52 protein-coding genes (2 of these 52 only partly in view) are annotated in these 57,671 nt (G+C 34.6%); 26 read left to right on the top strand and 26 right to left on the bottom strand.

Annotation, left to right across the window (positions count from 1 at the left end; genetic code table 11):
• The 7 genes from H4O20_RS10750 to H4O20_RS10725 all read right to left on the bottom strand — a co-directional run.
• Nucleotides 1–46 carry the start of a M23 family metallopeptidase gene (locus H4O20_RS10750; RefSeq protein ID WP_185099249.1) on the bottom strand. The gene continues 1,073 nt to the left of window position 1, outside the view, so the window shows 46 of its 1,119 coding nt (coding positions 1–46); it begins with the start codon at nucleotides 44–46; its stop codon lies off the left edge, out of view.
• A gap of 228 nt (nucleotides 47–274) precedes the next feature.
• The gene (locus H4O20_RS10745; RefSeq protein ID WP_185099248.1) at nucleotides 275–2,935 is read right to left on the bottom strand and encodes a carboxypeptidase regulatory-like domain-containing protein; all 2,661 of its coding nucleotides are present in this window, start codon (nucleotides 2,933–2,935) and stop codon (nucleotides 275–277) included.
• Nucleotides 2,907–3,701: a GLPGLI family protein gene (locus H4O20_RS10740; protein WP_185099247.1), complete on the bottom strand. Its 795-nt coding sequence runs from the start codon at nucleotides 3,699–3,701 to the stop codon at nucleotides 2,907–2,909. Before H4O20_RS10740 ends, H4O20_RS10745 begins: the two co-directional genes overlap by 29 nt.
• Before the next feature lie 452 nt (nucleotides 3,702–4,153).
• Nucleotides 4,154–4,627, bottom strand: a complete 474-nt coding sequence (locus H4O20_RS10735) for a regulatory protein RecX (protein WP_185099246.1) — start codon at nucleotides 4,625–4,627, stop codon at nucleotides 4,154–4,156.
• Between the two features lie 197 nt (nucleotides 4,628–4,824).
• Nucleotides 4,825–6,369 (bottom strand): Rne/Rng family ribonuclease, encoded by a 1,545-nt coding sequence (locus H4O20_RS10730; protein ID WP_185099245.1) that lies wholly within the window; start codon nucleotides 6,367–6,369, stop codon nucleotides 4,825–4,827.
• Nucleotides 6,370–6,584: 215 nt separating this feature from the next.
• Nucleotides 6,585–6,719, bottom strand: coding sequence for a hypothetical protein (locus tag H4O20_RS15175; protein ID WP_260402674.1), 135 nt, complete (start codon nucleotides 6,717–6,719; stop codon nucleotides 6,585–6,587).
• A gap of 25 nt (nucleotides 6,720–6,744) precedes the next feature.
• Nucleotides 6,745–7,035, bottom strand: a complete 291-nt coding sequence (locus H4O20_RS10725; protein ID WP_139854125.1) for an HU family DNA-binding protein — start codon at nucleotides 7,033–7,035, stop codon at nucleotides 6,745–6,747.
• A 129-nt stretch (nucleotides 7,036–7,164) separates the two neighbouring features.
• Here H4O20_RS10725 and mutY point away from each other — a divergent pair, with 129 nt between their 5' ends.
• From mutY to gldD, 4 genes are all read left to right on the top strand, one after another.
• Nucleotides 7,165–8,229, top strand: coding sequence for an A/G-specific adenine glycosylase (gene mutY / locus H4O20_RS10720; protein WP_185099244.1), 1,065 nt, complete (start codon nucleotides 7,165–7,167; stop codon nucleotides 8,227–8,229).
• A gap of 112 nt (nucleotides 8,230–8,341) precedes the next feature.
• Nucleotides 8,342–8,797, top strand: coding sequence for a single-stranded DNA-binding protein (locus tag H4O20_RS10715; RefSeq protein ID WP_139854123.1), 456 nt, complete (start codon nucleotides 8,342–8,344; stop codon nucleotides 8,795–8,797).
• Nucleotides 8,798–8,818: 21 nt separating this feature from the next.
• Nucleotides 8,819–10,141 carry a gliding motility-associated protein GldE gene (locus H4O20_RS10710; protein WP_139854122.1) on the top strand — a complete coding sequence of 441 codons (1,323 nt, stop codon included), beginning with the start codon at nucleotides 8,819–8,821 and terminating at the stop codon, nucleotides 10,139–10,141.
• Nucleotides 10,128–10,691, top strand: a complete 564-nt coding sequence (gldD, locus tag H4O20_RS10705) for a gliding motility lipoprotein GldD (RefSeq protein WP_206735936.1) — start codon at nucleotides 10,128–10,130, stop codon at nucleotides 10,689–10,691. Before H4O20_RS10710 ends, gldD begins: the two co-directional genes overlap by 14 nt.
• A 79-nt stretch (nucleotides 10,692–10,770) precedes the next feature.
• Here the strand turns inward: gldD and H4O20_RS10700 are convergent, their stop codons facing one another.
• Nucleotides 10,771–12,825 (bottom strand): pitrilysin family protein, encoded by a 2,055-nt coding sequence (locus H4O20_RS10700; protein ID WP_139854121.1) that lies wholly within the window; start codon nucleotides 12,823–12,825, stop codon nucleotides 10,771–10,773.
• 21 nt (nucleotides 12,826–12,846) lie between these two features.
• Nucleotides 12,847–14,163 carry a pitrilysin family protein gene (locus H4O20_RS10695; RefSeq protein ID WP_139854120.1) on the bottom strand — a complete coding sequence of 439 codons (1,317 nt, stop codon included), beginning with the start codon at nucleotides 14,161–14,163 and terminating at the stop codon, nucleotides 12,847–12,849.
• Nucleotides 14,164–14,443: 280 nt separating this feature from the next.
• Between H4O20_RS10695 and H4O20_RS10690 the strand changes: the two genes are divergently transcribed.
• The 3 genes from H4O20_RS10690 to rpmA all read left to right on the top strand — a co-directional run bounded on the left by H4O20_RS10690 (nucleotide 14,444) and on the right by rpmA (nucleotide 16,134).
• Nucleotides 14,444–14,902, top strand: a complete 459-nt coding sequence (locus H4O20_RS10690) for a DUF4199 domain-containing protein (RefSeq protein ID WP_185099243.1) — start codon at nucleotides 14,444–14,446, stop codon at nucleotides 14,900–14,902.
• A 267-nt stretch (nucleotides 14,903–15,169) separates the two neighbouring features.
• Nucleotides 15,170–15,835, top strand: a complete 666-nt coding sequence (rplU, locus tag H4O20_RS10685; protein WP_139854118.1) for a 50S ribosomal protein L21 — start codon at nucleotides 15,170–15,172, stop codon at nucleotides 15,833–15,835.
• Between the two features lie 35 nt (nucleotides 15,836–15,870).
• Nucleotides 15,871–16,134 carry a 50S ribosomal protein L27 gene (gene rpmA / locus H4O20_RS10680; protein WP_139854117.1) on the top strand — a complete coding sequence of 88 codons (264 nt, stop codon included), beginning with the start codon at nucleotides 15,871–15,873 and terminating at the stop codon, nucleotides 16,132–16,134.
• A gap of 55 nt (nucleotides 16,135–16,189) precedes the next feature.
• On the opposite strand, the gene H4O20_RS10675 is transcribed toward rpmA, so the two are convergent.
• The 5 genes from H4O20_RS10675 to H4O20_RS10655 form a co-directional block, all read right to left on the bottom strand.
• Nucleotides 16,190–16,822, bottom strand: coding sequence for a transglutaminase domain-containing protein (locus H4O20_RS10675; RefSeq protein ID WP_158319103.1), 633 nt, complete (start codon nucleotides 16,820–16,822; stop codon nucleotides 16,190–16,192).
• A gap of 178 nt (nucleotides 16,823–17,000) precedes the next feature.
• Nucleotides 17,001–17,747 (bottom strand): succinate dehydrogenase/fumarate reductase iron-sulfur subunit, encoded by a 747-nt coding sequence (locus H4O20_RS10670; protein WP_139854115.1) that lies wholly within the window; start codon nucleotides 17,745–17,747, stop codon nucleotides 17,001–17,003.
• Between the two features lie 3 nt (nucleotides 17,748–17,750).
• Entirely contained in the window at nucleotides 17,751–19,754 is a 2,004-nt protein-coding gene (locus tag H4O20_RS10665; RefSeq protein WP_139854114.1) for a fumarate reductase/succinate dehydrogenase flavoprotein subunit, read from the bottom strand.
• A gap of 20 nt (nucleotides 19,755–19,774) precedes the next feature.
• Nucleotides 19,775–20,431: a succinate dehydrogenase cytochrome b subunit gene (locus H4O20_RS10660; RefSeq protein WP_139854113.1), complete on the bottom strand. Its 657-nt coding sequence runs from the start codon at nucleotides 20,429–20,431 to the stop codon at nucleotides 19,775–19,777.
• A 190-nt stretch (nucleotides 20,432–20,621) separates the two neighbouring features.
• Complete coding sequence (locus tag H4O20_RS10655) at nucleotides 20,622–21,797, bottom strand: dicarboxylate/amino acid:cation symporter (RefSeq protein WP_139854112.1); 1,176 nt, start codon at nucleotides 21,795–21,797, stop codon at nucleotides 20,622–20,624.
• A gap of 148 nt (nucleotides 21,798–21,945) precedes the next feature.
• Here H4O20_RS10655 and H4O20_RS10650 point away from each other — a divergent pair, with 148 nt between their 5' ends.
• The 4 genes from H4O20_RS10650 (at nucleotide 21,946) to H4O20_RS10635 (ending at nucleotide 25,201) form a co-directional block, all read left to right on the top strand.
• A complete protein-coding gene (locus H4O20_RS10650) occupies nucleotides 21,946–22,443 on the top strand; it encodes a GreA/GreB family elongation factor (RefSeq protein WP_139854111.1) in 498 nt (165 codons plus the stop codon).
• 194 nt (nucleotides 22,444–22,637) lie between these two features.
• A complete protein-coding gene (locus H4O20_RS10645) occupies nucleotides 22,638–23,930 on the top strand; it encodes an aminopeptidase P family protein (protein ID WP_185099242.1) in 1,293 nt (430 codons plus the stop codon).
• Between the two features lie 109 nt (nucleotides 23,931–24,039).
• Nucleotides 24,040–24,354 carry a DUF3784 domain-containing protein gene (locus H4O20_RS10640; protein ID WP_139854109.1) on the top strand — a complete coding sequence of 105 codons (315 nt, stop codon included), beginning with the start codon at nucleotides 24,040–24,042 and terminating at the stop codon, nucleotides 24,352–24,354.
• Between the two features lie 70 nt (nucleotides 24,355–24,424).
• Entirely contained in the window at nucleotides 24,425–25,201 is a 777-nt protein-coding gene (locus tag H4O20_RS10635) for an alpha/beta fold hydrolase (protein ID WP_185099241.1), read from the top strand.
• Between the two features lie 5 nt (nucleotides 25,202–25,206).
• Here H4O20_RS10635 and thiL read toward each other — a convergent pair whose 3' ends face one another.
• Entirely contained in the window at nucleotides 25,207–26,262 is a 1,056-nt protein-coding gene (thiL, locus tag H4O20_RS10630; RefSeq protein WP_185099240.1) for a thiamine-phosphate kinase, read from the bottom strand.
• Between the two features lie 189 nt (nucleotides 26,263–26,451).
• On the opposite strand from thiL, the gene H4O20_RS10625 reads away from it, so the two are divergent.
• The 11 genes from H4O20_RS10625 (at nucleotide 26,452) to H4O20_RS10575 (ending at nucleotide 35,033) form a co-directional block, all read left to right on the top strand.
• Nucleotides 26,452–26,781, top strand: coding sequence for an iron-sulfur cluster assembly accessory protein (locus H4O20_RS10625; RefSeq protein ID WP_139854106.1), 330 nt, complete (start codon nucleotides 26,452–26,454; stop codon nucleotides 26,779–26,781).
• Between the two features lie 105 nt (nucleotides 26,782–26,886).
• Nucleotides 26,887–28,332, top strand: coding sequence for a Fe-S cluster assembly protein SufB (sufB, locus tag H4O20_RS10620; protein WP_139854105.1), 1,446 nt, complete (start codon nucleotides 26,887–26,889; stop codon nucleotides 28,330–28,332).
• Between the two features lie 18 nt (nucleotides 28,333–28,350).
• Complete coding sequence (locus tag H4O20_RS10615) at nucleotides 28,351–28,755, top strand: hypothetical protein (RefSeq protein WP_139854104.1); 405 nt, start codon at nucleotides 28,351–28,353, stop codon at nucleotides 28,753–28,755.
• 1 nt (nucleotide 28,756) lies between these two features.
• Nucleotides 28,757–29,506, top strand: coding sequence for a Fe-S cluster assembly ATPase SufC (gene sufC / locus H4O20_RS10610; protein WP_139854103.1), 750 nt, complete (start codon nucleotides 28,757–28,759; stop codon nucleotides 29,504–29,506).
• A gap of 78 nt (nucleotides 29,507–29,584) precedes the next feature.
• Complete coding sequence (gene sufD / locus H4O20_RS10605; RefSeq protein ID WP_139854102.1) at nucleotides 29,585–30,898, top strand: Fe-S cluster assembly protein SufD; 1,314 nt, start codon at nucleotides 29,585–29,587, stop codon at nucleotides 30,896–30,898.
• Nucleotides 30,899–30,951: 53 nt separating this feature from the next.
• Nucleotides 30,952–32,166: an aminotransferase class V-fold PLP-dependent enzyme gene (locus H4O20_RS10600; RefSeq protein WP_185099239.1), complete on the top strand. Its 1,215-nt coding sequence runs from the start codon at nucleotides 30,952–30,954 to the stop codon at nucleotides 32,164–32,166.
• Between the two features lie 87 nt (nucleotides 32,167–32,253).
• Complete coding sequence (locus H4O20_RS10595; RefSeq protein ID WP_139854100.1) at nucleotides 32,254–32,700, top strand: META domain-containing protein; 447 nt, start codon at nucleotides 32,254–32,256, stop codon at nucleotides 32,698–32,700.
• Between the two features lie 2 nt (nucleotides 32,701–32,702).
• Entirely contained in the window at nucleotides 32,703–33,128 is a 426-nt protein-coding gene (locus H4O20_RS10590) for a SufE family protein (protein ID WP_139854099.1), read from the top strand.
• A gap of 4 nt (nucleotides 33,129–33,132) precedes the next feature.
• Nucleotides 33,133–33,456, top strand: a complete 324-nt coding sequence (locus H4O20_RS10585; RefSeq protein ID WP_139854098.1) for an SUF system Fe-S cluster assembly protein — start codon at nucleotides 33,133–33,135, stop codon at nucleotides 33,454–33,456.
• A 36-nt stretch (nucleotides 33,457–33,492) separates the two neighbouring features.
• The gene (locus tag H4O20_RS10580) at nucleotides 33,493–33,996 is read left to right on the top strand and encodes a DUF2480 family protein (protein ID WP_185099238.1); all 504 of its coding nucleotides are present in this window, start codon (nucleotides 33,493–33,495) and stop codon (nucleotides 33,994–33,996) included.
• 113 nt (nucleotides 33,997–34,109) lie between these two features.
• Nucleotides 34,110–35,033, top strand: a complete 924-nt coding sequence (locus tag H4O20_RS10575) for a DUF3078 domain-containing protein (RefSeq protein WP_185099237.1) — start codon at nucleotides 34,110–34,112, stop codon at nucleotides 35,031–35,033.
• An 87-nt stretch (nucleotides 35,034–35,120) separates the two neighbouring features.
• On the opposite strand, the gene hflX is transcribed toward H4O20_RS10575, so the two are convergent.
• On the bottom strand, nucleotides 35,121–36,332 hold the full coding sequence (hflX, locus tag H4O20_RS10570) for a GTPase HflX (RefSeq protein WP_139854095.1): 1,212 nt from the start codon (nucleotides 36,330–36,332) through the stop codon (nucleotides 35,121–35,123).
• Between the two features lie 387 nt (nucleotides 36,333–36,719).
• On the opposite strand from hflX, the gene H4O20_RS10565 reads away from it, so the two are divergent.
• Genes H4O20_RS10565 through H4O20_RS10555 form a run of 3 tightly spaced genes read left to right on the top strand, consistent with a single transcriptional unit; the run spans nucleotide 36,720 to nucleotide 41,538 of the window.
• Nucleotides 36,720–38,666, top strand: a complete 1,947-nt coding sequence (locus tag H4O20_RS10565; RefSeq protein ID WP_185099236.1) for a gliding motility-associated C-terminal domain-containing protein — start codon at nucleotides 36,720–36,722, stop codon at nucleotides 38,664–38,666.
• Nucleotides 38,667–38,705: 39 nt separating this feature from the next.
• Entirely contained in the window at nucleotides 38,706–39,623 is a 918-nt protein-coding gene (locus tag H4O20_RS10560) for a type IX secretion system membrane protein PorP/SprF (protein ID WP_139854093.1), read from the top strand.
• A 22-nt stretch (nucleotides 39,624–39,645) separates the two neighbouring features.
• Nucleotides 39,646–41,538, top strand: coding sequence for an OmpA family protein (locus tag H4O20_RS10555; protein ID WP_185099235.1), 1,893 nt, complete (start codon nucleotides 39,646–39,648; stop codon nucleotides 41,536–41,538).
• Between the two features lie 70 nt (nucleotides 41,539–41,608).
• On the opposite strand, the gene H4O20_RS10550 is transcribed toward H4O20_RS10555, so the two are convergent.
• The 3 genes from H4O20_RS10550 to H4O20_RS10540 all read right to left on the bottom strand — a co-directional run bounded on the left by H4O20_RS10550 (nucleotide 41,609) and on the right by H4O20_RS10540 (nucleotide 46,347).
• Nucleotides 41,609–42,097 carry a GNAT family N-acetyltransferase gene (locus H4O20_RS10550; protein WP_185099234.1) on the bottom strand — a complete coding sequence of 163 codons (489 nt, stop codon included), beginning with the start codon at nucleotides 42,095–42,097 and terminating at the stop codon, nucleotides 41,609–41,611.
• A gap of 79 nt (nucleotides 42,098–42,176) precedes the next feature.
• Nucleotides 42,177–43,562 carry a DUF5689 domain-containing protein gene (locus H4O20_RS10545; RefSeq protein WP_185099233.1) on the bottom strand — a complete coding sequence of 462 codons (1,386 nt, stop codon included), beginning with the start codon at nucleotides 43,560–43,562 and terminating at the stop codon, nucleotides 42,177–42,179.
• A gap of 25 nt (nucleotides 43,563–43,587) precedes the next feature.
• Nucleotides 43,588–46,347: a TonB-dependent receptor gene (locus tag H4O20_RS10540; protein ID WP_185099232.1), complete on the bottom strand. Its 2,760-nt coding sequence runs from the start codon at nucleotides 46,345–46,347 to the stop codon at nucleotides 43,588–43,590.
• Nucleotides 46,348–46,469: 122 nt separating this feature from the next.
• Between H4O20_RS10540 and H4O20_RS10535 the strand changes: the two genes are divergently transcribed.
• Entirely contained in the window at nucleotides 46,470–47,519 is a 1,050-nt protein-coding gene (locus H4O20_RS10535; protein ID WP_185099231.1) for an endonuclease/exonuclease/phosphatase family protein, read from the top strand.
• Between the two features lie 75 nt (nucleotides 47,520–47,594).
• Here H4O20_RS10535 and H4O20_RS10530 read toward each other — a convergent pair whose 3' ends face one another.
• The 7 genes from H4O20_RS10530 to H4O20_RS10500 all read right to left on the bottom strand — a co-directional run.
• On the bottom strand, nucleotides 47,595–48,035 hold the full coding sequence (locus H4O20_RS10530; protein WP_139854087.1) for a hypothetical protein: 441 nt from the start codon (nucleotides 48,033–48,035) through the stop codon (nucleotides 47,595–47,597).
• Nucleotides 48,036–48,177: 142 nt separating this feature from the next.
• The gene (locus H4O20_RS10525; protein ID WP_139854086.1) at nucleotides 48,178–50,811 is read right to left on the bottom strand and encodes a TonB-dependent receptor; all 2,634 of its coding nucleotides are present in this window, start codon (nucleotides 50,809–50,811) and stop codon (nucleotides 48,178–48,180) included.
• A 181-nt stretch (nucleotides 50,812–50,992) separates the two neighbouring features.
• Nucleotides 50,993–52,216, bottom strand: coding sequence for a peptidoglycan DD-metalloendopeptidase family protein (locus H4O20_RS10520; protein WP_139854085.1), 1,224 nt, complete (start codon nucleotides 52,214–52,216; stop codon nucleotides 50,993–50,995).
• A gap of 121 nt (nucleotides 52,217–52,337) precedes the next feature.
• Entirely contained in the window at nucleotides 52,338–53,111 is a 774-nt protein-coding gene (locus H4O20_RS10515) for a DUF3108 domain-containing protein (protein ID WP_185099230.1), read from the bottom strand.
• 98 nt (nucleotides 53,112–53,209) lie between these two features.
• Nucleotides 53,210–54,370, bottom strand: coding sequence for a 4-hydroxyphenylpyruvate dioxygenase (gene hppD / locus H4O20_RS10510; RefSeq protein WP_185099229.1), 1,161 nt, complete (start codon nucleotides 54,368–54,370; stop codon nucleotides 53,210–53,212).
• Nucleotides 54,371–54,496: 126 nt separating this feature from the next.
• Nucleotides 54,497–55,654, bottom strand: coding sequence for a homogentisate 1,2-dioxygenase (locus H4O20_RS10505; RefSeq protein WP_185099228.1), 1,158 nt, complete (start codon nucleotides 55,652–55,654; stop codon nucleotides 54,497–54,499).
• Nucleotides 55,655–55,786: 132 nt separating this feature from the next.
• A protein-coding gene (locus tag H4O20_RS10500; protein ID WP_185099227.1) for a patatin-like phospholipase family protein crosses the window boundary here: on the bottom strand, nucleotides 55,787–57,671 show its 3' portion. 350 nt of this gene lie beyond the right edge of the window; only the last 1,885 of its 2,235 coding nucleotides appear in the window; the start codon falls outside the window, past its right edge; the stop codon is at nucleotides 55,787–55,789.

The raw sequence follows: 57,671 nt of genomic DNA, 5'->3' as shown, positions 1-57,671 counted from the left end.
AAGTGAAAAGTACCAAGCTTAATAATAAAATAATGTTTTGAACCATAGTGAGTTAGTTTTTAATCAACTTCATTAAGTTTGCTGTAAACCAATTCTGGTTTCCAACCTCTGTAAAATAAATAATCTGCCAATTTTTTTCGCTTTTTTTTTATTTTTTTTCTGAATCCAATTGTTTCAACCGCTTCTATACCAAATCTTTAAAGGCTTTTTGATATTCCGAGTTAATAATTTCTATTAACCTTATCCAAACATTGAGTTTGAATAGTTTATGTGTTTAAAACCTAAATCTTCCATATAAAATTCCATAGCGTGGAACGGCTTCAAATACTGTAGCGGTCTGTACATAATCGGAGCTATTTTCAAAAATATATTCTTTGTCGTTAAATATATTAATAATCTTTAGTCCTAAAGTCCAGTTTTTACCTTTCGGACGAAATTCGATTTCCGCATTGTTGGTCTCATAAAATTGTGAAGAAACTAGATATCCTTTACTTTCAAGGGTGGCAATGAATACTTTGTTTATATTGAAAATGGTTTTCAGTTCAAATTTATAACGTTCGTTACGTATTGTATTTCTTCCATTTTCACCTGCATTTATAGTATAGTTTGCTAAAAATTTAAAATTAACCACTCCTTTTAAATAGGTAGTTCCCGATAAATAATATTGCGAAGTGTTGTTTTTTAACTTTGTATTTTTATTATTAATTATTACAGCTTGTTCAGAAAACTGTTTCTGATACCCAATTTTAACAGAGGTATTTATAGGGTCAATATATGAAGTAAAACTAGCTTGAAACAACCATAATTTTTGTCCTGGACTAAATATACTTTGAGTTATATCTGTATTTTGGCCAAGAGAGTTTTTAAAACTTACTTGATTCAAAAATTTGCGATGAGTGGCTGAAACGTTAAATAATATCCGCTTTTCCACTTTCGAAAAAGTATAGTTAAAAGTGTAACTGTGACTTTTAAGAGCCTCTGGTTTTGAGATACCAAGACTCAAGTTGCGATAACTTTTTATCATAAAATTATCCGTAAGATAGTTTAATCTTGGTATTTCGGAGATATAGGAATATTTAAAATGATAGGTGCCCGTTTTAGTTTTTCTTATCCTCAAACCAGCACTTGGATTGGGTAGAAAAAAGTTATTTGAAAAATTGTTTTTATTGTAACTGTTCCAGATAGCATCTAAGTTTGCGTAAAGCAAAACATCTTGATACAATTCTTCTTCTATTTTAAACTGCAAATGTGGGATTAGACTGCGAGCCGTATTTCTACCGGAAAGACTATCAATCTTTTCATTTTGGTTTTGAAAGCCTAAATAGGATTTAGTTTTTATGGTTTCGTTAATATGCTGAAAACCCCCGGTAAATGAGTAAGAGGTTTTATTGTTTTTAAAAACAAGACTTGCATCCAAGCCCTGATAATCCAAGGTAGTATTATAATCTGAATAACTTAAAGTATTTTGATTTACACTGTCAGCAATAAAAGTATTTGGTAAGATTTGGAAAATCTGGTCTAACTTTTTGCTTCCAACATAAAAATCAATAACAACAGCTCCAGATTTTATCTTCTGGGTAAGTTGGATTTGGGTCTCTTGTTCCCTCGTTTTATTTCGAAGAGTTTCTTGAATGTTTTCCTCATTAAAGAGTAAGCTGTTTTTACTTGTTCCATTTAAAAAGGTAAGTGTATTGGCAACTGTAATGTTTCTGTCTTTTGTAGGCGTAAAGGTAATTTTTAGATCATTGCTAAGATTAAATTTTTGTTGGTTAAAAGAGTTTTGTTCTTTGAAGAAAATATCTTTTGGTTCTACAAAGTATTGATACTCGCTTTTATAATATTGCTCAAATGAATCATTGTAATAATAAAGAGAGTTTCGTAGTTTAATACTATCCGAGAAACGTTTGTTTATTAAAAGGTTATTCGAAAATGAAGTGTTTTCGATATAATTCTCGGTATTTAGTTCATTTGTGCTACCGCTTAAAAAGACAATTGGATTTTGATTAATAGAAAAATCCTTAGTAAAATCGTTAAAACCAATTGGAGAATAGGTATAGACGCCAAACTGTCTATCGGCTGGACTACCAGTATTATTTGTATTAGCGAGGTTGAGTAATTTTACAAGTGGATTTATTACACCTAAATTTACATCGCCCAAAAATCTATTTTCAATACCACCACCTATTTCGGCTTTTCCAAAGAGAACAGACTTTTTATCTTTTTTAAGTTTAAGGTTTAAAACAATATTTTCAGAAGAAAGAAATTGTTTTAAAACGGGATTTTCATCGTAATTATTTATTATTTCAATTTTATCGAGAACAGTGATGTCAAGGTTTTTTGAAATTACTTTGTAGTTACTATCTGCAAGGTCATCACCTTCAATTAATATCTTTTGAATGGGTTTGCCTAATGCCCGTATATTCCCATCATCATCAACCTCAATACCAGGAAGTTTTTTTAGCATATCTTCAACGGTACGCTCGCTGGCATCCTTAAAAGCCGAAATACGGAAACTAATGGTATCGCGGTTTATTTTTATTTTTTCATCTGCTTTTAAAACTACTGTGGTGAGTGTTTCAGTTTTCTCGTTTAGTTGGAAATCGCTAACATGATTTACTTGAGATTCAATAAAACGTATTTTTAAATTTTTTGAAGCAAATCCTAAGCTCGAAGCTGTAAGTGTAATTTCTGCAAAATTATTTACCTTTAAATTGTAATAGCCATTGATATCCGTATAGGTATAGCTAACCACCTCATCACCATTTTTAGCAATAACCAAAGCATCTTCTATGGGTTCTGATGTAGTTCCATTGGTTATTGTGCCCGTAACAGTTTGAGCCCCAGCTAGTGAAATGTAAAACCAGAATAAAAATAAAAGATATATTTTTAAAGTTTCATTATTTACTTTATTTATCCTCAACATCAAAAACTTCAATATAAGAATTTTTCATTGTATCGTTGGAGTAGGTTTCTATATTCATTTTTTCAGCAACCATTTTTCCAGCAATTTGCGATTCTTTAAAGTTTTTGATTTGGATTTCTTTAAACGTTTCTATACTTATCCAATCTTTCCCTTTTGGTGGAGTAACTTGCTTGAAAGTTGATATCATTGTGGTAACCGGATATTCAAGCGATTTAAAGTACCAGAAAATTTCTTTGTTGGTATCATAGGCCTCCAGAATAATCCCTGGTAAACCCTGTAACTTCCATGGCCCATAGGGTAGTGGTATGTCTGGTGCGAACCAGGCTGTATAATCGCGACCTCTAAAGGTGGCAGTAGCTTTTTGGCAAGTAAGTTGTCCTATGTTTTTAGTTTCCTTTTCAATCTTCCAACTAATTTTAGGTGTTTTTTCTTTTACATATTTAAAACCAAGATCACGGGCATAGAAACTGTCTTTTTTAATTAAATTGTTATACTGAAATCCTTTTTCGTTGGTTACTGCTGTAAAATTACTACTTCCTTGTGCAGTAATAACCGATTTTTGACCATCAATTTTAGTCTTTTCCAAAGAATCTTTCCTTGTGATGTATAACGATGAATTATTATCAAACATTAATATCGCATTGTAATCTACACCTATGGGTGCGCCCAAACTTAAGCTTTGTATTTCGCCATAGCGAATCAAACCCTGTTCTGTTTGTGATATACAAATGGTAAATTTTAAAATAGTTAAAAATAATAGTAAGACTTTTAAAGGCATAATTGTATGTTATAAAAATTCTTTAAATAAGACTAATAATTAGTTAGATAGTATTAACAGGAAGCTAAAAATTGTTCAATACCTGCATCTGCATTTTCACAATCAACAACAGCCATATACTCATAAACTCCATCTTCATTACAATCGACACCAATAAGTGTTGTGCAAATAATCGCAGGAGCTAGTTCGGTAATAACGTTCTTTTTAGAGATCTCTATCTCTACTGATGAATTATTATTTTCGGCATAAACACCAAATTAAAATAATAGCCCAATTACTAATGTTATGATTTTTTTTCATAACATAAAAATTTAAAATTAGCCTGCTCTATTGCGGACTTTTCAGCTTACGTCCATTCTAAAGGGGAGAGTATGAAAGGTCAGCGCGCTTTGACAATTCAAGTATAGAATGCTTAAATATATATCTTAAATTCAAAATATTACATAACATTATTACTTTATTTCTAAAGTTTTCATATAAACCAACTCACTTTCCCACCCGCGATAAAAGAGATAATCTGCCAGCTTTTTTCGTTTTTTTTGAAGATTTTTTTCCGAACTTAATTGCTGCAACCGCTTTTCGGCTAAGGCTTCAAATGTTTTAATGTATTCAGAATCTGGTATTTCCTTTAGCGCAATTTTAATGTTGAATTTTGAAATTTGTCGCATTTTCAATTCATTCACTATTCTATTTCGCCCCCATTTTTTCGTTCTAAACTTTCCACGGGCAAAGGTTTGAGCAAACCTTGTTTCATTTAAAAAATTGTGACGTAATAAGTGGTCTATAATTTCATCTATCGCTAAGGGTATCATACGCATCTCGTAAAGCTTTTGCTGCACTTCCTTATGGCAACGCTCCTGGTAGGCGCAATAGCGTTCTAATCGCCTTTTAGCTTCATCTACGGTGTATGTTTTATTTTCATTCATAATATGAAAGCTAGTGACTTTAAATCCTACTAGGACTTAAGATCAGTTAGATTTCCCTAGCATCTTTACGATAGTTATTCTGCTAATATTGCATTGCAAAGTTCGCAAAGATATCTTACATAGGTCGATTATAACATTAGAAACTTAAAGACACAAAAAAACCCCTTTCGAAGAATTTCTTCAAAAGGGGTTTAAAATTATTTTATCAGTTTTCCATCTTTATCGTGGAAATGATATTCGAGATATGTGTATGCATCTCGAGGTTGAATTTTCACCCATTTTTTATGTTCCAAAAACCATTTGGTTCGGACGCTTGGGAAACCTTTTGTTAAAAAGGCTGCTATAAAAGGATGTGTATTAAGTGTTATCTTTTTATAGTCTTTTTTGAAAAGGCGTTTTACCTCTTCATTAATTCTGTTTATAACGATTATAGGTGCTTCAATCTCGCCATCGCCTCCATTACTAGGATCTTCTTCGCGAGTTTTGATGTTCAACTCTGGCCTAACTCGTTGACGGGTTATTTGTATTAACCCAAATTTACTTGGTGGGAGTATTTTGTGCTTTGCTCTATCGTCCTTCATTTCATCACGAAGGTGGTTGTAGAGCTGTTTGCGGTGTGCGGCATTTGCCAGATCGATAAAATCTACCACAATTATTCCTCCCATATCGCGTAACCTAAGCTGTCTTGCTACCTCGGTAGCAGCAATTAAATTCACTTCTAACGCTGTGTCTTCCTGTGTTTTTTGCTTGTTACTTCGGTTACCACTATTCACGTCTATTACGTGCATGGCTTCTGTATGTTCTATAACTAAATAAGCCCCTTTACTACCTGTAACAGATTTTCCGAAAGAAGTTTTTATTTGTCGTTCAATTCCAAATTTTTCAAACATTGGAACATTAGAATCATAATGCTTTACGATATTGTCTTTGTTTGGTGCAATCTCCTGCACATAATCTTTTATTTGCAAGTATAGAGTTTCATCGTCGATATGTATTGCTGAGAATGAATCGTTAAACATATCGCGGATTAGAGAAGCTCCTCTATTTAGCTCGCTTAGCACTTTTGAAGGGTGGTGCGCCCCTTGTAGCTTCTTACACATCGCTATCCAGCGTTCCATAAGATTCTGTAAGTCTTTGTCCAGTTCTGCTACTTTTTTGCCCTCGGCTACGGTACGTATAATAACGCCAAATCCTTTTGGTTTAATGCTTTTAATCAAGCGTTTTAACCTGTCTTTTTCTTCGTTACTTTCTATTTTTTGAGAAACAGAAACACGATCAGAAAAAGGAACCAATACAATATATCTTCCGGCTATAGATAGCTCAGAGCTTATACGGGGTCCTTTGGTAGATATGGGTTCTTTTACTATTTGAACCAAGATAGATTGATTGTTTTTCAAGGCATTATTAATGTTGCCATGCTTATCAATCTCTTTTTCGAATGGGAAGTCTTTTAGAGTATAATCTTTTAGTTTTCCTGTACTTACACCTTTAACAAATTTTAAAAGTGAAGATACTTTAGGGCCGAGATCGTGATAGTGTAAAAAACCATCTTTTTCGTAACCCACATTTACAAAGGCGGCGTTTAAACCTGGGACTGTTTTACGTATTTTGGCAAGAAAGATGTCGCCAACCGTAAAATTATTATCCTCATCCTCTTTGTGAAGCTCTATAAGTTTTCCATCCTTTAATAGGGCAAAATCAACTTCTTGTGAACCGGACCTAATAAATAATTCGTAGTTCACGTTACATTAATTTTGTTGTCCCGACGTATAATCGGAACTTATTAAACAATATTTTTTCACAGGTTTTTAATTAAAACCCGGCGAAACCGCACCAAAACCAAAAGAAGGTTGTTGCAATCTCATTTTCAAAGAACGATATTTCGTTTGTTTTATTTGGCAACCACACCTAAATGCAGTTGCCAAATTACTTTTAAAACAGAAAAAGTAGTTTAGAACTACTTTTTCTTCTTATGACGGTTAGCGCGACGACGCTTTTTACGTTTGTGAGTCGCTACCTTATGTCTTTTTCTTTTTTTACCACTTGGCATACTAAAGTCTTTTTTGTGTTCCATCCCTTCCTCGAAATTCATCGAGTCGGAACCAAACTGGTTATTACTATTTTATTTCCACATTGGTTTTTACACCTTCAACAAATACTTTTGCAGGTTTAAAAGCCGGGATATTGTGAGCAGGGATTTTTATTGTTGTGTTTTTTGAAATATTTCTTCCAGTTTTTTCGGCTCTAGTTTTAATAATAAAACTACCGAAACCTCTTAAATAAACGTTGTCACCACCTTCAAGAGAATTCTTCACTTCTTCCATAAAGGTTTCAACAGTAGCTTGAACTTCATTCTTTTCCATTCCTAATCTTTCTGAAATCTTAGCTACGATATCTGCTTTCGTCATTATATGTGTATTTTAATTAATTATTCTTTTACTAGAGTTTTTTTGGGTCTGCAAATATACATATTTTAAAATCAATAAATCAAAGCATAATCCTTTAAAATTTAATGGAATATAGATTATTTTTACCCAATGTCAATTTTAAACCCTCACTTTTCCAAAAGGCTAATTTCGTGGTATTTAGATAATAAGCGAGATCTCCCGTGGCGAAAAACAGTAAGTCCATATCATATTTGGCTGTCAGAAATTATGCTGCAACAAACGCGAGTTGCGCAAGGATTACCTTATTATTTAAAGTTTATAAGCGCCTATCCTACGGTTCAAGATTTAGCAAATTCACCTGAGGATGAAGTTTTGAAACTATGGCAAGGATTAGGATATTATTCTCGAGCACGGAACCTCCATGCTACTGCGAAAATGGTAACCGAAGATATGAATGGGGTTTTTCCTGATAACTATAAGAACTTATTAAAATTAAAGGGAGTAGGGGAATACACCGCAAGTGCTATTGCAAGTATATGCTTTAATGAACCGCAAGCGGTAGTAGATGGCAATGTTTACCGAGTGCTATCTCGTGTTTTTGGAATATCTACACCTATTAATAAAGGAAATGGACCAAAAGAATTCAAAGTTCTAGCCCAACAATTAATAGATAAGAAACAACCTGGCACTTTTAACCAAGCTATTATGGAATTTGGAGCGAGACATTGTGTGCCTAGAAATCCAGATTGCAATAGTTGTATTTTTAATGATAGTTGTGTTGCTTTTCAGAAGAATGAAGTAGAGGAATTTCCTGTAAAAATTAAAGCTAAACCCGTAAAGAAAAGATATTTTAATTATCTAGTTGTTCTATCAGAAAACGAAAATACTATTCTTAAACAACGAATCGGAAAGGGAATTTGGCATAAACTTTATGAGTTTCCATTGGTTGAAACTTCAGAGGAAGTCGACATCGAGGATTTAAAAAACCTCCCACAGTTTCAAGATTTTTCAGAAAACTTAGATATTAGAAGTATATCGCTTTTTAATGAAGAGGCAGTGGTTCATAAACTTTCGCACCAACATTTATACACCCGCTTTTGGATAATTGAGACACCTAAAGGTAGTCAAGCCGATATCCCTATTTCTGAAATAAATAATTACGCAGTTCCGGTTTTAATAGAAAATTTTGTTTCAGAATTTTTTGAAAACTACTAAATCTATTTTAGGTTTATAGCTTTCATTTAAATCATTCTATATTAAAACTTAAAAAAACCGTATATTTAGAACACAAGATTTACCTTTGCATAAATTATAAAATAAAGAAAATATGAGTGGAACATTGAACAAAGTTATGTTGATTGGACATACGGGTGATGATGTAAAGATGCATTACTTTGAGGGCGGAAATAGTATTGGACGATTTCCTCTTGCTACAAATGAAACTTATGTAAACAAAACTACAAACGAGCGTGTTACAAATACAGAGTGGCACAATATTGTAGTTCGAAATAAAGCTGCTGAAATTTGTGAGAAGTATTTAAAAAAGGGCGATATGGTTTATATTGAAGGCCGTTTAAAAACTCGCAAATGGCAAGATGATAAAGGATTGGATAGATACAGCACAGAGGTGCATTGTACTGACTTTACGTTCTTGACACCTAAAGGAAGCGGAAACGAAACCCCGCAAAATAATCCAGGACAAAATGTTCAAAAACCACAGGCTACTCAACCATCTCAGGCTGCAAAGTCTATTACTGAAGAAGAGGACGATCTTCCTTTTTAATGTTTAACTAAATTCATCAAATTGGATACAGAACCCCCAGGTTTACTATTATTAATTAATACTTTGGACTTTACTCATATAACAAGTATTGTTTTGCTTGTTGTTTTATTAGGCTGCTCTGCGCTGATTTCGGGTGCCGAAGTGGCTTTTTTCTCTTTATCTTCTTCAGACTTTGAGACGAATAACGAGAAAGCAATTGCTAAAAAACTTGCTATAGTAGAAAAGTTACTGTCGAAACCGAAAAAGCTTTTGGCAACGATTCTTGTGGCTAATAACTTCATAAACATTGCCATAGTGCTGCTTTTCGATTCGATGAGCGATCTTTTATTCTCTAATATTCTAACGAATTACTACGGTGTAGATATTCGTTTTATTATAGAAGTTGGAGTTGTAACTTTTCTAATCTTGCTTTTTGGTGAGATTCTGCCTAAAATTTATGCAAACAGAAATGGGATTTCTTTTGCTGTTTTTATGGCACAACCTCTAAATGTTTTGGATACTTTACTGTCTCCAATTAGTTCTCCTATGCGATCGGTAACATTGTTTTTGCACGATCGTTATGGTAAGCAAAAATCAAATATTAGTGTAGATCACCTTTCACAGGCGCTAGAACTTTCTAATCAGGATACTACCTTTGAAGAACAAAAAATACTACAGGGAATTGTTACTTTCGGAAATACAGATACCAAGCAGGTGATGAAAAACCGAATGGATATTTTCGCTATTAGTGAAGATCAATCTTTTAAAGAGATTCTTCCTGATATTATTCAACACGGCTATTCGCGAATTCCAGTTTACAAGGATAGCATGGATAATATTACTGGCGTATTATATGTAAAAGACTTAATTCCATACACAGATAGAAAAATCCTAGATTGGAAGACTTTAAAACGCGAAGCGTATTTTGTGCCTGAAAACAAAAAGCTAGACGATTTGCTGAATGAGTTTAAGGAAATGAAAATGCACCTTGCAATTGTGGTAGATGAATATGGAGGAACTAGCGGACTTATTTCTTTAGAAGATATTATTGAAGAAATTGTAGGCGAAATTAGCGACGAGTTTGATGATGAAGATCTTATTTTCTCTAAGCTAGACGACAATACATTTATCTTTGAAGGGAAAACACCTCTGAAAGATTTTTACAAGGTGATAAAGCTAGATGACCCTGAAGAGTTTGAAGATAATAAAGGAGAAGCAGAAACGTTAGCTGGTTTCCTACTTGAAGTATCAAAGGGATTCCCTAAGAAAAACGAAAAAATATTATTTCACGGTTATGCGTTTGTAATTGAAGCTTTTGAAGGCAAACGTATAAAACAAATAAAAGTTACAATTGAAAATCTATAAACGTATACTCTCCTCAATAATTCTACTTTTCATATGTGTTTCATGTGAAGATGAGGTTACAGTGAAACCCGCTGCCCAGCTGAGGTTAGATTACCCTATTCCTGAGTACAAAACGGTAGATCCTAATTGTGCTTTTTCTTTTGAAATGAATGAGAATGCAGTTATAGAAAAGAAAGATAATTGCGCTCTAAACATTCAATATCCTAGAATGAAGGCCACAATTTATATGACATACCAGCAGGTAAGAGCTAACAATCTAGATTCATTGCTGCAAGATGCTCAACGTTTAGCCTACGACCATACTATTAAGGCAAATAGCATACCTGCATATCCTTTTGTAAACCCAGATTCTAAGGTGTACGGAATGTTTTATATGATAAATGGAAATGCGGCAACCCAAGCAGAATTTTATGTAACCGATAGTATTCGTCACTTTGTAAATGGTGCTGTGTACTTTAAAGCAAAGCCAAATTACGACTCTGTTTACCCTGCAGCAGAATATCTTCGTGAAGATATTAGAAGGATTATGGAAACGATAGTTTGGGAATAAATAGTAAAACTATTCCATAGAAAAACCGCATTAGAACTAAATCTAATGCGGTTTTTTTATAAAGCTGAATCTCGTTTGATTATTCGAAATCTGAATCAGCTACACCTTCGTTAATTGAAACTTTACTTACTTTAAAAGTTAACTCTTGAGGTCCTGCAGACTGCTTAATTGTGAAAGGGAATTTAATTCCATTTACTTCAGTATAATCGTCATACACAATTGTAGTTGAAATTTTTTGCCCATTCATTTCTTGTGTTGAAACCTCTTTAACTTTCAATCCACTTTCTTTATCGTAAAAAGCTTCTTGTCCTTCTTCTAAAACAATAACATAAGCACCTTCTTCAACGCGATCTAGTTTTGCGTCTTTAGCAGAAAGTTCAGCAAATGGAACAGCTTGTTTTTTTGCAGCTTGGTTTTGCTCGTCTGTATAATCCATTTTTTGTCCTTGTCCTGACATATAGCCTTTTTCTCCATCGAAAATCACTTTTTGAAGGGGAGCACCACCCATAGAAACTATTAATGAAGATTGGTTTTTAGTGGTTTTCTTGATTTCAAGACCTAACTGCATACCTTGCATTTCTGCTCCAGCTTCCATTTTTACAGTCTTAACATCTGCTAAAGCTTTGCGCCCTCCAATTGCATCTATGTATTTGTTTATTACCGATTCAGCAGTTACTCCAGATTCTACAGGCATATTGTAGTTTGGCTCTGTAGTTGGGTTTCCTTCTTTATCAAAATAGTACACAGGAATTTGTCTTCCTTCGTGGTTTTTTAGATTTTTAAGTCCTTCTAATACTTCAGAACCTTTACCTACTACTACAATACGAAGATTACCTGGCTTGTAATACTTTTTTGCTACACGTTGAACATCTTCTGCTGTAACAGCATTTATCTTTTTAAGATATCCAGAGTAAAAGTCTTTAGGAAGGTTTTGAGTGTAAACTTCTAGCGCAAGGTTTGCGATAGTAGACGGGCGCTCAAGTGCCAATACAAAATCACCAACATACTTCGCTTTAGCGTTAGCTAATTGTTGAGCTGTTACTTTATTATCACGGATAAAACGAATTTCTTTTAAAGTTTCCACTACTGCACTATCAGTTACTTCGTTACGTACACTAGTAGTAGCTACAAAACGAGTAATGTTTTTATCTGCTCCTGTACTTGAACGCGCTCCATAAGTCCATCCATTAGCTTCACGAAGATTCATGTTCAATAAACTGTTGAAACCACCTCCTAATATTCTATTTGCAATAAGAACTGCAGGGTAGTCAGGGTCGTTCATCTTAAGAGTAACCAAGTTTTGTACAGCAATTTCACTCTGCACAGCATTTGGCATATCGATAAAGTTAACTTGTGTAAACTGAACATCTTTAGGAGTGCTATACACTACAGAAGGCACTGGATTTTGTTTCCAATCGCTAAGGTGCTCACGAACTAAAGCTTCAACTTGGTTTTGCTTAACGTCTCCTACAACTGCTAAATAAGCATTTTTAGGATTAAAGTAGTTTTCATAAAACTCTTTTACGTCGTTTAAGGTTAATTTTTCAACTTTTTCAATGGTTGTAAATTCTCCTTTTGGGTGATCTTTCCCGTAAATTAATGCTGAACGTAGGTTAGATGCAACTGCTGAAACACTTTTTTCTTGGCTCTTTAAACCGTCGATCATTTTGTTCTTTTCCTTTTGGAATTCCTCTTCAGTGAATAATGGGTTTTTTATACCATCAGACATAAGCTCCATAATTCTTGGGAAGTATTCAGAAAGTGAACTCGCGTAAGCGCTCTCTGAACCAAAAGAAATGTTAGCGCCTAAATAATCTACTTCTTCGTTGAAATCGTCTTTAGAAATGTTTGTTGTACCATTTCCCAACATTGCAGATACTATAGCTTCAACACCCGCTTTTTTCCCAGATGCATGTAATGGGTTGTCAATTACTAGTTGTACACGTACAGCAGGAAGCGTGTGGTCTTCCACAACTAGCACTTTCAAACCATTATTTAGATTAAAAGTACCTGGTTGCGTTACGTTTATTGTAGGAGCAGGGCCTGGTTTAGGTTGTTTACTTCGGTCTATCTGCGCCACTGCTAGCGTAGATACAAAAATACTTGCTATTAATAGGTATATATGTTTTTTCATCTTAAAATAATTCTAAGTTTTTTATTGTTCTGATTTTGGCAAATACTCTAAATATAAGCTCTGGTTCTTGTTTAGGTATTTTCTAGCTGCTTCACGAATATCCTCACGAGTGATGTTTTTGTAGATGTCCAATTCTTTATTAATAAGATTGGTGTCCCCATAAAAAGTATAATAGTTTGCAAGTGAGTTTGCAATACCAGCAACAGTAGCATTAGCCGTTACAAATCTGTTTTTGTAAATGTTCTGAAGTTTTTCAAACTCGCGTTCAGAAATAAGTTCATTCTGTAATCTAACAATCTCTTCTGAAATTTCAGCATCTAAAGTTTCTAGAGGTGTGTTATTAAGTGGAATTGCTAAGGTAATATACGTACCGTAATCCTCTTGGCTAAAGTTAATTGCTGCAACTTCAAGAGCCAATTTCTTTTCGTCAACTAATTTTTTGTAAAGACGTGAGCTTTTCCCATCGCTTAAAATAGTTGAAACCATATCCAAGATATACGCATCACGCTCTTTCATAGAAGGTGTTCTGTATGCTTGAATGATCATTGGAAGCTGAATATTAGGATCGTAAAATTTAGCTTTAATTTGTTGGGTAATAGGATCTTCTTTGATATTTGGCTGAACTACTTCAGCACCTCTAGGAATTGGTCCGAAGTAATCTTTAATCATTTTCTTTACCTTAGGCTTGTCAATATCACCCGCAACTACTAGAACAGCGTTGTTAGGTACATAGAATTTTTTGTTGAAAGCTTGAAACTCCTCAAGAGTTGCAGCATCTAAATCTTCCATTTCACCAATTGTAGTCCAACGGTAAGGGTGTTTTTTAAACATGTTTTCCTTAACGGCTTTAAGGATGTTACCGTAAGGTTGATTATCTACTCTTAGGCGCTTTTCTTCTTTTACAACTTCGTTTTGTGTGTCTACACCAATTTGGTTGATAATTGGGTGAAGCATACGCTCACTTTCCATCCAAAGTCCAGTTTCAACACTGTTTGAAGGAAAAATTTCATAGTAATATGTACGATCGTCTGTAGTGTTTGCGTTGTTGCTTCCACCGTTAGATGTTACAATTTCGAACCATTTTCCACGACCAATATTTTCGGTCCCTTCAAATAATAAGTGTTCAAAAAAGTGAGCGAATCCTGAACGTCCAGGAGTTTCGTTTTTTGCACCCACGTGGTACATCACAGAAGTTACTGCAACGGGAGCAGTATTGTCTTCATATAAAATAACATGAAGTCCGTTATCCAATTTGTATTCTTCAAATTCAACTTGTTGGGCCTTAGCACCAACTAGAAACATAAAGGCGAACAAGACGGTTAGAAATGTTTTTTTCATCGTTTTAAATTAAAGTTTAAATATTCGAAAGTTTAACTTACAAAGTTAATTAATTTTAAGAGCTTTTGGGTTTAATTTAATTTTAAGCTCAGTCGCTAATTTGACGTAGCTTTAAGCAGAATGTTACTATACTATAGATGAAAAATTAAAATTTCAACTAATCTTAGATGTTTTAGTTTGTGAATTTTGAATCTAAGTGTTTAATTTTTAAAAAGTTATATTGATGTTTTGAACTTTTTAATACAAAATTTCGTAACTTTTAGGTTTAAATCCAATCACTATGTTTAAAGTATATTCACGTTACGGTTTTGGAATTGCAGCAGTACTAATTGCCTACTTTCTTATTTTAAAACTTATTGGGTTACACCAATACCCTGTATTGAGCTCGGTAAATGGGCTGATTTTCGGTTTTGGAATTTACATGGCTTTAAAAAAGTACTCTGCATCGGAAACAAACTTCAAATATGAAAAAGGATTTGAAGTGGGTTTGTTTTCGGGAGGAATTGCATCGGTGTTATTTTCAATTTTTATGGCTATATATATGTATCAGATTGATACGGAGTTTTCTTCAGGCATTATGAATAAATGGAATCTTGAATATGATTTAGGAACCCTTATGCTTGTTTTGTCTATTTTAATTATGGGATTTGCAACTTCTATAGTTTTAACCCTTTCTTTTATGCAGCTTCTTAAAACGTCTTGGAACACTCAAGATGGCAATAGAAATGTAATGAAATAAACGACTGATTGTTAGTGTTTTAATTGGGGTTTTAAATAGAATCCTTAGTAATGTGATGATTACAAACTTGCAAAATCACTTCTTCTTATTGAATTCAATTGTCAATCAGTCTATTAAGCGTGAAAGATTAAATATAAAACGCTTTGTCAATTCCTTTTTTAAAATTATATTTGCAGCCCCCTACGCAGAATTTGTTTTGCTTCGGTGGCTAAAGCTTCCGCAAACGATAGGGAAAACTAAGTTTAACTAATTTATAAACGATTCGCTATGTACGCAATTGTAGAGATAGCAGGGCAGCAAGTAAAAGTTGCGAAAGACCAAAAGGTTTTTGTTAATCGTTTACCAGTAGAAGAAGGAAAATCAGTGTCTTTTGACAATGTACTTCTTATTGGTGACGGCGACAATATTACCATAGGCGCCCCGGCTATAAACGGCGCTCAAATAGGAGCAAAAGTCGTAAAGCACCTTAAAGGTGACAAAGTTATAGTTTTCAAAAAGAAACGCCGTAAAGGTTACCGTGTTAAAAACGGACACCGTCAGGCACTTTCTGAAATTGTAATTGAAAGCATTGTAGCTTCAGGAGCTACACCTGCTAAAAAGGAAGAAGCTAAAAAAGCTGCTCCAAAATCAGAAACTAAAGCACCTGCTAAAAAAGCTGCTCCTAAAAAAGCCGCTAAAGCAGACGATCTTAAAAAGATTGAAGGTGTTGGACCAAAAGCTGCAGAGGCTATGGTTGCTGCTGGATTGGATACCTTTGCTAAAGTTGCAAAGGCAAAACCAGAAGCTATCGCAACTATTCTTTCTGAAGCAAGTTCAAATTTAGCACATTTAGTTACAGACACTTGGCCAAAACAAGCTAAATTAGCTGCTGATGGTAAGTGGGATGAGCTAAAAGAATTGCAAGACAGATTAGATGGTGGGATTGAAAAATAATCTTACTGAAGTATAATATTTAAAACCGAAACAAAATGGCTCACAAAAAAGGAGTTGGTAGTTCTAAGAACGGTAGAGAATCGGAATCGAAACGTTTAGGCGTTAAGATTTTTGGAGGACAGGCTGCTGTTGCTGGAAATATCATTGTAAGACAAAGAGGTAATACGCATCACCCAGGTGAAAACGTATACGGTGGTAAAGACCATACCCTTCACGCAAAAGTGGATGGTACTGTGAAATTTACCAAGAAGAAAGATAACAAGAGCTACGTTTCAATCGTTCCAAACGCTGAGGCATAGTAATATATCTTGTTTAAGATAAAAAAACCTTCACAGAAATGTGAAGGTTTTTTTATTAATGAGAATTTATGTTTTTAAATTCTGAAAAGGATATTGGTTCTTTTAATAATGTATACTTAGGATTTTCAGGATAATGAGAGTATATAAAATCTTCAGGTCTTGTTAAGTACCAAAAGTTATCTGGAGACCCGCCATTGCCATGACTTACCGCCCACGTTAAATCAATTAAATGCCATTTGCCATTTAATTTTACTACATTCCAAGTGTGGTGAGGAGTTTTGGTTTGTTTAAAACGGCCAGTGTAATCCTTAGTGTATCCGTGAACTTCTTTAGCTTCTATGCCAAGGTCTGAGCACAAAGATTTAAATAATAGTGCAAACCCTCCACACAAAGCCATTTTGCGTTCTAAAGCGTTCTTAACAACGTTTTCTTCTGAAGTATATATTCTGTTCTGTAGACTCTTACTTCGCATTAATTCATTATCGTATGAAATGTTTTTTGTAATCCAATTATAAATCTCTAATACCTTTTCGGAATCTGATATCGTATTTTTTGTAATTGAATATGCTAATTGCTTTGTAGAAAACTTGGAATCTTTCTTATTTGAGGTAGTTTTTACTTCTTTTTTCCAGACACGAGGACCAATTTGGCTAAAAGTAGTTTGGCTACAACAAATAAAAAAAATCATTAAATAATATATTCTAATCATAAAGAGCTTAGTTCTTATACTTTGAAAACGAATATAAGTGTAAATTATTTAAAATGAATATGTTAAATATTTTTTAGCTTTTCCCTGTAGATTTTAAGCACAAAAAAAACCTCTGCAATTATTGCAGAGGTTTTAGTTATATAAGGTATAATTTACTTTATCCTTTTAAGCTTGCGCTTAGGTATTCGCGGTTCATTCTTGCAATGTTTTCTAATGAAATACCTTTTGGGCATTCAATTTCACAAGCACCTGTATTTGTACAGTTACCAAATCCTTCTTTATCCATTTGAGCAACCATGTTTAATACACGCTCAGTTGCTTCAACTTTCCCTTGAGGAAGCAGTGCAAATTGGCTTACTTTAGCTGCAGTGAATAACATTGCACTAGCGTTTTTACAAGCTGCAACACATGCACCACAACCAATACAAGTTGCTGCGTTGAAAGAATCGTCTGCATCCTGCTTATTTACAGGAATAGCGTTAGCATCGATAGTGTTACCTGAAGTGTTTACAGAAACGTAACCACCTGCTTGCTGAATTCTTTCAAATGATGTTCTATCTACAACTAAATCCTTAATTACAGGGAATGCTTTTGCGCGGAATGGTTCGATAACAATTGTATCACCATCATTAAACATACGCATGTGTAACTGGCAAGTTGTAACCAATCTATCTGGTCCATGAGGTTCTCCGTTAATTTGTAACGAACAAGCACCGCATATTCCTTCACGACAGTCGTGATCGAAAACTACAGGCTCTTCACCTTTATTAATTAATTCTTCATTTAGAACGTCGAGCATCTCTAAGAAAGACATGTCACCTTCTATTCCGTCAATAGGATATGTTTTTAATTCTCCTTTTGCTTTGCTATTTTTCTGTCTCCAGATTTTTAAAGTAAGTTTCATAGTCTATTTGTATGATCTCGATTTAACTTCAATATTTTCGTACTTCAATTCTTCTTTGTGAAGTACTTCTGTTGCTGGATCTCCAGTGTATTCCCAAGCGGCAACGTACATAAAGTTTTCGTCGTCACGTAGTGCCTCTCCTTCTTCAGTTTGATATTCTTCACGGAAGTGTCCTCCACAAGATTCATTTCTGTGTAAGGCGTCTTTCGCAAACAATTCTCCTAATTCAAGGAAATCTGCAACACGCATCGCTTTTTCAAGCTCTGCATTCATTTCATTCAATTCTCCAGGAACTTTTACTTCTTTCCAGAATTCTTCGCGTAAAGCTCTAATTTCGGTCATTGCAGACGCTAAATCTTTCGCATTACGAGCCATTCCACATTTGTTCCACATAATGTGTCCAAGCTTCTTGTGGAAATAATCTACAGAATGAGATCCTTTATTGTTTATCAGCTTTTCTAATTGCTCGCGAACCTTGTTTTCGGCCTCGTCGAATTCTTGAGAATCTGTTGGAATTGGTCCAGTTTTAATGTCCTTTGATAGATAATCACCAATTGTATATGGCAATACGAAATAACCATCTGCTAATCCTTGCATTAATGCCGATGCACCTAAGCGGTTTGCACCGTGATCACTAAAGTTAGCCTCTCCAGTTACATAGCAACCAGGAATTGTAGACTGTAGGTTGTAATCAACCCAAATTCCACCCATAGTATAGTGTACTGCTGGGTATATCATCATTGGGCTTTCGTATGGGTTTTCATCAACGATTTTCTCGTACATCTGGAAAAGGTTTCCGTATTTGTTCTCGATAACCTCTTTCCCAAGTTTTGTAATTTCTTCTTTAGATGGATTGTGGTTTCCGTGCATTGCTGCTTGCTCTTTTCCGTAACGTTCAATAGCACTAGCAAAGTCTAGGAATACAGCTTGACCTGTTTTATTTACACCAAATCCAGCGTCGCAACGTTCTTTAGCTGCTCTAGAGGCTACGTCACGAGGCACTAAGTTACCAAAAGAAGGGTACCTTCTTTCTAAGTAGTAATCACGTTCGTCTTCCGAAAGATCTTTAGCTTTTTTCTTTCCTTCACGGATAGCGATAGCGTCTTCTTTTTTCTTAGGAACCCAAATTCTACCATCGTTTCTTAATGATTCAGACATCAAAGTAAGTTTACTTTGGTGGTCTCCAGAAACTGGAATACATGTTGGGTGAATCTGTGTATAGCAAGGGTTTGCGAAGTAAGCACCTCTTTTATGGATTTTCCAAGCTGCTGTTGCGTTACTTCCCATTGCGTTTGTCGATAAGAAGAATGCGTTTCCGTATCCACCAGATGCGATTACTACTGCGTGAGCTGAATGTCTTTCAATTTCACCAGTAATTAAATCGCGAGCGATGATACCTCTTGCTTTTCCGTCTACGATAACTAAATCTAGCATTTCGTGGCGGTTGTAAGGAGTGATTTTCCCTCTATTTATTTGGCGATTCATTGCTGAATATGCACCAAGTAATAATTGTTGTCCTGTTTGTCCTTTAGCGTAAAAGGTACGTGAAACTAAAACACCACCGAAAGAACGGTTGTCTAGCATACCTCCGTACTCACGAGCAAAAGGAACACCTTGTGCTACGCATTGGTCGATGATGTTTGCTGATACTTCCGCAAGGCGATAAACGTTTCCTTCACGAGAGCGGTAATCGCCACCTTTTACAGTATCGTAAAATAAACGGTAGTTAGAGTCACCATCACCTTGATAGTTTTTTGCTGCGTTAATACCTCCTTGAGCTGCAATTGAGTGCGCACGTCTAGGAGAATCTTGGTAGCAAAATGTTTTTACGTTATAGCCTAATTCGGCTAGGGTTGCTGCGGCACTACCACCAGCAAGACCTGTTCCAACTACAATAATATCTATATTACGTTTGTTGGCAGGGTTAACGAGATTTACGTCGTTTTTATGTTTTGTCCACTTATCTGCTAAGGGTCCTTTTGGGATTTTTGAATCTAATACTGACATAGCGTTTAATTTCGTGGTGATTATTGATTAAGGTGTAAATAAATCGCAATGAAAATAAATCCTAAAGGGATAAATATTGCGTAAAACTTCGTGAAACCTTGTAAGGCTTTAGAATACTTGTTATTCCAACCCATACTTTGGAAAGACGAAGAAAATCCATGCCAAAGGTGAAGTGCTAACAATACAAATGAAAGACTGTATAATCCTGTGCGAACAGGGCTTTCAAATTTTTGAAGCAACTCGGTATAATAACGAGTTTCATCTACTGGGTGGCTTTCAACATACTTATGTACTATTTCTGGAAACCAGAAATCGTAGAAGTGAAGACCTAAAAACGCTAAGATTACAGCACCGCTAATAATCATATTTCGCGAAGCCCAAGAAGAGTTTTTGTTTCCTTTATAAGATTTGTAGCTAATTTGTCTTGCACTGCGGTTTCTAATTTCAAGGATAATACCCATTACAAAATGGAAAATAACTCCAATAATTAAAATAGGTTGTGCGATAAACTGAACTACAAAATTATGCCCCATAAAATGAGACAAGCTGTTAAAGGTTTCAGGGTCTAAGACCGATGTAAAATTAATAATAAAGTGTTGCGCCAAAAAAATGACGAGGAACAAGCCCGAAAGAGCCATCGCTACTTTTCGTGCAATTGAAGAGGTTAGTATTGCCATTATTGTTTAATTTCTAGAATAGTGCCACAAAAATACACTTCAAACAGCATGTTGCCAAACATTCTTTGTTGTTTGAAACCTATTTAGAATTGGTTTAAATATCTAATTGTTATTTAAAATCTAAAGTTTGATTATTTATTTTAAAGGAAAACATCTAAAAATCCCATTGTTATACTGTTTTTTTATAGAATTAAGCAACAGTTTTATCTTTCGTGATTTTATCAACTACTAGCGAAATAGCGCCATCGCCAGTAACATTGCAAGCAGTTCCAAAACTATCCATTGCGATATATAGAGCTATCATAAGACCAATCATTTCTTCATTAAAGCCTAGCATAGATTGTAAAATTCCTACCGCAGCCATAATTGCACCTCCTGGAACACCAGGTGCTGCAATCATTGCGATTCCTAATACAAATATAAATCCAGCAAAAAGCGTAAAGCTAAAAGGTATTCCTTGTAAAATCATTAATGCCATAGCACAGGCGGTTATTTTCATAATACTACCAGATAAATGTATGGTAGCACATAGCGGTATAACAAAACCTGCAATTTTTTCAGAAACACCATTTTTCTTTGTTTGTTCTAATGTTACAGGAATTGTTGCTGCAGAAGATTGTGTGCCTAATGCCGTGAAATATGCCGGCATCATAGTAGCTAATAATTTAATTGGATTTTTTTTAACAAGTACACCAGCGATAGTGTATTGAAGCAATAATAATAAAATGTGTAATGCGAAAATCACGCCTATTATGCTTATGAAGACCGAAAGAATTGAAAACACCTTTCCATTAAAAGACATGCTAACAAATATTCCTAAGATAAAAAGTGGAAGTAAAGGCACAATTACATTTTCAATCAATTGCATTATGATTTTCTGAAAATCTTTAACCACAAGCTTTAAACTAGACTTCTCTTGAAAAGATAATCCCAAACCAACGACAAAGGCCAAAACTAATGCCGACATAACATCTAATATAGGAGGAATGTTAATACTAAAGTACGGGGTTAGTTCTTTGCCAGAATCTACAATTTGACCTGCATCATTAACGTGTGATTCTAAAAGAAAAGGGAAAATATTGGATGCGGAAAAATACGTCATAAACCCCGAAAACAGGGTAGATCCGTAGGCGATCAAAGCAGTAATTAACAATAATTTTCCCGCGCCTCTTCCCAAATCGGAAATGGCTGGCATTATTAGTCCCATAATAATTAGAGGAATGGAAAAGCTTAAAAACTGTCCAAAAAAGGCATTGAAAGTGGTGAAAATTCGGTTAACAGATTCAGGTAAGATTTGCCCGAATACAATACCTAATACTATGGCTATAAAAACTTTAAATAGTAAGTTTGTGTAGATGTGCTTCATTAGTAAATGCTGTTTAAGTGCTTTTCTGATTCTTTACAGATAAAAAGAAAGGTGTAAATATACAGCCATTGTAGAGATTGCTTATGCTATTACATTTATTATGTATTTTATTAGTTGCATGAATTTTTAAAAAATTAAATAAATAATTATGAGTAGAGGTTTTGTAAAAGAAGATGATCAAGAGGAAATCCCTATTGTTCCACCAAGAGCAGATTTACCTGAGGGCGTAACAAATTACGTTACTCAAATTGGAATGGATGAACTCTTGGAAGAAAAGCAATCGTTAATTGATGAAAAGGAGAATCTTGAAGTTACAAACGAAAGTGACAGACGAATTGCAGTCAATCACATTAATGCAAAACTTCAACTTCTGCTGAATAGGATAAATACTGCAAAAATTATAGATATCGATCAGCAACCGAAGGATGAAGTGAGATTTGGTGCGCGGTTAACCTTATCAATTGGCAACAACCCAAAGCTGCAGCATTACCAAATAGTTGGAGTGGATGAAGCGAATATTGCCAAAGGAAAAATTTCATTTATTTCCCCGCTTGCAAAAGCGCTTATAAGTAAGAAAGTTGGCGAAAAAGCAGTTTTAAAAATAGGGAATGAAGAGCGTTTTTTTGAGATTGTAGATATTGCCTAATGGGTTAAGATTAGTATAGTTTTAACCTAACTTCTTAAGTAATTAAGCTTATAATATTTAATTTTGGCTTTCAATATAAATTACTTTTTGCTTTGCAATTACACTTTTATTTCACCGGCTAATTTAACTAAGGTTAAAGTTTTTTAAGTTGGTGTAGAAAAAATTCTCAGCAATTATTCTAAAATATAAATTCAATGAAATACGATCAAATTCCAAGTGAACTTTTTGTAAAAAACCGTAAAAACTTTATGGCTCAAATGAAGCCGAAAAGTGTAGCGGTTTTTAACAGTAACGATACATATCCTATTAGTGCAGATAGTACAATGCCATTTCAACAGGCGCGTGATTTGTTTTATTTATCTGGTGCTGATCAAGAAGAGACAATATTAGTTCTTTTTCCAGATGCTCCCTATGAGGAACATCGCGAAATGCTTTTTGTTCGTGAAACAAACGAACATATTGCTGTGTGGGAAGGCGAAAAGTTAACCAAAGAAAAAGCATACGAGGTTTCAGGGATTAAAAATGTTCACTGGCTAAAAGACTTCGATAAAATCTTTTTTGAAGTTATGACTCAAGCAGAGCGAATTTACTTCAATACTAACGAACACTACAGACAAAGTGTAGAAACTGAAACTCGTGAGGATAGATTTATAAAAGCTACAAAAGCTAAATATCCTGCACATAGTTGGGAGCGTAGCAACCCGATTTTACAGAGTCTGCGTTCAGTTAAGGATCAAATAGAATTAGATATACTTCAGAAGGCTTGTGACATCACTGAAAAAGGATTTAGAAGAGTTTTAGATTTTGTAAAACCAGGTGTTTGGGAATATGAAATTGAAGCAGAATATATGCATGAATTCTTAAGAAATCGTTCTCGTGGTTTTGCTTACACGCCTATTATTGCAAGTGGAAACAATGCAAATGTTCTTCACTATATCGAAAATAATCAACAATGTAAAGCTGGGGATTTGATACTGATGGATGTTGGTGCCGAATACGCTAATTATTCCAGCGATATGAGTCGTACTATTCCTGTAAACGGAAGGTTTACAAAACGTCAACGTGAAGTGTACGATGCAGTAAATCGCGTGAAAGATAATGCAACAAAAATGTTGGTGCCTGGAAATTATTGGAAGGAGTATCACAAAGAGGTAGGGGAGTTAATGACTAAAGAACTACTTGACTTGAAACTTCTAGATAAGGCTGATGTTAAAAACCAAGATCCAAACTGGCCTGCTTATAAAAAATACTTTATGCACGGTACAAGTCACCACATTGGTTTAGACACACACGATTACGGTGTGCTTTGGGAAAAAATGACAGAAAACATGGTGTTTACTGTAGAACCTGGAATTTATATTCCAGAAGAAGGCTTCGGGATCAGACTTGAAGACGATGTGGTTATTCAAAAATCAGGTGAACCTTATAACTTAATGCGTAATATCCCAATTGAAGCAGAAGAGATTGAGGATTTAATGAATAAATAGGGCAAAGAAATAGGATTTTTAAACCCCAAGACCTGACAGGTTTCTCAAGCCTGTCAGGTTTTTTGTATACGTTGTCTTGTATTTTTTATAATTTTTTATCTTTGGGTTTATGGATTTACCATTGATAATTATTGGCGTATTTCTTATTGTACTCGGGATAGTGGTAAAACATTTCAAGCTTTACTTTCTTATCGCTGGATATAATACCATGACCAAGGCAGAAAAGGAAGAGGTTAATATTGAAAAAGTAGCTTCATTATTAAGATTTGTCTTCGGCGTTATAGGATTGGCATTTATTATTTTAGGGATGGTGGTTTCTAAACTAGAAAATCCTGAAATAGCAAACTATGTCTTTTTTACGGTGATAATTGGAACAGTTGTCTTCTTCATAGTTAAATCTAATTCTTCTGCATATAAAAAATAATATTTACTATAGGACCTTTAAAGTGTTCCTCTTTTTTTTAACGGGCTCTTTATAGGTTTATTTTCACACTATGATTTTAAAATATAACAACACAGAAATACATTACAACACCTTCGGAAGTGGTCCCGCAATTGTTCTATTGCACGGGTTTCTGGAGAGTTCAACAATGTGGAAAAACCTTATTCCACAATTGTCGAAACAAAACACCGTAATAACACTAGATTTTCCTGGTCACGGGAACAGTGAAGTTATTTCAGACATCCATTCTATGGAGTTAATGGCTGAAGTAGTTGATGAAATTCTAAAAACTTTAAAAATAACTTCAGCGACATTCATCGGTCATTCAATGGGAGGATATATCGCATTAGCCTATGTTGAAAAATTCCCTTCAAAAGTTGAAAAATTAGTACTTTTAAATTCATCACCTGCTCCAGATTCCGAAGAAAGAAAAATTAACCGAAATCGTGCTTTAAAGGTAATTGAGCAAAATGCTTATGCTTTTATAAGTATGGCAATTAGCAATTTGTTTTCTGAAACTACACGCGATAAAATTGCTTCAGATATAGAAGAATTGAAAAATGAAGCACAGTCATTTCCGCTTGACGGAATAAAAGCTGCAATAAAAGGTATGCGCGACCGTAACGACCGAAGCGATGTGTTGAAAAACTTCAGCAAAGAAAAGTATATGATTCTTTCAAAAGAAGACTCGTTGCTGCCTGTTGATGAAAATATAGCTTTAGCTAAAAGTTGTGATGCTCTATCCATCATAATTGAAGGAGGGCATATGAGTACTGTTGAAAACTTGGATGAGGTTTTAGATGCTCTAAAAAATATATTGAATATTTAATTCAACTATTCCGAATCTTTCATTGGGTTCCAACCACGTGCAATTAGCGGTATTTTAGTTCCTGCTCGGCTTATAAGATGAGTACCTTCATTTTCATGAGTCATATGTCCTATTACCGTAAGGTGTGGATTGGCTTTTATTTTTGGGTAATCCTCGGTGCTAATTGTAAAAAGCAATTCGTAATCTTCGCCTCCACTTAAAGCTATGGTGGTACTATCTAAGTTGAATTCTTCACAAGTTGTAATTACTTGAGGGTCTAATGGAATTTTATCTTCAAATAAATTACACCCTACTTTTGAATGTTTGCAAATGTGGATTATTTCTGATGATAAGCCATCGCTAATGTCAATCATAGCAGTTGGTTTCACACCTAATTCTTTTAATAAATTAGGAATATCCTTTCTAGCTTCAGGCTTTAATTGGCGTTCCACCAAATATGTATAAGGTTCTAAGTCTGGTTGACTATTTGGGTTTACTTTGAAAACCTCTTTCTCACGTTCCAAAACTTGTAATCCTAGGTAAGCAGCACCTAAATCACCCGTTACAACAAGTAGGTCGTTTTCTTTGGCTCCACTTCTATAAGCAGCTTCTCCCTTTTTTACAGTGCCTAAGGCTGTAACGCTAATTAATAACCCTGTTGTTGAAGAAGTAGTGTCACCACCCACTACATCTACATTATATATTTTAGCTGCAGCAGTAATACCTGCATAAAGCTCTTCTAACGCTTCAATAGGAAATCGATTTGAAACTGCAATGCTTACAGTAATTTGGGTAGGCTCTGCATTCATTGCGTACACGTCGGATAGGTTAACAATTACCGACTTGTATCCTAAGTGTTTTAAAGGAACATAACTTAAATCGAAATGAACACCTTCTAAAAGTAAATCTGTAGTAACAACTATTTCGTTTTTAGAATTACAAGAAATCACAGCGGCATCATCACCAATTCCTTTTACAGTCGATTTTTGTTTTATTTTGAAGTTTTTTGTTAGATGATCTATAAGACCAAATTCGCCTAAACTTGCAATACTTGTGGTGGAATTATCTTTATTCTCAAACATTCTTCTAAGTTTATTACAGATTTTGGCAAAAGTACGCTTTTCCTATACATTATCGAAAAATGCAAGTAATAATCACGCCTATTACACTATAGGCTGAAGCTATAATGCAATAGTTTTAAATTCCCACTTCGCTATGGTTAAAAGTTCTAATTGATGTATATTTGCGTCTAATTTAGAATTATTCTATATATGATTAAGGTAAGTGATAATGCAAAAAACAAAATTGCACAGTTAATGGCCGAGGATGGCTTTGATATTGCGAAGGATTTTGTGCGTGTTGGAGTTAAAAGTGGCGGATGCTCCGGGCTTAGCTATGAGTTGAAATTTGATCATAATCTAGGTGAAAATGATAAGCTTTTTGAAGAAGCTGATGTAAAAATTGCAGTGGACAAAAAAAGTTTTTTATACCTAGTAGGAACCACACTCGAATATAGTGGTGGGCTTAATGGAAAAGGTTTTGTTTTCCAAAATCCAAATGCGAATCGCACTTGTGGATGTGGAGAATCTTTTTCGTTATAAATAAGTTGTAGTTTACTTATAGAAAAGTAAATTAAATGCAAATGAATTTAAGTAAGTTCTTTATTCTGTATTGAATTTAGAACTACAAATTTTGAATTAATAAAAATGAAATACACCGAAGACGATTTAAAGAAAGAATTAGAAACCAAGGAATATGAATATGGGTTCTATACGGATATAGAATCTGACACATTTCCAGTTGGATTAAATGAAGATGTAGTACGCGCAATTTCTAAAAAGAAAGAGGAGCCAGAATGGATGACAGAGTGGCGTTTAGAATCATATCGTTATTGGTTGAAAATGGTAGAACCAGAATGGGCAAATGTACATTATGAAAAACCTGACTTTCAGGCGATTTCATATTACTCTGCACCAAACAGCAAACCTAAGTACGATAGTCTTGATGAGGTAGATCCGGAATTGTTAGACACTTTTAAACGATTGGGTATTTCATTAGACGAGCAAAAGAAACTTGCCGGAGTTGCAGTAGATATTGTAATGGATTCAGTTTCTGTGGCAACCACTTTTAAAAAGACATTAGCCGAAAAAGGAATTATTTTCTGTTCTATTTCTGAGGCGATTAAAAATCACCCTGAATTAGTAAAGAAATATTTAGGTACTGTAGTGCCACAGAGAGACAACTTTTACGCAGCTTTAAATAGTGCAGTATTTAGTGATGGTTCTTTCTGTTATATTCCAAAAGGAGTACGTTGCCCAATGGAACTTTCTACTTACTTTAGAATTAATCAAGCAGGTACAGGACAGTTTGAAAGAACGCTTGTAATTGCAGATGAAGACAGTTACGTAAGTTACCTTGAAGGCTGTACAGCACCAAGTCGTGATGAAAACCAATTACACGCTGCAGTAGTAGAGTTAATTGCATTAGATGGAGCTGAAATAAAGTATTCAACAGTACAAAACTGGTACCCAGGAGATAAAGAAGGAAAAGGAGGGGTTTATAACTTTGTAACTAAAAGAGGTATTTGTGAAAAGAATGCGAAAATTTCTTGGACACAAGTAGAAACTGGTAGTGCTGTTACTTGGAAGTATCCAAGTTGTATTTTAAAAGGAGATAACTCAATTGGTGAATTCTATTCTATTGCTGTTACAAATGATTATCAGCAAGCAGATACTGGAACCAAAATGATTCATATTGGTAAAAACACTAAGAGTACGATTATCTCTAAGGGTATTTCGGCTGGTAGATCTCAAAACAGCTATCGAGGGTTGGTGAAAATTCATCCAAATGCAGATAACGCGCGTAACTTCTCTCAGTGTGACTCATTATTAATGGGGAATAGCTGTGGGGCTCATACCTTCCCATATATTGAATCTAAAAACAAATCGGCTCAAATAGAACACGAAGCTACTACAAGTAAAATTGGTGAAGACCAAATTTTCTATTGTAATCAACGTGGAATTGACACTGAAAAAGCAATTGCCTTAATAGTAAATGGTTTTGGGAAAGAGGTTTTAAACAAGTTGCCTATGGAGTTTGCAGTGGAAGCGCAAAAACTCTTAGAAATCAGTTTAGAAGGATCTGTAGGATAAACATTAGAAGTTTAAATTATGAAAAAATACTTATTGATATTAACGCTTTCGTTAGTGTTTTATTCCTGTAAAAACTCTGAAGGAGATAAAACTTCTGACGAGCTAACAACTCAAAACGAAGAGGCCTTTCCAACGTTTCAAGGGGATTTTATCAACACCGATGGAGCCTTAGTTTTAATGGGATCGAGCTTTATCTATGGCGTTAAGCGCAATGAAGTTTCAGATGAATTATCAAAACGAGTTTCGGCAGTTAAAACTAACGATTTTGATATGGTAGGAGTTATAGTTAAAGGAGTAGTTTCCGAAAATACCGATACCGATACCAATTGGGAAGAAATAATAACAATAAAAGAAATTGTGAAGGTGAATGATTCCCCTTCAGCAGTAGATATTAAATTACAAGAATCAGCAAAGACAAATTGATATGCTAAAAATTAAAGATTTATACGCCGGATTAGAAGGTAAAGATATACTTAAGGGTATTAACTTAGAGGTAAAGGCAGGTGAAGTTCACGCTATTATGGGGCCAAACGGTTCAGGTAAAAGTACTTTGGCGTCTGTAGTTGCAGGAAAAGAAGAGTTTGAAGTAACTAAAGGAGAGATTATCTATGAAAATGAAGATATTTCCGAGTTAGATCCAGAGGAAAGAGCGCATAAAGGTATCTTTCTTTCTTTTCAATATCCAATAGAAATTCCAGGAGTTTCAGTAACAAACTTTATTAAAACGGCTATCAACGAAACGCGTAAAGCAAAGAAGATGGACGATATGCCTGCTTCTGAAATGCTTAAAATGATTAAAGAAAAAGCTGCTATGTTAGAGATTGATAGAAAATTCCTATCTAGATCTTTAAACGAAGGTTTTTCTGGAGGTGAGAAAAAGCGTAACGAAATTTTTCAAATGGCGATGCTTGAGCCAAAACTTGCAATCTTAGATGAAACAGATTCAGGATTGGATATTGATGCTCTTAAAGTTGTTGCTAATGGTGTAAACAAATTAAAAAGTGAAGACAATGCAATAGTTGTTATTACGCACTATCAACGTTTATTAGACCATATAGTTCCAGATTTCGTTCACGTATTAATGAATGGGAAAATCGTAAAATCTGGTACTAAAGAGCTTGCTTATGAGCTTGAAGAAAGAGGATACGATTGGATTAAGGAAGAATTAGTATAACAATTCAAGAATCAAAATTCAAGGTTCAAGATTAACTTGAATTCTGGATTCTGGATTCTGAATTCTGAATTGAAAGAAATGAGTTTTAAAGACAAATTATTATCATCATATATTGCTCTCGAAGATTACTTGGAGTTTGATTCGCCATTACACGATGTGCGTAACAATGCTATAAAAATCTTTGAAGAGAAAGGATTTCCAACAAAAAAAGATGAGGAGTGGAAGTATACTTCACTAAATTCTTTATTAAAAACAGACTATAGTGTTTATTCAAATAAAGAACGCAATGTTGAACTTCAAGATGTACGCAAGTATTTCCTTAATGAAATAGATACCTATAAACTTGTTTTCATAGATGGGGTTTATAGTTCATTCCTTTCGGAAACTACACACGACACCTTAGACGTTTGTTTAATGTCGGCTGCTCTTAACAAGAAAAAATACAAGCCCGTTATTGAAGCTTACTTCAATAAAGCTGCGAAAAGTGATAGTTTAACTGCACTTAATACAGCTTTTACCAAAGAAGGGGCGTATATTCATATTCCTGCACATAAAGAAGTAGAAAAGCCTATTGAGATTCTAAACTTCTCAACTGGCAACGAAGCGGCAATGTTTCTTCAACCAAGAAATTTAATTGTTGTAGGTGAAAATGCTCACGTACAAATTATAGAGCGTCATCAAAGTCTTTCTACTAATGAAGTTCTTACAAATTCAGTAACTGAAATTTTTGCTGAAAAACGAGCTTATGTAGATTATTATAAAATTCAAAATGACGTTGAATCAGCATCGTTAATTGACAATACGTATATTTCACAACAACGTGATACGGTTTGTCGTGTTCATACTTTTTCATTTGGTGGGAAATTAGTACGCAATAATTTAAACTACTTCCAAAACGGAGAGAATTGTGATTCTACATTAAAAGGAATAACTATCCTTAAAGGAAAACAACACGTAGATCACAATACATTAGTTCATCATATTTCGCCTAATTGCGAAAGTCACCAAGATTACAAAGGGCTATTTGCTGATTCATCTGTAGGTGTATTTAATGGGAAGATTATCGTTGAAAAAGATGCTCAAAAGATTGACGCATACCAGCAAAACGACAATATTTTAATTGACGATAATGCCACGATTAACGCTAAGCCTCAATTAGAGATTTTTGCAGACGATGTAAAATGTTCTCACGGATGTACTATTGGTCAGTTTGATGAAGAAGCCTTATTCTACTTGCGCAGCCGCGGAATTGGAATGAAAGAAGCACGTGGTTTAATGATGTATGCTTTCGCAAACACTGTTTTAGAAAGTGTGAAAATTCCAGAATTGAAAGTGCGAATCAACAAGCTTATTGCAAATAAGATTGGAGTAAGTTTAGGCTTTGAACTTTAAGAAATAGTGTTCGTAAGCTAACAAAGATTCAAGAATTAATTAAAAGAATATAAATGTCCTTCGATATCCAAATTATACGTAAAGATTTCCCCATTCTTTCTCGAAAAGTTAATGGGTATCCATTAGTGTATTTGGACAATGCAGCTACGTCTCAAAAGCCACAACAGGTGATTGATGCTATTGTTGATTATTACAGTAACTACAATGCAAATATTCATCGAGGTGTGCATTCGCTTTCACAAGAAGCAACTGATGCTTATGAGGCTGCTCGACATAAAATTCAGAATCACTTTAATGCTAAAGAAGCATTTGAAATCATTTTTACTGCGGGAACAACTCACGGAATTAACTTGGTTGCAAATGGCTTTGCATCATTATTGAATAAAGGCGACGAAATAATTGTTTCTGCTTTAGAGCATCACAGTAATATTGTTCCTTGGCAAATGCTATGTGAAAAAACAGGCGCTGTTCTGCGGGTAATTCCAATGAATGAAGAAGGAGAGTTGCTGATGGATAAATACGCTATGCTGCTTTCTGATAAAACAAAACTTGTTTTTGTAAACCATATTTCAAACGCATTGGGAACAATTAACCCAATAGAAGAAATTATCGAGAAAGCACATAGTGTAGGAGCTGCTGTTTTGATTGACGGTGCTCAGTCTTGTTCGCATATAAAGCCAAATCTTCAAGAATTAAATGTAGATTTCTATGTTGCCTCTGCTCACAAAATGTGCGGCCCAACAGGAGTTGGAATGTTATATATGAAAGAAGAGTGGGGAAACAAACTTCCTCCATATCAAGGTGGTGGTGAAATGATAGCTGAAGTATCATTCGAAAAAACCACCTATGCCGGACTTCCGCATAAATTTGAAGCCGGTACACCGAATATTTGTGGAGGTATAGCTTTTGGTGTAGCAATAGATTACCTTAATGCAATTGGTTTTGAGGCAATAGAGACTCATGAAAATGAACTTTTAACATACGCGACCAAAAAACTCCTAGAAATCGAAGGTTTAAAAATTTATGGTACAGGACAAAAAACCTCTGTAATTTCTTTTAATATTGAAGGTTTGCATCCGTATGATATAGGGACAATTGTGGACAAACTAGGTATAGCTGTAAGAACAGGGCATCACTGTGCTCAACCAATTATGGATTTTTATAAAATCCCTGGAACTGTTCGAGCTTCCTTTGCGTTTTACAACACTCTAGAAGAAGTTGATGCATTAGTAGAAGCTGTTAAGAAAGCAAAAACGATGCTTTCATAAATGCCTTATAAAAAGTTAATGTACAATTCTAGTAAATTTTGAGTTTGTAACTTTATAAAAGTTTAAACCAATTAAAACAATTATACTATGAAATCACTTGCTACATTATCAATATTGATGTTCGCACTTATTTTTACAAGTTGCGACGAGACTAAAAAAGTTATAGATGTTGCTGGAAGCGTTCAGTTAACAGGAAATTATACTGTTTCAGCTATTAACGGAGAAAAACCTACTGTTAAAGAAGTTCCTTCATTTTCTATGTCAGCATTAGATAACACTTTCAGAGGGGCTACTGGCTGTAACTCGGTGTTTGGATCCTACAACTTAGATTTATATGCAATTAGTTTTAAAGACTTAGCAGTAAGTGAAAGAGAATGTGCTGGGAAAGATATCATGAAGGTTGAGCGTGACTTTTTAGACGCATTAAATAAAACGGGATCATATTCCTTACAAGACGGGGTGCTAACCTTTTATTCAAAAACTGATAGAAGTGTAGTACTTTCAGCTAAAAAAGAAATAAGAAATCAAGAATAAATATGACAATTGAAGCAATACAAGAAGAGTTGATAGATGAGTTCTCAATGTTTGACGACTGGATGCAACGCTATGAGTATATGATAGATTTAGGAAAATCTCTTCCGCTTATTGATGAAGAATTAAAAACAGACGACAAGCTTATTAAGGGTTGCCAAAGTAAAGTGTGGTTAAACTCTGAAATGAAAAACGACAAAATAATATTCACTGCCGATAGTGACGCTATTATTACAAAAGGAATAATTGCAGTATTAGTCCGCGTGTTTTCAAACCAGGAACCACAAGCAATTCTTGATGCGGATACTGATTTTATAGACGAAATTGGATTGAAAGAACACCTTTCTCCAACCCGTGCTAATGGATTAGTATCAATGATTAAACAAATGAAAATGTATGCATTAGCATATCAAACACAAGCAAATAGTTAAACAAATGGAAGAAAAAATAGATATGGCTGAACTCGGCGAAAAAGTAATCGCTGTTATTAAAACCATTTATGACCCAGAGATTCCGGTTGATATATATGAATTAGGACTTATTTACGACGTTTTTATTAATGAAGATTACGAAGTAAAAATATTGATGACTCTAACAACTCCTAACTGTCCTGTAGCAGAAAGCTTACCAATGGAGGTAGAAGATAAAGTTAAGTCGTTAAAGTACGTTAAAGATGCTGAGGTTGAGATGACTTTCGACCCGCCTTGGAGTCAAGAGCTTATGAGTGAAGAAGCTAAGTTAGAACTCGGAATGCTTTAATAAAAAAGTTTTTTATTCATTTTAATTACTTTCTCAGTGGAAGAAATTGTAAATCGCGTAGCGAATAGTAAGCTTATGGTCTTTGATCTTGAGGAGTTTTATCCACAAGGTGAAAGACTTGCTTTTGATATTTCCATTTGGCTTGCAGAAGGCATTGTACTTCGTGAAAAAGAATTTAGAGAGAAAGCCAACGAGCACGATTGGGGTCAGTATCAAAATAAATATGTAGCCCTTTATTGCAGTACAGATGCTATTATTCCAGGATGGGCGTATTTATTGATTTCACTTCATTTATCGCCTTTTGCAAAAAATGTTTCTGTAGGAAGTCTAGAGGAATTAGAAACTGTTCTATTCACCGAAATTCTAAAGGATTTAGACGTTTCTGAATATCAGGACAAACCTGTAATTATAAAAGGGTGTGTAAGTAAACCAATACCTCCAAATGCCTATGTACAAGTAGCGCAAAAGCTTCAGCCTGTAGCTAAAAGTATTATGTATGGCGAAGCCTGTTCTTCGGTGCCACTATTCAAGAAAAAGTAAGTTTTTTAACAAACAATTGGCAAATCCTTAATTTTAACGCTCTTTTTTGTTAATTTTTTACACAATATGCAAATTAGTAATTATTTTTGCCTTAAATAAAAACTTTAAGATTCATGAAAAAAATTTTACTACTTGCAGCAATCTTATGTGCGCCCCTTGCACTAGTTGCTCAAAATGAAACCAAAGAGGATACTATCCCAAATGGTTGGTCAAGATCAGGAAACATTTCTTTATTGTTTAATCAAGCTGCCTTCAACCACGAGTGGACTGGTGGAGGAAGTTCAAATATTGCAGGAAATCTTGGGTTGAATTACGATTTCAACTATAAGCACGATAAGCTTAGCTGGAACAACCGTATTATTGCAGAATATGGTATGACTAAAAATAAGGACGACAAATATGCACGTAAAACTAATGATCGTCTTGAGTTAAACTCAATCTTGGGTAGACAAGTAAAAGAAAGTAACTGGTATTATTCATTCTTCTTAAACTTTAAAACTCAATTTGGTTCTGGTTATGAGTATAATACCGACTTAAACCCGGGTGATGAAGGATATCGTACTGAAGTTTCTAAATTTATGTCTCCAGGTTACTTACAATTTGGTCCTGGTATGATGTGGAAAAAGAACAATAATCTTTATGTAAATATAGCGCCTGCAACTGCACGTTTAATTTTTGTAAATAAAGATTTTACAAATGTTGGTAACAACCCAGTAGCTATCGCAGCATTTAATGAAAACCCATATTTTGGTGTTGAAGCTAACGAAACAACCCGTTTTGAATTTGGCGCTTCGGTTTCTGCTTATGCAAAACTTGATTTGATGGAAAACGTGTCGATGGAAAACTTATTGGCTCTTTACTCAAACTACTTAGAAGATCCACAAAATGTAGATGTAGATTATACTATGAATTTATTGTTTAAAGTAAATAAGTATATATCAGCTAACGCTACTTTCCAGGCTATTTATGATGACAACGCCGCTCAAGGATTCCAAATTCGTGAAGCAATTGGAGTAGGAGTTACTTACGGATTCTAAATGCAATTTTAAATATAAGTTCTTTACAATAAGGGCTCTAAATTGAAAAGACCTATCAGAAAAATTAAATTTCTGACAGGTCTTTTTTTATTCCTCCTCTGTATATTCGTCGTATAGGAAAGTGTTATAAGGAAAACGAGTGGTGTGAATTTCTCTCACTTTGTCATATACTAACTTTCGGAATTCATCAAAGTTTTCTTTGTTTAATGCTGAAATAAAAATGGCATCTCCATTAAGTTTCGCCATCCAAGTATGTCTCCATTCTTCCAGAGTATAATGAGCTTTGGTCTTTTCAGTAATTAAATCGTCTTCTTCAATTTCTTCGGGCTCATAAGCATCAATCTTATTAAAAACCATAACAGTAGGCTTATCAGCGCTTCCAATTTCCTCCAGAATTTTTTCAACTGAATCAATATGGTGTTCAAAAGAAGGGTGGCTTATATCTACAACATGCAGCAATAAATCAGCCTCACGCACTTCATCTAAGGTGCTTTTAAAAGACTCTACTAGTTGTGTAGGTAGTTTTCTGATAAAACCAACAGTGTCGGTTAAAAGAAATGGTAGGTTACCTATAACAACCTTTCTTACTGTTGTGTCTAATGTTGCAAAGAGTTTGTTTTCTGCAAAAACATCGCTTTTACTAATTACGTTCATCAAGGTGGATTTCCCTACGTTTGTATATCCAACCAATGCTACACGTACAAGTGAACCTCGATTCCCGCGTTGCACTTCCATCTGACGATCGATTTTTTTTAATTTGTCTTTAAGTAAAGATATTCGGTCTCGAACTATACGTCTATCCGTTTCAATTTCTGTTTCTCCAGGACCACGCATTCCAATTCCTCCACGTTGACGTTCCAAGTGAGTCCACATCCCCGCTAGTCGAGGTAAAAGATATTCGTATTGTGCAAGTTCTACTTGTGTTCGTGCATAGCTTGTTTGTGCTCTTTGCGCGAAAATATCAAGGATAAGGTTGGTTCTGTCTATGATTTTACATTGAAGTATTTTTTCAATGTTTTTTTGTTGTGCTGGGGTAAGTTCGTCGTCAAAAATAGCTACGCCAACTTCATTTTCATTTACGAAGTTTTTAACTTCCTCTAGCTTTCCGGTACCTATAAATGTTTTTGGATTAGGAACATCCATTTTTTGAGTAAAGCGCTTTAGAACTTCCCCGCCTGCGGTATAAGCCAAAAATTCTAACTCGTCTAAATATTCTTCAGACTTTACTTCGTCTTGAAATTTAGTTATTAATCCTATTAATATTGTTTTCTCGTATGAGATATCAGTTTGTTCAATCATATTTTTTTAGTAGATGCTGTCATTTATTGGTATATATTATAACAAATGTACAAAACACTTGGCAAGAGATTTTTATACTTTAGATGCAATTAACACAAACCATTCATGTTTTTAGTAATATTTTACAAAATAGACAATTAATTGTTGATTATTAGATATGTAACAATAAAACAATAATTGGTATAATTATTATTTATTTTACATTGAATGAGTGAAAGATTATAAATAAACTAACATATATGGTTAATTATCAATGAAGTTTGCTAATTGGACTTAGGAATATAACTCTTTTTTAACAAGAATATAACCTCGGAAATTCTTATATTTCACCTCTGAAAAATTAAGTAAAATCAAATTATTAATTAATCATCACCAACACTAAATTTTATGGAGATAAAATTACCTAACAGTTTTTGGGATTGTCAACATTATTTTAAAGTCAATCTTAAAACTATCGTACCAATAGTATCTTTCTTTTTATTGATGCTATCATCTACATCTGTTTTTGCCCAAGGGGGTGGAACTTGTGCAGATATTCAGCCTTTCTGTGCAGGAAATGACGCACTAATTTTTGCAAATTGTAATGACCAAGATCCTAACTGTAATGCTACGGCAGAAGCAGGGCCAGATTACGGATGTTTGTTTTCACAACCTTACCCAGCATGGTTTTATTTACAAATTGACCAGCCTGGAAATTTAGATTTTGAAATTATTCAAAATACAGCATTTAATTCAAATGGAGATCCTATAGGACAGGGATTAGATGTGGATTTTATTGCCTGGGGACCTTTCCAGCCAGGAGATGATCTTTGTGATTATACTCAGCTACAATCTTTCAATGAAATTGCTTGTAGTTATTCGGCTCAACCAATTGAAAACTTTACTATCCCAAATGCACAAACTGGAGAAATTTACGTTCTAGTAATTACTAATTACAATCGTAACCCAGGCTACATTAAATTAGGGCAAATAGGAGGAGACGGAAGTACAAACTGCGACATCGTTTTTGATTGTTCAGTTACAATTAATGAAGGGGATCAAAATTTATGCGGTGAAGACGAAGTTCTTTTAACCACTACAGTTTCTGGTCCGGTAGAAACTTATGAGTGGTACTTAAACGATGTTTTAATCGTAGGTGCAACTTCAAGTGAATACCTTTCAACTGAAACAGGTGAATACAAGGTAATTGCAAACGGAACTGAGTGTAACTCTCCTGTTGAAGATATAGTAAATGTATCATTCGGTCCTATAGTTACAGCTGAAGCAATTGATATAATTGCATGTGACGATTCGTCCAACGATGGTATTGAAGCCTTTGATCTTGACGGAAATTCTTCTAGGGTACTAGGTAATCAGGACCCTAATGAGTTTACTGTAACTTATTACTTAACTCAAGCTAATGCTGACGCTGGGGAAGCACCTTTAACATCGCCTTATACGAATGTTACTAACCCTCAAACTATATATGCTAGAGTTGAAAGTAATGTTTCTGCGGTTTGTTATGCAACTTCTGAGGTGGAACTTAAGGTTGAAGAAACTGTTGAAATAACTACAGATTTACCAACTTCAGCAGAAATATGTGATGTTGAAGAGTTTCCAGTTTTTGACGCTACTCCTACTAATACTGACATCGATCTTTCGTTAGTTACTTATGAATGGGTTGATCAAGACAACAACGTTCTTTCTACAGAAGCTATTTTCTCTCCTTCTGCAGCTGGGACTTATACGGTAAATATTGGTTATCCTTGTGGAGACACATCATTTACAATTGTGATGAATGTAATTGCATCACCTACTGTTGATTTAGGTGCAGATTTCCAAATTTGTGCTAACCAAACCACAATTCTTACAGCAAACACTGATGTGGAAGGTGTAACTTTTCAATGGTATTTAAATTCAACGCTAATTGAAGGAGAAACTAATAACACTCTTGAAGTTGTAATTGAACAAGGAACAATAGGTACTCAAACTTATACTGTATTAGTATCTAACGATCAATGTACAGCAGAAGACTCTATAGATTTAACATTGTACCCAATTACAAATTGTATTATTTCCGAAGGAATTTCACCAAATGGAGATGGGTATAACGACATCCTTGATTTGAATTTCTTAAATGATAGAACTGGAATTAGAAAGATTCAAATCTTTAACAGATTTGGTACTTTAGTTTATGTGCAAGATAATTATACAAACCAATGGGAGGGTCAGACTACTGATGGAGATGAACTTCCAACTGGAACATACTTCTATGTAATTGATCTTGCTGGAAATGACGCTGTTTATGGAGAACAAGCTACAGGCTGGATTTATCTAAACAAAAAAGCGAACTAAAATTCTACTAAATACTTTTTAACTACCAAATAGATAAAAATGAAAAAACATATATATATCTTAACAGTACTTATGACGGTATTGCTGTTGCAAGAATCACAAGCACAGCAAGACCCTCAATATACTCAGTACATGTACAATATGAACGTGGTTAACCCCGCATATGCAGGTTCTAAAGAAAGCTTATCGCTTACAGCCTTGTATAGAAATCAATGGCATGGATTAGAAGGAAACCCAGTTTCTTTTACATTTTCTGGACACAGTCCAATTGGAAGAAATATTGGATTAGGGCTTTCCGCAATTAGAGATGAAATTGGACCAGTAAAAGAAACGAATGTTTACGCAGACTTTTCTTATACGCTACACTTAGGAAATACAGTAAATTTAGCACTTGGTCTTAAAGCTGGTGCAACTTTCCACGATGTAGGCCTTTCAAGTTTAGAACTTCAGCATCCAGACGATCCAATGTTTTCAGAAAACATAAATAATACTTATCCTAATTTTGGTGCAGGAGCATTCTTATACGGAGAAAATTTTTATGTTGGTCTTTCAGTGCCTAACTTAATGAAGTCTGTTCATTTAGATGAAAATGGAATCAAATACGGATCTGAAACAAATCACTTTTTTGCAACAGCAGGTTATGTATTCCAAGTTTCAGAAGCTTTCAAACTTAAGCCTTCTGTGATGGTGAAATCTGCATTTGATGCCCCTGTTTCATGGGATGCCAACCTGAACTTTTTGTTCTTTGACATGATTGAAATTGGAGGGTCTTACAGAGTAGATGATTCTTTTAGTGCATTATTCGGAGTAAATATTACACCTGATCTTCGTTTTGGATATGCATACGATCACGTAACTTCTGATCTGAAAATTGTAGGGCCAGCTTCTCACGAGCTTATACTAACATTCGATCTGAATCTAAAACCAAAAGTTTTACGTTCACCTAGATTCTTCTAATAACTAACTAATTTCATTTAATATGAAAAATATATATATAATATTTTTATTAATGGCCGTAAGTACCTCGACGCTTACCGCCCAGAATTTTAAAACCAAGACAGCCGACGAATTTTACGAAAGGCTACAGTATAACGACGCCATAGATGAGTATCACAGACTTGTAAAAAGGGGTGATGAAAGCACTTATGTATTAGAGCGTTTAGCAAATAGTTATTACAATATTAATGACACTAAAAATGCTGAAATTTTCTATAAAAGAGTTGTAAAAAGACTTGATGCAGATCCAGAGTCTGTTTATAATTATGCACAAGTACTTAAGGCCAACGGGAAGTTTTCAGAATACAATAAGTATATGAAGGAATATGCAAAGCTGAGACCTCAAGATTCTCGTGCTATTGCCTTTATGCAAGACCCAAATTACCTTCCCCGTATTGCAGATGAAAAAAACCAAAAGTTTGAAGCCGTAAATTTAGAAGAGATAAATACAAGATATTCAGAATTTGGTGGTACTGTTGTAGATAATGAACTGTATTTTTCATCGAGTAGAAATATACTTCGTAAGAATTATGATTTAAACGATGAACCATTTTTAGATTTATATAAAGCAACAATTGAAAATGATGTTGTAAAAAATGCAAAACTTTTAAACGATGAAATAAATACTAGATTTCACGAAAGTTCTGTGGCTATTACTCCTGATGGTACACGTATGTATTTTGATAGAAATGATTATTTCAATGGAAAATACAAAAAAAGTGAACAAGGGATTAATGAATTAAACATCTTTTATGCTGAAAAAGTAAATGGTGAATGGGGAAATATTCAGTCTGCGCCATTTAACAGTAAAGAATTTTCTTCTAGTCATCCAGCAATTAGTCCAGATGGTAAAACGCTTTATTTCTCAAGCGACCGACCAGGTGGAATGGGGAATGCCGATTTGTATAAAGTAGCTATCAATGAAGATGGAACTTTTGGTGAACCTGAAAACTTAGGTGAAGGAATTAATACTGAAGGTAGAGAGGTTTTCCCTTTCGTTGATGCGAACGGTACTCTTTATTTCTCAAGTGATGCTCATTTAGGTCTTGGAGGATTAGATGTGTTTTCTGCTCCAGCTAAAGGAAATGGATTTGGAGAAGTTAAAAATTTAGGCTTAGGTATTAATAGTAGTAGTGATGATTTTGCTTTTTCTTTTAATCCTGAAACAGAAGAAGGGTACGTGTCTTCTAACCGTGCAGGTGGAAAAGGAAGCGACGATATCTATAAAATAAAGAAAATTGAATCTTGCGATTTACCTATAAACGTTTTAGTGGTAGATGCTTCTACAAATGAACCTATTTCTGATGCTAGAATTGATCTTTACGATAACCGTGAAAATAAATTGAAGAGCCAAAGCACAGATGCTGATGGAATCAGTGAAGTATTAGTTGTTTGTGATCAAGATCACGTTGTTCAAGCGTTTAAAGAAGGATATGAAAGCAATGCTGAAACCGTAGCTGGATTTAATGAAGGTGAAGAGAACATTACAATTGCACTTCGTCCTATCGATGATATAGTTGAAGGAAACATTGTGAAACTTAATACTATTTATTTCGATTTCGATAGACACAATATAAAACCACAAGCTGCTTTCGAACTTGATAAACTTGTTGAGTTGATGAAGAAAAACGAAAATATGGTTATTAAAGTTGAAGGACATACTGATAACCGTGGAAGCGCTGCATACAACTTAAATCTTTCTGATAGAAGAGCTAAGAGTACTGTACAATATGTAATTTCGAAAGGAATTTCTAAAGACAGAATTAGTGGTGAAGGCTTTGGTGAAAGTAGACCAGCTGTAGATTGTGGTGGTAATTGTACAAATGATGAACATCAACAAAACAGACGTTCTGAATTCATTATCCAAAAAAGATAATTTTTAGATAACTTAGATAAATAACCAACCAATTTAAAAGCCCTTACAATTAAATATTGTAAGGGCTTTTTTATATTTTAAATTTATAGTAAGCAGCAGGTAAACCATGATAATCGCCATCGTAATCCCATTCGAACCCTTGATTCATCAAGATTTTTTGAGATGCTACATTTTCAGGATCTATAATTGCGACTAATGTGTGAATATCCTCAATCTGCTTGCCCAAGTTTACCATGCTGTGTGCAATTTCAGAACCATAACCTTTGCCCCAAAATTCAGGCATTAGCAAATATCCTATTTCTGCTTCATTTTTCTTTGTCATCTCGAGCTTTGCATGCCCTACAAAACTTCCATTACTTTTAAGGGTTACTTTAAACCTTCCGATAATTAAATTTTTCACATTATCACTTAGCATATTCTCAAACCTTTCTCGAGCTTCACTTTCTTCAGCTGGACGGCCAGTAACCATTTTCATTACATCGATATTACTCACCAATTGAAAGTAATCTTCAAAATCACTGAAGGTGTAATGATTAAAGATCAATCTTTCGGAAATCATAGTAAGGTGCGTTTAAATGAATAGTATAAAGTTATAGAATTAAAATTTAGCATTTCTGTATTCGATAATTTCTTTAGGTTTATTCAATTACAGAAATATTATCTATTTGATAGGTGGTTGTTATACCATTCGACGCCCCTAAATACTGAAAACCAATATATACTATTTCCCCTGCATATGTCGAAAGATCAATATCTCCAGAAGGCGTGAATTCCGCGCCGTAGCCATTGGAATTTCCAGCGGATATGTCTGCATCCAAGCTTGTCCATTCTGCGGTTAAAACGTCTCCATCAAAGTCTGTGGCTATTTTTATAGTTAATGCTTCTCCATTATAGAAGCCGTCATTGGTGTCGAAAGTAAGAATCGGGGACGAATCGCTTGGTAATCGTATACCAGGTGTTACCAACCAAACTTCGTATGGACTTTCACCAGAATTATATGCAGAGGTTTGTGTGTAATTATTGGAATTAAACTCCATTACTTCAAATACTCTCGTTCCGCCATTTACATTTACATTTGTCCAACCTTCAATGTCTAAAGGAATTCCAGCACCTGAATTGTGACTTTCAAAGTCTTGAAAAAAAGGCAGATCAAATATTTCACCATTTCCGCTTAAATTACACCTTTCGTTATTCATATTCACATCATCAATATCGCGGATAAATAGCTGTACATCATTATTAAATCGACTTAAAATAGCAGTTATTTCTCCGTTTCCTTCGGGGAGCAATAATCCTTTGAAATCGGAATATCCGCTAGTTCTTAGCACTATAGTTTCTTCATCACAATTTTCTAACTGTCTGTTTACACTATAGGTGTTTCCTGGATTTCCGTAATGCGCAATTCCCGCGAGGCCTTCAGGAAATTGGACATTTTCAAATTTCACTAAGGTGTTAAGAAATACTTCGTTTGTATCATTGTCATTTGCTTGTGAAATGGTAATTGTCTGCGGTTGAATTTCAACTTTCTCAGTAGAACGCAAAATTCTATCTTCAAAATCTTCGACATTTATTCGTCCAACTTCATCTCCATCAAGAATCCCAATCGTGGGTAGTCCAGCATATTCACCGATATACAAGCCATCAACACGAAAATATATCTTTCGTCCAGGTTCATATTTTGTATATAAATTCGTTGCTTCAGTAGAAATTGCCACTCCTGCATTTGGATTTTCAGGTAAATCCTGAATAACTAATGACTTATAGAAATTACCAGTTTCATCGCTTGAGATAGCATAAGCTGCTAAGTATAACTCTCGTGAAGAACCTTCACCAGCTTCGATAATTTTTGGTTCGTATCCTCGATAAATTCTTTTAATAGTTTCAATAGTGGTATTTACATCAACATTCGGCTCTTCTACATTTATTTCGGGAACATTATAATCATCGTCTTGAACACAGGAGGCTCCCATTATCCCTAGAAGGAATAAAAGGCTTATTAGTTTTATGTTTTTTAAATTTTTCATAATTAAAAAAAATTACTGTTCTTAATCAAAATCGGATGTAAGCATTTATATAATAAGTAGTTCCGTATCCATACCAGTATTTTGATCCAAATACGGGTGTGTCATTGGCAGTGTCTGCAGATAGGGTTCTATAATTTGAATTTCTACCTTGCTCAAAGCCACCTGTTTTATACTGCTTATTTAAAATATTAGAAACTACAGCAAAAAATCCGACGTATTTACCTTTAACCCTCCAGGATTTTCCGCCTACTATGTTCACCAACATATATGGGTCGAACTTTTCCTGTTTTAGTAATTGTCGTGCTTTTTCTGGGTCATAATCGTTAAAGGGCATTCCGTCATTATCTAAATAGAAATTTTCGGTGCGAGTAAGAGGAGATATATTGATATATGCCTGATTGAAGTAATTAGCAGTAGCTCCAAACCACCAAAATCTTGGATCGCGGTATTCAAAACCTAATTGATAAGCTTGTTGAGGTCCTCCGGCAATTTTATAATTTTTAAGAAAAGATTTTCCAAAAAAGCGGGGCTCATCTAAGTCATCTGAAGTGATGTAAAGATCCGGATTACTATTGTAGGTATTTTCTCCATATGCGGCGGCGGCTTTTAATTTAATAGTAGGTGTAACTTGAGCTTCAATACCTAATTCAGCTCCTATATTTTTCTTTCCTACACCAGTAAGCACTTCTTGCACAAAAGCTGTAGTAGAAGATCTCCCAGGAACTGAAATTCCGTCGGCATAATAAAAGGAAATCTCTGAGCCATCTTGCATTAAAGTGTAGTATCCCGACAAACGCGCTTTTATAAATGGAAATCGCAATATGTAATTGCCATCGACATTTATGTTTTTCTCTTCTGCTAACCCAATTACAGTACTATTGTTTTGGCGTGAATTTGAAAATGAATTACGTGTTGTAGGAGCACTTGTGAAATAAGCCGTGTTTAGTTCGAGAGCGTGCCTTGCAGTTAATTTATAGGTAAATCCAGCCTTAGCGCCATAAGTTGTAAAATTTAATTTCTTGCTTTTCCCAAAAGATTCATTTGTATCAGGATAGGAACCGTTGCGATATAGACCGTTTCGTTGATAATTAGTTTTCCCTGCTTTAGCTGCGAAATAAAAGTCTACTGCTGAATAGGAAAACTGTGCTTGAACGAAACCATTGTAATCAGTAGCATCAATTTCATAATTGTATTTGAATTTATCACCTACACCAATTAGTCGATTTGGATTATTTAAATCGTTTTGCGCTGCATCACCTGAATTAAATGTATCCACATCTAAATACTCATTACCGCCTAAAAGATCCTTCATACTGGCGAAGTTGTTAGATTTTAAATTTCTATAATTAAATGAAGCATTTATTTCAATATAATCGGATAGACGAGAGTTTAGTATTGTATTTGCTACGAGCTGTGTATCATCGTTTCTGTCTTCGTATAAATAATATCTGGATGTTCCTCCGTAAAGAATATTTGTTTCATACATATTAAGCCAATTAACCTGTCCATTATTTACAAAGCTTGAATAGGCTCTATAAGCTCCCTCATAATCAGGATTGTTAGGGTCCGATAAAAAGTAGCTTGGAAGATTTTTATAGTAACTTGGGTCTGGATTAGGAACATTGTCATACCCTAAGCGGCTATTTCCTGTTTTTCCAAATTGATAACCAATATTAGTGTTCAGTTCTGTTTTTGGAGAAATATTCCAGAAATGATTCAGCATTATAATAGGTTCTTTCACTTCTCTAATTCTAGAATTACGGATTTCACCATCTTGTTTTCCCCAATATGAATTATACTGATTTCCTTTTAAATCGTAAACCTCTTGGGTGTTTGGAGAAGATTTGCCACGCCTGTTGGGTGTGTAAAAAGCAGTTAAATTCAAGCTGTGATGTTTACTCAACTTCCTTTCTACAGAGGCAAAAAATGAATTTGCATCGTACAAAGTTCCATTTATATAACCTTCATCGCCATAGCGTCTTGCTATTAGCACAGAATATGCCCAACCATTTTTGGATAAACCACTGTTATATGAACCAATAATACGCCCGCGGTAACTACGGTTACTAGATGCGTAGGATATGCGTCCTCCCTTACTGTATTGAGACGCTCGCATTATAATGTTTGTTGTGCCAGCAAGGTGTCCAAAGTTATATTCGTTTGCAGACATTCCCATTGAAAACATCTGATTGCGCTGTACATCATTTAATCCGCCCCAATTGCTCCATTGCGGTCTTCCATTGTACATTTTATTCATTTCTAAACCATTAATCAATAGCTTACCGTGTTCAGAACTATAGCCTCTAGGACGGAAAAATGTAGTACTAAAATCATAAGAAGCCGCATTTAGGAAAACATCTTTTGATGCTTGAAGTAATCCTGAAATATTATCTGATGTACCTTCGTCTTCGTCTAATTGGTCGTCAGACAGGCTTATAACTCCAATTTCAGATTCAAGTGCGTCTAGATCTACTTCTAAAAGAATAGCTTTTAAATGTATAGATCTATCAATTTGAATTATTATTGGAATTTGTATGCTTTTATAGCCTGGTTTGGAAATTTTTATAACTTGTTCCCCTTCTGGGAGATTTTTTTGTAGAAAAGTGAATTCTCCCGCTGAATTTGTTACTGTACTAAAATCACTGTTTTGAATGTTAACTATAGCTTCAGATATAGGTTCGCTAGAATAAGTATCAACAACTTTTCCAGAAATGGAATTGTCTTGCGAATAGGCTGAAAACCCTGCAAATAAAGCTGCACAAAATGTTAAAAATATATATTTCATCCTGCTTAAAGTTATTTGTCATGGTTCTTTCTCTTAGTTTGAATAATCAAATATAAATTAATTTTATAACTATCACAAATTCAGTAACTTAGACGAGTATTAATGTGTGCTAAAAGTTTATTATGAAGTCTCTACTTTATACGTTGATATTTTTTATTTTTATTAATTCTGCTTCGTTTGGTCAGAATAATAAAGAGTTTAAAGTTTTAACTATAGCATTTTACAATGTTGAAAATCTTTTTGATTATGAAAATGACCCCTTGACTTTTGATGATGATTATACTCCTGATGGCAAGAACAATTGGACCAAGGAAATATACGAAGCTAAAATCGCCAATATTGCTAGGGTCATTTCTGAAATAGGCGCAGATCAATCAGGAACATCGCCAGCGTTAATAGGGTTATGCGAAATAGAGAATAGACGAGTTTTAGAAGATCTTGTGAACCATAAGCATTTGTTGAAAGACGATTATGGAATTGTTCATTTTGATAGTCCAGACCGTAGAGGGATTGATGTCGCCCTTCTTTACAAGAAAAAATTGTTTACTCCAATTAACTATGTAGCTAAGGAATTATTAATTTATGACGATGTGGATACTAGTAAACGTGTGTATACCCGTGATCAATTATTAGTAAGTGGAATGTTAGATGGTGAAAAAATTAGTGTTATTGTTAACCATTGGCCTTCGCGTAGAGGTGGTGAAGAGAGAAGCCGTCCCAAAAGAATTAGTGCAGCTAAACTTAATAAGAAAATTATAGATTCGTTATTTAGTGAAGACCCTTATTCAAAAATTATAACTATGGGGGATTTTAATGATGATCCTATAAACCCAAGTATTAAGAAGACCCTCAAGGTGAAGGGTAGAAATAAAGATTTGAAACTGAAAGAATTTTACAACCCAATGGAGGCATTATACAAAAAAGGTCAGGGGACACTTGCTTACCGGGATAATTGGAATTTGTTTGATCAGATAATTATATCTACCGAATTAACTATAAAAGATTATTCATCGTATAGATTTTATAAAGCCGGGATCTTCAATAAAAATTATTTAATTAATCAACGAGGTCGTTATAAAGGGTATCCTTTTCGAAGTTTTTCTGGTGGGTTTACTGGAGGATATAGCGATCATTTTCCGGTATATATTTATTTGATTAAAGAAAAAAATTAAATCGATTAACGCTATTTGTAAAATAAAAAAGGCACTCTTAATTAAGAGTGCCTTGTGTTTTTTTAGAAACTTTTATTAAAACCATTGTGACCAAGGAATTCTACTTAGCATAAGTACTAATCCAATTGTGTAAAATATAGCAAGTGTTTTAAATTTTTTGTTTGAAAGTAAATTCTTTTTGTGTTTTGAATAACCAATTGTTATAAATAGTACAGTTAAAATCATCATCATTGGATGCTCAACTGCATATAGTCTAAAAGTAGAATCTTTCATAACAACACCCATCCCATTGTTTGTGATGTTTTGTAAACCTAATGGAGAAGTAACGTAAAGTACAATTCCAATAAGTAATTGGATATGGGTAACTATTAATGCAAAAAGAGAAATTCTAAAATCTTTTGCACCGTATTCTCTTTTTGAAAAGAATCCAGCCAATGCGTTAATAGTTGCTAGTACTACAATTAGTAGCACTAAGTAAGCCCAATAAGAATGAATAAAATGTAGAGTATTAGCCATAGTTTTTTTTATTTTTTTCAAATATAAGATTTATACCCTTTTAAACCTTCTTTTGCGTTCTCAATTATTTGCAGATTGAAATATCAAGGAATAAAAAATGCCCCGAATTCCGGGGCATTTTCATTATGTATAATACTGAGTATTAGAAGTCGTAACGTAGACTTGCGTTCCAAGTTCTTCCGTTACCGTAGTAGTATCCGTAAGAATCTTTTTGGCTTAAGTACATTTCGTTTGTAGCGTTATAAACGTTTGCACGGAATGTTAAGTCACTTCCTCCAAAATCAAATTTGTAAGAAAGACCTGCGTCTAATACGCTATAAGCATTTAAACGATCAGCTTGGTAAACTTCATTTTTGAAAGCAGCTTCAGTTACATCTCTTGCGTCAACGAATCCGTAAAGATCAGTATAGATGTTATAATCTGCATCTACGCTAAGTCCATCTACAATAGTGTATTTGAAACCAAAACCAAATGATGTTTGTGGTGCATTACCAACTTTAGTACCAGTTAAGTTAACGTTACCTTCTTCAAGTAATTCGTTAGTTTCACTAGCTCTAGTTTGGAATGGAGAATCTCCATCGTATTTCCAATTACCAATACTACCAAACGCTCTAATCATGAAGTCGCTAGAGTAACGGTATTTACCTTCAAATTCGAATCCTTTATGAACTTGTGTGATACCAGTAAACTTTTGGTAACGGTCAACTTGTTCAATTGGGTTAGAGGAAGTTTCATCACCTTCAATAAATCCACCAGAAAGGAATCTGTTACCCCATTTTGTGTAGTAAGCATTTAAGTCTAAAGAGAAGTTTCCTGAACGTAGTCTATAACCAGCCTCAACTCCTAAAATCTCTTCGTTGTCGATTTCGTTTTCTCCATCTAAGATGTAGTTAGAGTTTCTGATATCATCAAAGATATTATCTAGGAATGGTTGTCTTGAGTAATATCCAGCATTAACAAAAACCGTATTGTTTTCGATAAATGTGTAACCCATACCTCCTTTGATGTTGTATCCAGTTTTGTTAACCTTTGCAGATTTACCAAGACCGTCTACACCTTCTACTTCTTTACCAGTAGCACGACCTTCTCTTTGGTAGCTTTGAGTTGATACAGCTCCTTGAACAAAAGCAGAGAAGTTGTCAATCTTATATTCAGCTTGTCCGAAACCACCGATGTAGTTGATGAATTCTGAATAATCGTAGTTAAAACGCTGTCCTTCGTCAGCAGAGTTGAATAGCGCAGACCAAGGGTTTGCTTCGAAAGTTTCGTTAATTACGTAATCGCTATCTCTTAAATCGCCGTAACCGAAGTTATCAGCATATCCTTGAAGACCTAAAAGGTCATTCATTTGGTACCAGTGGCTACCTTTGTAGAAACGAGTATCAACACCTACATTGAAAGTGAAGTTATCACTTACAGCAGTTTCAAGGTTTGTAAGGAAACCATACCAGTTGTGGTTGTTTACTGACATTCTTCTTGCCAATGAACCATTTCCATAACCTCCGATTCCGTTATCAGCACCAGCGATATTAGCTTCTTCAATAGCATCGAAATCTACATTTCCATTGTTGTCATAGATAATGTTTCTTGAGCTTCCAGCAGGGCCAGTTCCTCCACCACGTCCCCAAGATGCATAAAGCACAGAAGATAAGTTAGTTTTGTCGCTAATTTCCCAATCCCAGTTAAGGTTAGCAATTGGCTTGTGGTAGTAGTTTCTTCTTAATGTAAATCTTTCTCCATTATAGAAACCAGAGTTACTGTTATATCTTTTTCCGTATAAATCGTAATCTTCTAACGACTTAGAGAAGTTTTGGTCATGGAATTGTGGAGCACCAGTTAACAATAAGTTGAAAGAGTGCTTATCGTTTGGTACGTATCCAACACCAATAAAATAGTTTTGTCCTTGTCCTGCAGTACCATCAGAATACTTTCTGTGTGCTTGCCAATGGTCAATCATAATGCTATAAGCCCACTTTCCTTGTAAGCCAGAGTCGTAGCTAAAAGTACCTTTAAAGTAGCTGTCGTTACCAGTCATAAAACGAGCAAAACCACCTTGTTTTCTTCCTGCTGCACGAGATACAATGTTTACAGTTCCACCTACTGACGAAATAGCCAGTTTAGAAGAACCTAAACCTCTTTGTACCTGAACTGCGTTTGCAACATCAGACATACCAGACCAGTTAGACCAGTACATTCTTCCGTCTTCCATACCATTAATTGGCTGTCCGTTTAAAAGGAATGCAGTGTTTGTTTGGTCAAATCCACGTAAGAACATTTGTGAATCTCCAAAACCTCCAGCTTGGTTAGATACGTAAACACTAGGCGTACTTTTAATAGCCTCAGGGAATTCTACGTTACCTACAGCTTTAGCTTGAATTTCAGCAGATGTAATTGTAGATACGGCAATAGGTGTTTGACGATCTCTCGCCATGTCGATAATACCTTTACCTACAATCACAACTTCTTCAAGTGCGTCAGAGTCTACAGTAATTTTAACTGTACCTAGGTTTGCAGAACCTCCTACAGCGTTATATTGTGCTTTTTGAACATTGTAGCCAATATATGAAATAGTAAGTGTACCCGTTTTAGATGATGTCTTCAAAGTGAAGTTTCCGTCGAAATCGGTGATGGCACCATTTGTTGTGCCGGTCTCAACCACGTTAGCACCAGCTAACGGACTGTTAGTTTCAGAATCGACTACCGTACCGGTAACCGTTGTTTGTGAAAAAGCAGCAATGCTGCCAAGGAAAAAAACAATAAGTAATAGTTTTTTCATGAATTTAAATTTTAGGTTTAAAAATTTCGGCAAAAATACAATCTTATAGGGGTTACTACCAACTATTTTCATTAAGAAATAGTTAAGAGAATATTTCTGCTGAATAAAGATAAAATTTAAACTATAATACCTTGAGGATTTGCGTGTTAGTTAATAACAAGGTTATTAACATTTTTAGAGTTTAAAAGACGATGCAGTCTAATTGGTCTTTAACTGGCATCAGATTTGCAAAATATTCTTCGTGTAAAGCTTTAGGAAGTGGTTCAGAAAATGGAGTGTCGTCTTTAAACGGATCTACCTGTTTTCCATTTTTCCAAAATCTATAGCACACATGAGGGCCACTTGTATTTCCTGTCATTCCAATCCAACCAATTACATCTCCTTGGCTTACGTGTTGTCCTACTTTTACCTTTCGCGCTTTCATATGTAGGTATTGGGTTTCGTAAGTGCCGTTATGTCGTATTTTTACGTAATTTCCATTTCCGCCTCTGTATTCAGATTTAGTAACTACACCATCGGCAGTAGCTAAAATAGGGGTGCCTACAGGAGCTGCAAAATCGGTTCCTTTATGAGGTCTAAGCTTAAAGCCGTAATACTTAATACGTCTGTTTAAATTGTATCGAGAAGAAATTCTGCTAAATTTTACTGGTGATTTTAAGAAAGCTCTTTTAAGGTTGTTCGCGTTTTCGTCATAGTAACCTGAAATTTTACCAAGGGAATCCGAGCCGTATTTAAAAGCATACAATGGCTTTCCATTGTGTTCAAAATAGGCTGCTTTAATTTCTTTTAAACCCGCAGGAATTGTATCGTCTATATAACGCTCGGTATAAATTACTTTAAAACGATCTCCTGCCTGTAATTTAAAAAAGTTTATCGTCCAGGCATAAATGTTTGCAAGTTGATCGGTCATATATGGACTTAAATTCTGTTCTTCCATAGTTGCCGAAAGTGAACTTGTAATAATTCCTGAGGCTTCTTTTTCTTCGTATCGAACAGGTTTTTGGCTATTGTAAATAGTAAGTGAGTCTCTAAAATCAACAACAGCAAAATTAATTTTATTGCTTTCGTAAATAAAAACTTGTGTTTTATTAAGTGAATCTTTTGAATTTAGAAGTACATAAGGTTTCCCTACTCTTATTCTACGCACATCAAAACTATCTCTAAATTTAGTGGCAACCTGCATGATTTTATCCTGCGAAATTCCATTTGCGCTTAGGATATCGCCGAAAGTATCGCCTTTACGTATGGTGTCTCTAACAACATTAAAGTCGTTTAAGATATATCCATATTGTTCGATAATAGGGTCTTCTTGTTTTTCAACTACTTCATTAACATCGTCTTTTGTATTCTCACAAGCGGTAGTGAATAAGACAAGGGATAATAGTGCTACAATTAGGTGTTTCAATTCTGGGGAAATTTTTCTGTATTATTCTTTAATTAGGCTAACTCATTTTGTAGAAAAATATTGAATAGTTAATCAAAAAATTTACGCTATTCAATATTTTCTGGTTAGCGAAGAATAAAAATTACTTCGCTAATATTTTAAAGGAGTGTTGTAATCCTTTAAATTCAGTTAATGTCGCTTTTAAAGAACCAACTGCTAAATCGGCTTTGATTAACAACGGAATTTTGTTGTTATCGTCACTAATCCAAACAGTTAAACTTTCTTTTTCTTTAAATACTCTACCAGATTGTACATAAGGTCTAAATATTAAAGTGCGAACGGCCCCAAAATTAGTATCTAAAACTTCTTTACCAAGGAATTTTAGCCTGAATTTAAAATTTTCTTTGTCAAAAAACATATTTATTTCAACAATATCACCTTCTTTGATGTTTTCAGTGTCTAATTTGTTTCTGAGATAATAAAAAGCTGAAATCATATCTTGTGTTTCTTTAGGGAAAGAAAACACAGAAGTCTCGTTGTGCTTTTTGTCGTTTACAGTGGCTTTATTTGTGTTGTGGTTAAAGTCTATTTGAACATCTTTGGTATAACCACCTTCATCAATTTTTCTGATAAAGCGGTAAGGGATATCCTTTTTCTTATCTATATACGATTGGTAATCGTCTTCAACTTTAAAAAACCACTTTGAAAGTCCTACAGTTTTACCATATCCACGAACATGGTAAACTTCCTTGCCGTTTAAAGTAGCATTATTAACATTTAGAGTTGCATAACCTGCTGTTACAAATCCGTAATGAACTCGAAATTTAAAGTATTCGCCATCGCCATATGCTCTCTCTTGTGCAGAAAGTAAAAATGTGTTTCCAAAAATTAATAAAAGGACGATTAGCTTCTTCATAAAATGTGACTTTAGATGTTTTTATTATATGAATTACAACATCTGTTCCAAAAAATAAACCCCACCAAAGACGATGGGGTTTAGATAAAGTTACATTTTTATAATGTTCCTCTTTGAGCTTGCTCGCGCTCGATAGATTCAAAAAGAGCTTTGAAGTTTCCAGCGCCAAAACCTTTTGCTCCCATTCTTTGAATGATTTCAAAGAATAAAGTAGGACGGTCTTCTAATGGCTTGGTAAATATTTGAAGTAAGTATCCATCTTCGTCAGCATCTATCATAATAGATAGTTTTCTCAGCTCGTCAATGTCTTCTTTCATCATTTTCATATGGTCGCCTAAACGCTCTGGAATAGCATCGTAATATGCTTGTGGTGGAGGAGGTAAGAATTCAACCCCTCTTTCTTTTAACTGACTTACAGTTTTAATGATATCATCTGTTGTTAATGCTAAGTGTTGAACTCCTGCATCTTCATAAAAGTCTAAATATTCTTCAATCTGTGATCTTTTAGCTCCTTCTGCTGGTTCGTTGATAGGGAACTTAATACGTCCGTTACCATTACTCATTACCTTACTCATTAAGGCAGAATATTCTGTGTGAATTTGTTTGTCGTCGAATGATAGGAAGTTAACAAAGCCCATTACATCTTCGTACCATTTTACCCAAACGTTCATTTGATTCCAACCTACGTTTCCTACCATATGGTCGATGTATTTTAAACCAGTTGGTGTTGGATTGTAGTCGCTTTTCCACTCACGGAAACCAGGTAAAAAGGTTCCGTTGTAATTTTTACGCTCAACAAACATATGTACTGTTTCACCATAAGTGTAAATACCACTACGTACTACTTCTCCGTTTTCGTCTTTTTCCACGGTTGGTTCCATATATGGTTTAGCACCGCGTTTTGTAGTTTCTTCGAATGCGCTTCTAGCATCTTCTACCCAAAGTGCAATTACCTTTACACCATCACCGTGTTTTACAATATGGTCGTTGATAGGGGACTTGCTATTAAGAGGTGTAGTTAAAACAAGTGTGATTTTATCTTGCTTAAGCACATAGCTTACCGAATCACGAGATCCTGTTTCAAGACCTTTATATGCATATGATTGAAATCCAAATGCTGTTTTATAAAAATGGGCACTTTGCTTTGCATTACCCACATAGAACTCTACGTAGTCTGTACCTAATAACGGCAGAAAGTCTTCTGCGCCTTCAAAAATCTTTTCTAGTCCATACTCGACCGACTTTACTTCTTTGCTCATAATTTAATTTTCTAAAAATCCTATTATTTATTAATCGAGAAGATTCTCTATGAGAGTTTCTTCTTGTAAAATTCTTTAATTGTCTTCAAATGTACTATATAATAAAATATAATTACAATTGAAGGATTACTCTAACCAACTTTTGTAATAAGTGCCATCAGATAGTTTTAATCCATCTTCAGTAACCTTTAGAGGTTTAAAAGTATCTACCATAACGGCAAGTTCTTCCGTTTCAGTTTTTCCAATACTTCTTTCGGCTGCACCTGGGTGTGGGCCGTGAGGAATACCCGCAGGATGTAAGGTAATTTGACCTGCTTCAATATCGTTTCGGCTCATAAAATCTCCATCAACATAGTATAACACTTCATCGCTATCAATATTGCTGTGATTATATGGAGCAGGAACACTTAACGGGTGATAATCATAAAGTCTTGGAACAAAACTACACACCACAAATGCACTTGTTTCAAATGTTTGATGTACTGGTGGCGGTTGGTGAATACGCCCTGTTATAGGCTCAAAGTCGTGTATTGAAAAAGCATAAGGGAAATTATATCCATCATAACCAACAACATCAAATGGGTGGGTGGCATAAACCAATTCAAAAATTTCGTCTTGCTTCTTTACTTTAACCAAAAACTCACCTTTTTTATCGTAAGTTTCAAGTTCTTCGGGCTTTCTAATGTCACGTTCACAATATGGTGAATGCTCCAATAATTGACCGAACCAGTTTCTATATCGTTTTGGAGTGTAAATAGGGTGTTTAGACTCTACAATAAACAAACGATTATCTTCAGTATCAAATTCAATTTGATAAATTATACCACGAGGTACTAATAGATAATCTCCATACTTAAAATCAAGATTTCCTAAAAAAGTACGCAATTTACCTGAGCCTCTGTGAATAAAAATTAATTCATCAGAATCTGTGTTTTTATAGAAATAATCTTTCAGAGATTTTTTTGTAGCGGCAAGAACAATACTGCAGTCGCTATTGGTGAGTACAGTTTTTCTACTCTCTAAATAATCATTTTCTGGTTCAACATTAAACCCTTTTAATCGAAGTGACTCTATATTATTAGCTCTTGCAATTTTAGGTGAAACATTGTATTGTTTTTTTATCTCTTTTACTTGCGTTGGCCTGTGCTCGTGGTAGATATTACTATACATTCCATCGAAACCAATTGTGCCAAAAAGTTCTTCGTAGTAAAGACTTCCGTCTGGCTTTCTAAATTGGGTATGTCGTTTAGGCGGTATTTTGCCAAGTTTATGGTAGAAAGGCATATATGATGTTAAATATTAAATCAATAAATTTTGAGGTTAAAAATTTCAACGTAAACATTTTAATGTTTCAAATTGAAAAGCTTAACCTCACAAATATCGTAAAAATATACTAGTTACTGAACTAAGGAAACATTAAAACCTATAGCCCAATGCCACATACCATATCCCTTCATCGTGTTCCGGTGAGAAAGAATATTTTATTTCCATAGGTCCTAAAACTGTTTCTAAGCCGTAACCTAAAGAAAACCCTGAGTAGTCGATGCCATCAGCCCATTCTCCATTTTCTAAAAGATCATTACCTACGTTAGCAATGTTTGCTGAAACATTTATGTGGTTTTTTTTGAAAATTTCATAGTCAATAGAAAGGACGCTTTTAAGATATGTATTTCCTCGAAGTGAAATAGCACTATAGCCTAAAAACGGTATAATGTTGTTCATCTCTTTAAATCCGTATCCACCAAGTGCAAAGTCTAATGTCGTGGTTTCAGGGCCTCCTAATTTAAAACCACCTTCAGCGGTTATGTGAGCCGAAAATTTATCAGAAATTTTATGAGCGTAACCCATTTTTGCTTTTGCAAGTGAGAAAGGTCTAAAGTTTTTGTTTCGACCGTGAGCAAATAAATACCAGTGAAAATCTCCAGAAAAATAGGCTCCACTTTTCGGAAAGAAGCTGTTGTCGTAAGTATCGTACTTTAAAAGCCCAAAAGCACTATAGTAATTGGTACTTTCAAAAACAGTACGAGGAATATTGTTATTATCTGTACCAATGGTTTCCGATAGGTATCTAAGGTATTTATGCTCTGCGCCTATACTAAATACAAAAGATCTTTTAAAAAGTGTTTCGAAGTAAATTTGATTTGTAAAATCACTATAGTTAATGGAAAGTTTATTAATTGGAAGAGAGAGTTCATTATTTATATCTGGATCTATAAATGATATGGGTACTTCTGTGTCAAAAAAGTGATATTTTGAATTAATTCCTACACTCCAATAAAACCCTTTGTCGATATAATACTGAAAATTATACCGAAGATTATCTCCTGCAATTAAATCTAATGAAGCGATATCATTATTGGTTAAAAGTCTCTTTTTAGTGATGTTTACTAATGCTGCAGTGTGGAATAAATCGTCGTAATGTGCTGAAAAACGAAGTAACATTGACGATTTGCTCTCCCGTAATTGTAATAACAAAGTGTTTTCTTGGTTGTCGTCTTCTATGAACCTATAGTTAATATCTTGAAAATTACCTGTAGCTGATAGGTTGTTGATTCCTTCATTAAAAGCTTTGAAGGTTACTTTATCTGGAGTTCGGAGTTTTAATTTTCCTAATACATAGCTTCGAGTATAATTGTCAAGACCTTCAATTTTCACTTCTTTTATATAGATAGAGTCTCGGTTCACAATATTTACTTTCTCTTTTTCTGAAGGTTTTTGTTTCGAAGCTACCTCAAGTAGTTCTTCTCGAAATTTATTTGCTTCATCAATACCAGATTGTACTATTTTTTTTCCTTCGTCGAATGAAACAACCGAGAAATCTTGAATATTTGGATGTATATAAATATCGGTTTTTCCACGTTTTTCAATCATATCATTAATGGTGCGATAGTTATTTATTTGTACTAAAACATCAATAGCAGATTTAAGTCTAGTTCTGTCTTTTAGACTGTCCTGAACATCAATCCCAATTATTAAGTCCATCCCCTTAGCTTTAACTTCATTAATAGGATAATTATTAACCACACCCCCGTCAATAAGAACGCGATCGTTAATTATTACAGGGCTAAAAAGCGAAGGTAAGGCTCCACTTGCAGTAATAGCTCTAGGGAGGTAGCCGCGCTCTAGTATAACTTCTTTTCCCGTTTCAACATCGGTAGCAATACAGAAAAATGGAATTGGTAGTTTACTAAAATCGGAAGTGGTGCTAACGTGACTGGTTAATTTTGAAATTAAGTTATATACATTCTGACCTTTAGAAATTCCTGAAGGAAACCCAATTTTAAAATTATCGAAAGGTAGT

The sequence above is a fragment of the Aequorivita sp. 609 genome, assembly GCF_014212065.1.
GTDB classification, from domain to species: Bacteria; Bacteroidota; Bacteroidia; order Flavobacteriales; family Flavobacteriaceae; genus Aequorivita; species Aequorivita sinensis.
This window is presented reverse-complemented; position numbering and strand designations above follow the sequence as displayed.

Excerpts from the sequence above, each read along its gene's own strand:
- H4O20_RS10740 (WP_185099247.1), bottom strand. The coding sequence starts at position 3,701 with ATGCCTTTAAAAGTCTTACTATTATTTTTAACTATTTTAAAATTTACC.
- H4O20_RS10735 (WP_185099246.1), bottom strand. The coding sequence starts at position 4,627 with ATGAATGAAAATAAAACATACACCGTAGATGAAGCTAAAAGGCGATTA.
- H4O20_RS15175 (WP_260402674.1), bottom strand. The coding sequence starts at position 6,719 with ATGAATTTCGAGGAAGGGATGGAACACAAAAAAGACTTTAGTATGCCA.
- H4O20_RS10725 (WP_139854125.1), bottom strand. The coding sequence starts at position 7,035 with ATGACGAAAGCAGATATCGTAGCTAAGATTTCAGAAAGATTAGGAATG.
- mutY (WP_185099244.1), top strand. The coding sequence starts at position 7,165 with ATGTCAATTTTAAACCCTCACTTTTCCAAAAGGCTAATTTCGTGGTAT.
- H4O20_RS10715 (WP_139854123.1), top strand. The coding sequence starts at position 8,342 with ATGAGTGGAACATTGAACAAAGTTATGTTGATTGGACATACGGGTGAT.
- H4O20_RS10700 (WP_139854121.1), bottom strand. The coding sequence starts at position 12,825 with ATGAAAAAACATATATACCTATTAATAGCAAGTATTTTTGTATCTACG.
- H4O20_RS10695 (WP_139854120.1), bottom strand. The coding sequence starts at position 14,163 with ATGAAAAAAACATTTCTAACCGTCTTGTTCGCCTTTATGTTTCTAGTT.
- H4O20_RS10690 (WP_185099243.1), top strand. The coding sequence starts at position 14,444 with ATGTTTAAAGTATATTCACGTTACGGTTTTGGAATTGCAGCAGTACTA.
- rplU (WP_139854118.1), top strand. The coding sequence starts at position 15,170 with ATGTACGCAATTGTAGAGATAGCAGGGCAGCAAGTAAAAGTTGCGAAA.
- rpmA (WP_139854117.1), top strand. The coding sequence starts at position 15,871 with ATGGCTCACAAAAAAGGAGTTGGTAGTTCTAAGAACGGTAGAGAATCG.
- H4O20_RS10675 (WP_158319103.1), bottom strand. The coding sequence starts at position 16,822 with ATGATTTTTTTTATTTGTTGTAGCCAAACTACTTTTAGCCAAATTGGT.
- H4O20_RS10670 (WP_139854115.1), bottom strand. The coding sequence starts at position 17,747 with ATGAAACTTACTTTAAAAATCTGGAGACAGAAAAATAGCAAAGCAAAA.
- H4O20_RS10665 (WP_139854114.1), bottom strand. The coding sequence starts at position 19,754 with ATGTCAGTATTAGATTCAAAAATCCCAAAAGGACCCTTAGCAGATAAG.
- H4O20_RS10660 (WP_139854113.1), bottom strand. The coding sequence starts at position 20,431 with ATGGCAATACTAACCTCTTCAATTGCACGAAAAGTAGCGATGGCTCTT.
- H4O20_RS10655 (WP_139854112.1), bottom strand. The coding sequence starts at position 21,797 with ATGAAGCACATCTACACAAACTTACTATTTAAAGTTTTTATAGCCATA.
- H4O20_RS10650 (WP_139854111.1), top strand. The coding sequence starts at position 21,946 with ATGAGTAGAGGTTTTGTAAAAGAAGATGATCAAGAGGAAATCCCTATT.
- H4O20_RS10645 (WP_185099242.1), top strand. The coding sequence starts at position 22,638 with ATGAAATACGATCAAATTCCAAGTGAACTTTTTGTAAAAAACCGTAAA.
- H4O20_RS10640 (WP_139854109.1), top strand. The coding sequence starts at position 24,040 with ATGGATTTACCATTGATAATTATTGGCGTATTTCTTATTGTACTCGGG.
- H4O20_RS10635 (WP_185099241.1), top strand. The coding sequence starts at position 24,425 with ATGATTTTAAAATATAACAACACAGAAATACATTACAACACCTTCGGA.
- thiL (WP_185099240.1), bottom strand. The coding sequence starts at position 26,262 with ATGTTTGAGAATAAAGATAATTCCACCACAAGTATTGCAAGTTTAGGC.
- H4O20_RS10625 (WP_139854106.1), top strand. The coding sequence starts at position 26,452 with ATGATTAAGGTAAGTGATAATGCAAAAAACAAAATTGCACAGTTAATG.
- sufB (WP_139854105.1), top strand. The coding sequence starts at position 26,887 with ATGAAATACACCGAAGACGATTTAAAGAAAGAATTAGAAACCAAGGAA.
- H4O20_RS10615 (WP_139854104.1), top strand. The coding sequence starts at position 28,351 with ATGAAAAAATACTTATTGATATTAACGCTTTCGTTAGTGTTTTATTCC.
- sufC (WP_139854103.1), top strand. The coding sequence starts at position 28,757 with ATGCTAAAAATTAAAGATTTATACGCCGGATTAGAAGGTAAAGATATA.
- sufD (WP_139854102.1), top strand. The coding sequence starts at position 29,585 with ATGAGTTTTAAAGACAAATTATTATCATCATATATTGCTCTCGAAGAT.
- H4O20_RS10600 (WP_185099239.1), top strand. The coding sequence starts at position 30,952 with ATGTCCTTCGATATCCAAATTATACGTAAAGATTTCCCCATTCTTTCT.
- H4O20_RS10595 (WP_139854100.1), top strand. The coding sequence starts at position 32,254 with ATGAAATCACTTGCTACATTATCAATATTGATGTTCGCACTTATTTTT.
- H4O20_RS10590 (WP_139854099.1), top strand. The coding sequence starts at position 32,703 with ATGACAATTGAAGCAATACAAGAAGAGTTGATAGATGAGTTCTCAATG.
- H4O20_RS10585 (WP_139854098.1), top strand. The coding sequence starts at position 33,133 with ATGGAAGAAAAAATAGATATGGCTGAACTCGGCGAAAAAGTAATCGCT.
- H4O20_RS10575 (WP_185099237.1), top strand. The coding sequence starts at position 34,110 with ATGAAAAAAATTTTACTACTTGCAGCAATCTTATGTGCGCCCCTTGCA.
- hflX (WP_139854095.1), bottom strand. The coding sequence starts at position 36,332 with ATGATTGAACAAACTGATATCTCATACGAGAAAACAATATTAATAGGA.
- H4O20_RS10565 (WP_185099236.1), top strand. The coding sequence starts at position 36,720 with ATGGAGATAAAATTACCTAACAGTTTTTGGGATTGTCAACATTATTTT.
- H4O20_RS10560 (WP_139854093.1), top strand. The coding sequence starts at position 38,706 with ATGAAAAAACATATATATATCTTAACAGTACTTATGACGGTATTGCTG.
- H4O20_RS10555 (WP_185099235.1), top strand. The coding sequence starts at position 39,646 with ATGAAAAATATATATATAATATTTTTATTAATGGCCGTAAGTACCTCG.
- H4O20_RS10550 (WP_185099234.1), bottom strand. The coding sequence starts at position 42,097 with ATGATTTCCGAAAGATTGATCTTTAATCATTACACCTTCAGTGATTTT.
- H4O20_RS10545 (WP_185099233.1), bottom strand. The coding sequence starts at position 43,562 with ATGAAAAATTTAAAAAACATAAAACTAATAAGCCTTTTATTCCTTCTA.
- H4O20_RS10540 (WP_185099232.1), bottom strand. The coding sequence starts at position 46,347 with ATGAAATATATATTTTTAACATTTTGTGCAGCTTTATTTGCAGGGTTT.
- H4O20_RS10535 (WP_185099231.1), top strand. The coding sequence starts at position 46,470 with ATGAAGTCTCTACTTTATACGTTGATATTTTTTATTTTTATTAATTCT.
- H4O20_RS10530 (WP_139854087.1), bottom strand. The coding sequence starts at position 48,035 with ATGGCTAATACTCTACATTTTATTCATTCTTATTGGGCTTACTTAGTG.
- H4O20_RS10525 (WP_139854086.1), bottom strand. The coding sequence starts at position 50,811 with ATGAAAAAACTATTACTTATTGTTTTTTTCCTTGGCAGCATTGCTGCT.
- H4O20_RS10515 (WP_185099230.1), bottom strand. The coding sequence starts at position 53,111 with ATGAAGAAGCTAATCGTCCTTTTATTAATTTTTGGAAACACATTTTTA.
- hppD (WP_185099229.1), bottom strand. The coding sequence starts at position 54,370 with ATGAGCAAAGAAGTAAAGTCGGTCGAGTATGGACTAGAAAAGATTTTT.
- H4O20_RS10505 (WP_185099228.1), bottom strand. The coding sequence starts at position 55,654 with ATGCCTTTCTACCATAAACTTGGCAAAATACCGCCTAAACGACATACC.